Origin of the sequence: Haloferula sargassicola (assembly GCF_040362925.1) — a bacterium.
Lineage (GTDB): Bacteria > Verrucomicrobiota > Verrucomicrobiia > Verrucomicrobiales > Akkermansiaceae > Haloferula > Haloferula sargassicola.
Genome location: NZ_BAABRI010000010.1, coordinates 1 through 56,069 on the forward strand (window position 1 = coordinate 1; position 56,069 = coordinate 56,069).

Sequence of the window (56,069 nt, forward strand, 5' to 3'; positions counted from 1 at the left end):
GCCGCGCCCTCGTCCTCTGCTCCGAGCGACAACGCGGGGCAGAAGCAAGCTTGTCAGAAAGCCACCAACCGATGAATCTCAACCCGACCGGCTCCCACCGATTCTAACGATCTGAGGGACATCCCCGAGGTATTTGGTGACCAGCAGCAGGGCGAGCATGGCCGCGGAGGGCAGCCCGCCGGCCAGCGGAGTGGCGGGTGCGGGGGGCGACCACGGGCGGCAGCGGCCGGGCATCCTTGCGTCGGAAGACCGGGCGTATGGTGCGCGTGATGAAAAACTTCGCCGGCTCCACGTCGAGCTGGTCGGTGATCTTCTCGCCGATGCGCTTGTGGGTCGCAGAGGAGTGGGGTTCGAATCAGGAGCAGTGGGCTTCTAGCTTGGCTCGAAGAGGGCTTGGAAGCGGGCTGGCAGTAAATCGGCCCTGGTCGCGCACGACATGGGCGACCACGATTTTCCCCTCCGCGAGCAAGGTGGATTCGTGGAGAATCTCGAATCGATAGTGGATCGACGAGCGCCGCACTGAGGTTACAAATTGCTGAATGACGAGCTCCTGTCCGAAGCGAGCAGGCTGGCGGAAGTCGCAGCTGGCATGAACGCGTGGCCAAGTGGCCTCGGGCCCGACTTTCAAGTAATCGAGATCCGGGGCCAGGCTGCGAGCGAACGCGTGCTCGCATTTCTCCATGTAACGAAAGAAGTTGGAGAAGTGAACGATCCCCGCCATGTCGGTTTCGTGAAACTCCACAAGATGGCGGATCTGGCAGGCGGGCTCAGGCATGTTTCGACTCCACGAAAGCGCGGATCGGCTGCGTCGGCCAAACAATTCGCGCCGAAGGCGGGTCGCCGATCGGGAGTCCGCTCCCAATGGAGGGAAATCAGAGAATTCCAAGCATCCGCAGGACGTGCGTGGCCGCACCGGCGAAGGCGATGATCAGGAGCACGATGAAGAATTTGATGCTCAGTTCGATCTGGGGGCGGGTCATGGCGGGGCGGTGATAGGATGGGCGGGCAGGGGAGGAAAGCGAAAACGTGCTCAGGTCGAGGTTTGGAACAGACTGGCGGGGTCAAGGCTCGGGTTCACCTCCACCAGCTGCCACTGCCGATCCACATTCAGCCGCACCGAGGCGATGTGGGAGAGGTGCCATTCGTGGGGAGGAATCATGGACAACTGCCGGCGCCCACGAGCTTCGTAGAGGTGGTAGGTGTTCCCGACCACGGGTTCGAATTGGATGTCGGATTCATAGACCAGCTTGTTCCAATTGAAGTGGTCGATGGCGGCCCAATAGGCCTCGCGGAGCTCGACAAGTTTCTGAGCGAGCTCGCTTTCGACCTGGGAAATTCCCCGGCTCTTGAAATTGCTGAGGTCGGTCGGGGTGATCCGGGGACTCAGGGTCGAGACGGGGTAGGGGATGAAGGCGGTGTTTTGAACCGGATCGTCACTCATGACCGAAGTGGAATTTCCGCGGTGCCGGTGCGCAAATGAAAAACCGGAAGGCTTCCGCCTTCCGGTCTGGGAGTTCAAGGAATGTTGAGGGCGATCACTCGAGTTCGAGATCGTCACCGGAGGTGGTGGAGCCGGCTCCGGTGCTGACACTGCCCGAACCCATTCCGGTGTCGGGCGCCTTCATGACCGGGTTGACGTTGCCCCAGACGGAGCCTTGGCCGTTCTTCTGGAGGGTCTTGCCACCACCAATCATGACCATGTTGTTGTCCTCACGAATCGGAGGAGCCTCAACGCTGTTGTCGAGGCGGAGGATGACCGCCTTGCCACCGTACGGACCGGGGTCGAAGGTCCAGTTGGTTTGGGCATCGAGCAGCGGGGTGGCAAGAACCGGGCGGTTCGAGTTACCGGTGCTGTTCTGACCTTTTTCCGCCGAAAGCATGATGTAGCCGAAACCGACCTCACCTTGGGACAGGGCCTTGCCCGGGGAGATGTCCTTGTCGGGCTTCCGGGTGTAGGGAGTCTTGGTGTAGAAGATGTCTTCGTTGTCGGCGCCGTAGGCGATGATCTGGCGGAAGTAGTCGTTCGAGGTGTTGCCCGACAGGTCCAGCTTGGTGCCCATGGCGTCCTTGACGGCTTGGGCGGTGGTGTTGTCCGGGAACGAGCCGAATTCCTGGTCGAACTCGATCAGGTACATGCCGACTTGCTTCGCGTTATTGATGGCTTGCGTCCGGTCGGCCGCCTTGCGTTGGCGGAGGACCATCGGTGCCGAGAGGCCCGCGAGGGCCGCGATGATGACGATGACCACCAGAAGTTCCACGAGAGTGAAACCTCGGCGGCGCGAGTTGTTGTTTTTCATGGCTTTATCTTTTGTTTCTATGGTTTGGGGAACGGGTTCCCCGGTTTTTATGGGCCCGGGAAAGCAAAGCTGCCCGAGTCAGTTCAAGCTATGCCGGGCAAGGGGCCACACAAGGAGAAAGATTGTCGCGACCCGTTCGCTTCTTGCCCGCGCGCCGGGGACAATGAAGATGGCCCGGATGCTTGAAGAGCCAGGGTGGTTGCGGCACGCGGACAAGGAAGCGGGCTATCTGGTCGGTGTCTCCGGCGGGGCGGATTCCATGGCACTGCTGCACTTCCTGATGTCGGCTGGCTTCAAGCGACTGGTAGTCTGTCACTTGAACCACAAGTCGAGGGGCGAAGAATCCGATCGGGACGCGGATTTCGTCCGCGGAGTGGCTGCCGGGATGGGGATGCCGTTTGAGCTGGGAAATTGGAGTCATGCCGGTGGGTCATCGTTTGAAAATGCCGCCCGCGAGGCCCGGCACCGTTTTTTTGCGGAATGCGCGCAGGGCCATGGGGTCCGGAAGGTGCTGCTGGGGCACCATGCCGACGACCAGGCGGAAACCGTGCTCTGGAACCTGATTCGTGGCAGCTATGGCCTTTCGGGGATGACGGAGAGCCAGAGGCTGACGGTTTCGGGGGTGGAAATGGAGCTGATCCGTCCGCTGCTCGGAGCCAGGAAGAGCGAGCTGCGGGCTTGGCTGGAGGCGCGTGGACTGCCGTTCCGGGAGGACCGGACGAATCTGGAACCGGTGACGGTCCGCAACCGGCTGCGCCTCGAGGCATTCCCGCTGCTGGATGAAATCGCGGGGCGGGATGCCGCCGCGGCCATGGCGCGAGCCGCATCGGACGGCCGGGAACTTCAGGAGATCAAGACGTGGGCGGTGGAGCACGCGGCGGCCGTGGACCCGCAAGGCCGCCTGCATGTCCGGCGGCTGATGGAGCTGCCTGAGCCCGTCCGCCGGGCCTGTGTTTTCGACTTCCTCAGGAACGCGGGGATCCCGGATCTCGATCGGGCGGCGGTTGATCGGGTGCTCGCCATGCTGGAGCCCGGCGCGCCGTCGAAAGTGATGCTCGCAGGCGGGCGTGTGGTCCGGCGCAAGGAGGCGCGGCTTCGTCTGGATTGAAAAAGCGGAGCGCGGGCGCTGTATTCAGAGCCATGAGAAGGATGCTGATCGGTCTGGTGTTGGTGGGAATGACCATGGCGGCGGAATGGACTCCGCTCTGGGAAACGGAGGCCCCCGGGGCTCCGAAGCCGGCGGAGGGCACGGAGAAGGTGGGAGATCGCGCGGCCTATACGGACATCGGGCAGCCCCAATATTTTCTGCATTCTGCCGAGGGGAAAGCCACAGGCCAGGGCGTCGTGATTTTCCCCGGCGGGGGCTATACGGTGGCGATGATGGATCACGAAGGCCACGAGTTCGGCCAGTGGCTGGCCGGGCGGGGCATCACGGCGATGGTGGTGAAATACCGGGTGAGCGGCCGGGACGAGCTGGGCTATCATTTCCCCGTGCCCTATCTCGACGCCCGACGCGCCATCCGCACGATGCGGGCGCATGCGGAGGAGTGGGGCATCGACCCGGGAAAAATCGGCGTCATGGGTTTTTCCGCCGGCGGCCACCTGGCAAGCCTGTGCGCGACAAAATTCGATGAAGCCTTCGATCAGGAAACGAAGGACAAGATCGACCAGCTGAGCTGTCGGCCGGATTTCGCGGTGCTGGTCTATCCCGTGATATCGATGGGCGACATCACTCACCAGGGATCCCGGCGCCGGCTGGCCGGACCGGATCCATCGAAGGAACTTTTGGAGGCTCTTTCGACCGAAAGACAGGTGTCGGAGAAAGCCCCGCCCTGCTTCCTGCTGACCACCTCGGACGACATGGTCGATTGCCGCAACAGCCTCCGTTTCGCCGAAGCGTGCAAGGCTCACGGTGTGCCGGTCGCCCTCCACATGTTTGAGCAGGGCGGCCACGGCTACGGGCTCCACGGAAACGGAAACCTCGCCGTGTGGCCGGAACTCTTGGAGGCTTGGCTGAAGGCCCGGCGCTGACTCAACCCCGCGCCACGGAGGCGAGTGCGGCGAGGACGGCCTTCTGGGCGTGGAGGCGGTTCTCGGCTTGCTGGAAGATATTGCCGGCGTGGGCTTCGAGGACTTCCTCGGTGATCTCCTTGCCGCGGTAGGCGGGGAGGCAGTGGAGGACGATGTGGCCGGGCGCGGCGACCTCGAGCAGCTCGGCATTCACCTGATAGGGGCCGAAGGCGGCCTCCTTTTCCGGGTGGTCCTCCTGGCCCATGGAAAGCCAGACATCGGTGTTGATGACGTGGGCGCCCTCGACGGCTTCGGCAGCGTCGGGGGTGACGCTGATGTTCGGGGCGTTGAGCTTCTGCAGGAACCCGGCGGTGGGCGCGTAGTCGGGCGGGCAGGCGACGGCGAAGTCGAAGCCGAGCTTCTTGGCGGCCCACATCCAGGAGATGGTCATGTTGGAAAAGCCATCGCCGACCCAGGCGATCTTCTTGCCTTCCCATCTGCCGAGTTTTTCCCGGATGGTCAGCAGGTCGGCGAGGATCTGGCAGGGGTGTTCGTCGTCGGTCAGCGCGTTGATGGTCGGGATGCCGGAGTATTCGGCGAAGTCGACGATGTCCTGCTGCGCGTAGGTCCGGATGACGGCGCCGTGGACCATGCGACCGAGCACGCGGGCGGTGTCGATGATCGGCTCGCCGCGGCCGAGCTGGATGTCGTTCTTGGAAAGGAACATGGGCGAGCCGCCGAGTTCGCGGATGCCGACCTCGAAGGAGACGCGAGTGCGGGTGGACGACTTGGTGAAGATCATCGCCCAGGTCTGGCCTTCGAGCGGCTTGCCATCGCGGCCGCGCTGGCGCTTGAGCAGCTCGGCGCTGTCGAGCAGGCGGAGGATTTCCTTGTCGGTGAGTTCTTCGATGGTGAGGAGGTTTTTCATGGCTGGGAAATGAGGGTGTCGAGGGTGGTGCGGACGATTTCGAGGGCTTCGGAGACTTCCGATTCGGAGACGTTCAAAGGGGGCAGCAGGCGCAGGGTGGCGGGGCCGGCGGGCGGGGCGAGCAGGCCGTTTTCCAGCAGCTTCGCGGAGAGGTGGATGGCGGGGAGCTTGCCTTCGGGCACGGTCATCTTTTCGACATCGAGGCCGATGCCGATGAGCAGGCCGAGGCCGCGGACCTCGGTGACGAGCGGGTGCTGCCACGAGACGACGACCTCGGAAATCTGCGCGGCGCGGGCGCGGACGTTGTCGATGAGTTTCCGGTCGGCGATTTCCCGCAGCACGGCGAGCGAGGCGGCGCAGGCCAGCGGACTGCCGCCGTAGGTGGTGCCGTGCGAGCCGGGGCCCATGAGGGAGGAAAGCGGTTTTTCGCCATCGATGAGCCGGTCGGAGAGCCAGAAGGCACCGATGGGGAAACCGCCGCCCATGCCCTTGGCCCAGCTGATGCCGTCGGGTTCGAGGCCGGGGACGATCTCGCGCCAGGCCATCGGGTCACCGCAGCGGCCGAACCCGGCCTGCACCTCGTCGAGGAGCAGGAGGAGGTCGTGTTTTTCGCACAGCGCCTGCACGCCGAGCAGGAACTCGGGGGTGGCGACGTTGACGCCGCCCTCGCCTTGGACGGGCTCGAGCAGAATGGCGACCGTCTCGGGCCGGATGGCGGCGGTGAGCGCGTTGAGGTCGTTGAAGGGCAAGTGCCGGAAGCCGGGGAGCAGCGGGTCGAAGCCTTCCTTCACCTTCTGTTGGCCGGTGGCGTTGATGCCGCCGAGGGTCCGGCCGTGGAAGGATTGGTTGAAACTAAGAACCTCGTACTTCGGCGAGCCGTCGGGCTGCGGCCGGGCGTGGCCGAACTTGCGCGCCGACTTGATGAGGCCGTCGTTCGATTCGGCACCGGAGTTTGAAAAGAAGACTTTTCCCGGAATCCGGACGTGGTCTTCGACGATCGTGCGCGCGAGTTCTTCCTGCTGCGGGATGTGGTAGAGGTTGCAGCAGTGGATCAGCGTGGCGGCCTGCTTGCGGATGGCATCGACCAGCGGCTGCGGCGAATGGCCGAGCGCGCAGACGGCGATGCCCGAGCAGAAGTCGAGGTAGGCCTTGCCTTGGTCGTCCCACACGCGGGTGCCCTCGCCGTGGACGAGGGTAACGGGGAAACGGCCGTAGGTCGGAAGGATGTAGGACATGGGGAAGGGCGCGGTTTAGGCGGGTTGGCGGTGGATTTCAAGTCGCGGCCTTGGTTTTGGGCGCGGCGATGACCCGCCAGGTGGCGAGCAGCGTCAGGCCCGCGCCGGCGGCTTCGAGCAAAGTGAAGGTTTCGTGGAAAATGGCCCAACCACCGATGGCGGTGACGAGCGGCAGCAGCATCTGGATCGAGGATCCGCGAGCGACCGAGAGCGTGCGGTAGGCGTGGGTCATGGCGAGCTGGGCGATGGCGACGAGTGCCGCGGCGAGGGTCATCAGCAGGAAAGGACCCGCCGGCAGCGAGATCGACGGCCCGGCGGCGGGCCCGACGGTGAAGAGCACGCTGGCGAGGCACTGCGAGGCGTAGATGGTGGCGGTGTTCTCGGTGTGGCGGAGCTGGCGGATCAGGGTGATGACGCCGCCCGCCGCGATGGCTCCGGCGAGGGCGAGAAGATCGTATTTTCCGATGGCCATCTCGATCCCGCCGCCGAGGAAAACGAGCAGGCCCGCGAAGCCGGCGATCATCCACGCCCAGGATCGCGCGGGCAGGGTTTCGCCGAGCCAGATGGAGGCGAACAGGCAGCCGAAGATCGGGTAGCTGAGGTTGATGATGACCGCCCGCCCGGCGCCGAGTTTCACGACGGTGATGTAGAGCGCGAGGATGCCGAAACCGCCGAGCAGGCCGCGGACGATGAGCAGCGGGTGGGTGAACAGGTGGCGCGGCTGGAAGCCCTTGCGCCAGAAAAACAGGGCGACCACGAGCAGCCCGACGACGCCGCGGAAGAGTGAAGCCACCCAGCCATCGGCCGCGGGTACGGCGAGGGAGAGCCCGCGGATCAACAGGGCATTGGCGGCGAAGGCGACGACGGAGCCGAGCATCAGAGTGATGCCGGTCTTTTCGGACGGGGTGGTGGTCATGCGGTTCGGGTGCTGCCGCGAGGTCCCGGGAAATGAAAAACCCGGCGAGCCTGGAGGCAGCCGGGTGGGTGGTGGAGTGGTCGTTTTCCTGATCCCATCACACGCCGGCGGGCCCGAGCCAAAGGGCAAGGGCGACGAGACGGCGGAGGTGACGCTTGGTGATCAAGGCGCGGGAGGGATAATGGGGGGAAGACGGCATGGCAAGGGTGGAGTGGGCAAGAGGCTGCACGTCGTTCCCCCTTCAGGGGGTTGCGGAGAGCGGGGGTGTGATGGGGCGCTCTGGCAGTGCGGCCCCCTGAAGGGGGAACAACGTGCGGATGCTGGCGGAGTTCTCTGAGCGGGCAGAGGGCTGCACGTCGTTCCCCCTTCAGGGGGTTGCGGAGAGCGGGTTTGAGATGGTGCGCTCTGGCTGTGCGGCCCCCTGAAGGGGGAACAACATGCGGATGCTGGCGGAGTTCTCTGAGTGGGCGGAGGGCTGCACGTGGTTCCCCCTTCAGGGGGTTGCGGAGAGCGGGTTTGAGATGGTGCGCTCTGGCAGTGCGGCCCCCTGAAGGGGGAACAACATGCGGATGCTGGCGGAGTTCTCTGAGTGGGCGGAGGGCTGCACGTCGTTCCCCCTTCAGGGGGTTGCGGAGAGCGGGTTTGAGATGGGGCGCTCTGGCAGTGCGGCCCCCTGAAGGGGGAACAACATGCGGATGGTGGCGGATCTCAGAGCTTGGGGTCGTCCCATTTTTGGCCGTAGTGGCCGAGGGGGTGGGTTCGCCAGATTTGCTCGGCGTTTTCGCGACCCAACTCGGTTAGATATGAGGCGGCGCTGGACCACGGCCAGTCGGTCCATTTCTCGACGTAGCCGTGATGGACCGGATTGTGGTGGATGTAGTTGAGCGTCGCCCAGAAGTGGCCGGAGCTGCGAAGGCGCCGGTCGGAAATGCCGTGCCAGACTTTCCGACCGCGGGTTTGGTCGTCGGCGTTCCAGCGGAATGAGGTGCGGCCGTGGTGACGAGAAAGCTCTTTCAGCAGGAACTTGAGGTCGTCGGTGCGGATGAGGAGGTGGTAGTGATTCGGGAGAATGCACCAGGCGGCGGGCTCTTCGGGGAGAAGGGTGAGGAGCGAGTCGGTGAAGTCGTCCAGGCGTTGAGGATCGCGACCGATGTGGGGCTGGTGGTTGTAGCAAGCGGCGGCGATGTGGTAGTGGCGGATTTCCTCGCTTCTAAAATGGGGAGGGCGGTGCCAGGGGCGTTGCTGTTTCTGTCGGAAATGGAGAAGCTCGGCGCGCTGGGAGGGGGTGAGACGGCGCCAGAGGTACATGGGTTTGGGAGGCTGGGTGAATGGGGGGTGTGTGGAATGCCCTGGCTGTGCAGCCCCCTGAAGGGGGAACAACGTGCGGATGGGGGCGGAGTTCTTTGAGCGGGTCGGGGGCTGTAGGTAGTTCCCCCTTCAGGGGGTTGCGGAGAGCGGGTCGGCGATGGGGCGCGCTGGCAGTGCGACCCCCTGAAGGGGGAACTACGTGCGGATGCTGGCGGAGGTCACGGGACCGGAGTGTTTTCCAGGGCGGAGCGGATGAGCGGGAGGGGGTCGGAGGCGTCGGCGGGGATGAGGCGGTGCCGCAGGACGGCGGGGAAAACGCGCTGGATGTGATCGGGATGGACGGCGGCGGCTTCGTCGAGGAAAGCCGCGGCGCGGGCGGCTTGCAGGACGGCGAGCGAGGCGCGGACGGAAACGGCGGCGTCGCTGCCGGCGAGGCGGCGGAGCGATTCGCAGAGCTCGACGATGTAGGCGGCGAGGCTGTCGGAAATCGCCAGGGCGCGGACCTGCTGCTGGAGGTCGAGGATTTCCGCGGGCTGCAGAAGGGCATCGGGCTCGGTCCCGATGCGGCCGGCGGCGTGGTCGACCAGGATGCGGCTCTGCGTTTCCGCGGGCGGCAGGCCCATGCGGATGGAGAGCAGGAAACGATCGAGCTGCGGTTCGGGGAGCGGGAAGGTGCCGTGCGGGTCGGTGTCGTTCTGGGTGGCGATGACGAGAAAGGGCTCGGGCAGGGCGCGGGTGGTGCCGTCGAGCGTGACCTGGTGCTCGTTCATGCACTCGAGCAGCGCGCTCTGGACGCGCGGCGAGGTGCGGTTGATTTCATCGGCCAGCAGGCAGTGGGCGAAGACGGGTCCGGGGATGAACTCGAAATCCCCCCGGTCCATGCGGTAGAGCGAGTAGCCGAGCAGGTCGGCGGGAAGCAGGTCGGGCGTGAACTGGACGCGCTTGAAGCGGCCGCCGATCGAGCTGGCGAGCGTGTGGGCGAGCGAGGTTTTTCCGATGCCGGGCGGGCCTTCGATCAGGGCGTGGCCGCGGGCGAGCAGGGCGATGAGCAGGAGCTGCGCGGCGTCTTCGGAGCCGAGGACGGTGGCGGTGAGGCGCGCTTTGAGGTGGAGGAGCGACTGCATGGGCGGGCGGGCCGGTTAGAGCCGGCGTTCCGATTGGAGAAGGCGGATGGCCTCGGGGTAGAGGCGGTGTTCCTCGACCTGGATGCGGGCGTGGAGGGACTCGGGGGTGTCGTCAGGAAGAACAGGAACCTTGGCCTGGAGGATCACCGGGCCGGTGTCCATGCCGGCATCGACGTAGTGGACGGTGCAGCCGCTTTCGGTGGCGCCGGCCTCGACGGCCTGCTTCCAGGCGGCGACGCCGGGGAAGGCGGGAAGCAGGGCGGGGTGGATGTTGAGAATGCGATCGGGAAAGGCGTCGAGCAGCGGTTGTTTCACCAGGCGCATGAAACCGGCGAGGCAGACGAGGTCGCAGCCGGCCGCCTTGAGGGCGTCGGCGGTTTCCTGCTGAGCCTCCTCGGGGAACCGGGTCTTGAAACCGCGGCAGTCGATGAGACGGGCGGGGATGCCGTGGTTTTCCGCGCGCTGGAGGATGTAGGCACCGGGGACGTCGGAGAGGACGAGGGCGATTTCCGCGTCGAGCGTGCCGGCCCCGATGGCATCGAGGATGGCCTGCATGTTGGAGCCGGAACCGGAGCCGAGGATGCCGATGCGCATGGCCGGACGCTAAGGGGCGCCCGCGGCCGACCGAAGTGCAAAGTTTTCGCCCGCTCAGGGCTTGAGGTTGGCCTCGAGGAAAGCCCACTGGTCGGCGGAGACCTGGATCACCTTGTCGAGTGCGGTGCCCGCCCCGTGGCCGGCGCTGGTCTCGATGCGGATCAGCACCGGCGGGCCGTCCTCCGCTTGGCAGGCCTGGAGCCGGGCGGCGAACTTGAAGCTGTGGGCGGGCACCACGCGGTCGTCGTGATCAGCCGTGGTGACGAGCGTGGCCGGGTAGCGGGTGCCGGGCTTGAGGTTGTGATAGGGGGAAATCTTGAACAGGCTGGCGAACTCTTCCGGATCTTCTGGATCGCCATAGTCGCTCTTCCACGCCCAGCCGATGGTGAACTTGTGGAAACGCAGCAGGTCCATCACGCCGACGGCGGGCAGGCAGGCGCCGAAAAGATCAGGCCGCTGGGTCATGCAGGCACCGACCAGCAAGCCGCCATTGCTGCCGCCCTGGATGGCGAGGCTACTAGGCGTGCAGTAGCTTTTCTCCTGCAGCCATTCGGCCACGGAAATGAAGTCATCGTAGCTGGTCTGCTTCTTCAGCCGGATGGCGGACTCGTGCCATTCCTTGCCAAACTCGCCGCCGCCGCGGATGCAGGCCATGGCGAAAACCCCGCCGCGTTCCAGCCAGACGGCGCGGGAAACGGAAAAGCCGGGCGACATGCTGATGTTGAAGCCGCCGTAGCCGTAGAGCAGCGTGCGGTGGCTGCCGTCGAGCTTGAGGCCCTTCTTGTGAACGAGGAACACGGGGATCTTCGTGCCGTCCTTGCTGGAAACGAACACCTCCTTGGTCTCGAAAGCGGAGCCGTCGAAATCGATCTCGGGCGTTTTCCACAGCGTGCTCGTCCCGCTTTCCAGGTCGTATCGGAACACCGCGCCGGGGTCGGTGAAGCTACTGAATCCGTAGTAGGTGAACTTGTCGCCGATCCGGCCGTGGAAGCCGCCGGCGGAGCCGATGCCGGGAAGATCGACCTGGCGTAGGAATTCCCCGTGCAGGTCGTGGACGGCGATCTCCGTGTGAGCGTCGTGAAGATAAGTGCACACCAGCTTTCCACCGACCAGCGAGAGGTTGTCGAGCAGGTCGTCGGTCTGCGGGATGACTTCCTCCCAGTTCTTACGGTCGGGCTTTTCCACATCGATCGCGATGACCCGGTAGCGGGCGGCGTCGAGATTGGTCAGGAAGTAGAACTTGCTGCCGATGTTTCCGGCGAAGCCGTAGCTGGCATCCGCCTGGTCGAGGAGTTCCACGGTCTCGCCGTCCGAGATCTTTTGGTAGAACACGCGGTTGTCGGTGGAGGTGCCGTCGCTGACCTGGATGATCAGGTAATCGCCGTCGTCGGTGACGGAACCGGAGAGGTTCCAGTCCGGCTGATCGGGCCGTTCATAAACCATCCGGTCATCTTGTTGAGGCGTTCCGATCTTGTGGAAATAGATCCGGTGGTTGCGGTTGCGCTCGGTGAGGGCGGCGCCGTCCCCGGGTGCGGGGTAGCGGCTGTAGAAGAACCCGCTGCCGTCCTCGAGCCACGACATGCCGCTGAACTTGACCCACTTCAGCTCATCTTCGAGGTCCTTGCCGGTCGAGACATCGCGGATGCGGATTTCATTCCAGTCGCTGCCGCCGCGGGAAAGCGACCACGCGAGCAGCTTGCCGTCGCGGCTCGGTTGGTAGTCGGCGAGCGATACCGTGCCGTCGTCGGAGAGCGTGTTGGGATCGAGCAGGACCCGCGGCTCGGCGTCGGGCGCGGCGGCGGTCATCAGCACGCTCTGGTTCTGCAGGCCGGAGTTGTGGGTGAAAAACCATTGTCCGCCCTGTTCTTCGGGCAGGCCGAAACGCTCGAAGTTCCAGAGTTTTGCCAGGCGTTGCTTGATTTCATCGCGCTCCGGCAGGCCGTCGAGGTAGGAAAAGGTGACCTTGTTCTCCGCCTCGACCCAGGCCTTGGTTTCCTGGGAGTTGTCATCTTCGAGCCAGCGATAGGGGTCGGCCACCTGGACGCCGTGGAGGGTTTCGACAAGGTCGCTGGTCTTGGTTTTCGGGTAGTCGATGGCGGAGGCGAGGGCGATCAAGGGTGCGAGCATGGGTCGTGGCGGAGCGTAGCATGGAAACGGCCAATCGCTCTGGAACTTGTCGGAAAAGTCCCGCCGCTAGCAGCGATCAAGCCCGCCGGCGTAGAGGTTGAAGCGGGGCGGGCGCAGGAAGCCGACGAGGGTCTGGCCGGAGCGGACGGCGAACTCGACCGCCAGCGACGAGGGCGCGGAGATGGCGGCGACCAGCGGGATGCGGGCACCGAGCGCCTTCTGCATGATCTCGAAGGAAACGCGGCCGGAGACCAGGAGGAAGGTGTCTTCTACGGCGAATCCAGTAGCAAGCGCGTGACCGACGAGCTTGTCGACGGCGTTGTGGCGGCCGACGTCCTCGCGCAGGGCGAGCATTTCGCCATCGGCATCGAAGAGTGCGGCGGCGTGGAGGCCGCCGGTGGTGTCGAAGGTTTCCTGGGCGGCCCGGAGGCGTTCCGGGGCGCCGAGCAGGGCGGCCGCGGGGAAACGGCGGGCGTTTTCCAGCGGGGCGAAGCCGGCCAGGATGGCGTCGATGCTGGCCTTGCCGCAGATGCCGCAGGAGGAGGCGCTGTAGAGATTGCGCTGGAGGCGGGCGGGGTCGAACTCAGCGTCGTCGGCGAGGAAAACGAGGGCGTGGTTGTCCTTCGAATCGAGGTCGATGCGGCGGATGGCGGCCGTGGATTTCAGGATGCCCTCGGTGACCAGGAAGCCGCGGACGAGGTCGTCGTCGTGCCCCGGCGTGCGCATCACGACGGCGACCGGACAGCCATCGAGCGTGATCTGGAGCGGCTCCTCGACCGCGACCCGCTCGTCTTTCAGTGAGCCATCGGCAGCGCGGGCGGGAACGAGGCGGTCCATGGGTATCAGAGATGAATCCGCGTGACGCGCGGGGTGATGCCGGTGAGGATTTCCCAGGCGATGGTGCCGGCCTTTTGCGCGATCTCATCGACGCGGATGTTCGGGCCGAAAAGCTCGACTTCGTCGCCAGGTGCGACGTCGGAGCCGGTGACGTCGACCATGATCTGGTCCATGGTCACGCGGCCGAGCAGCGGGAAACGCCGGCTGCGGATGACGACCTCCGCGCCTTGGCCGGAGAGGTGGCGCGGGTAGCCATCGCCGTAGCCGATGCCGACGGTGGCGACGGCGGTCGGGCGGGTGGTGACGAAGGCACGGCCATAGGAAACGCCGTGGCCGGCGGGGAGCTGGCGGACGACGGACACGCGCGACTTGAGCGTCATGACGTTGCGCAGCGCGTCGCCGTGGCCGGGTAGCGGGGAAATGCCGTAGAGCATGAGGCCGGGGCGCGCGAGGTTGCAGGGGCCGCGGTCGTAGCCGAGCAGGCCGGCGCTGTTGCCGAGGTGGATCCAGCGGAAACGTTCGGCGCCACCGAGCAGGCCGACGATTTCCGCGAAGCGGGCGGCCTGGCCGCGGGTGAACGCCTCGTCCTCATCGGCGCTGGGCAGGTGGGAGCCGATGCCGTCGATCACGAGGCCGGGCATCGCGTCGAGGTGCGGCATGGCGGCGGGCAGGTCGGCGGGGAGGAAGCCGCCGCGGCCCATGCCGGTATCGACCGAGATGTGGCAGGTCAGCTTTTTCCCGGCCGCGGTGGCGAGGTCGGAGAAATGGCGGGCCTCATCGAGCGTGGAAAGGCAGGGCACCCAGCCGCGGTCGACGATCTCCTCGCGCTCGCCGGCCCAGGTCGCGCCGAGCAGGTAGATGGGCGTGGAAACGCCGGCATCCGCGATACGGCGGGCCTCGCCGACGTTGGCGACGCCGAAGAAGGCGACCTCCTCGGTGGCGAGGAAGCGGGCGATTTCCTCAAGGCCATGGCCGTAAGCGCCGGCCTTGAGGACCGCCATGACGCGGCAACCGGAACGTTCGCGGGCGACTTCGAGATTGTGTTTCAGGGCGGAAAGCTCGATTTCCGCCCACGCGCGGGGTGGGGAAACGGGGTGCATGGGTGCGGGAGGAGGGGAACCGCAAAGACGCCAAGGCGCAAAGGAGAATTGAGACTTCGCGAGATTGCAGTTCGGGTGCTTGCGGAAGCCGGGAGGCATGGGTAGGCTGTGAGCGTGCCACGAAAGATCCGGGAGCTCGTCGAAGACCTTCATGCTGCCGGGTTCGAATTGGTGTCGGGGGCTGGAAAAGGCTCACATCGGAAGTTCATTCATCCCGATTTTGCCGGGGCCGTGACCCTGAGCGGCAAGTCCGGCGACGACGTGAAACACTATCAGGAAAAACATGTCAGGAAGGCCATCGAAGCTGTGCAAGCATGAAGACGATCGACCGGTATCACAAGTGGGTGGAGTGGAGCGAGGAGGATCAGGTCTACATCGGGAAATGCCCGGATTTGATCACCGGGATCCACGGGGATGATCCGGTTCAGGTTTATCGGGAGTTGTGCGAGGTGATTGAGGACCTCATCCAGCACTTCGATCAAACCGGGAAGCCTCTGCCGGCCAGCCGAACCCGGCCGATGATGGAAGTCGCCTGATCAAGGCAGGCGCGTGACCTGGTAGTAGAGCGAGCCGGCGTCCAGCAGGGTGCCGTCCTCGGCGACGAGCTTGCCGAGCTTCAGGTGATGGATGCTTCCCGGGCGGGCCTTGGTTTCGATCACCAGCTCGCGGCCGCTGCGGTCGAGTTCCACCTTGTCGAGCTTGAGCTTGGCTTCGTCGATCTTCGGCGAGCCGTAGTCCTCGTGATACTTGTAGTCGAAGCTCTCGATCTCAGGCTTGCCGGCATCCTTGAGCGGGCGGTTGAAGGAGATGCGGAACCGCTGCCGCGCGCCGGCTTTTTCCAGATGGACGCCGGTGACGGTGAGGACCTGGGAGGGGGCCGCTGGCTTGATTTTGAAGAGCCCCTCGTCGCCGGCCCATGACAAGTGGGTTTTGCCGATCCACAACGTGCCGTCCTTGGAAAAGGCGAGCCGGTGGTTGCCGGCGCCGAGCGGGGTGCCGTCGAACATTGGGATCAGCGTGCCCTGGGTGAAGCCATCGACCTCGTCGGCCAGAAAACGGACCAGCCGGGGTTGGTTCATTTCCCCGATCAGGGTCTGGCCGGCATAGGGGCCCCAGTTTTCCGGGATGACCACGGGTTGGGTGGGCGAGTTCGCGAGATCGCCTTGCGGAAACCGGGCCGTCTCCTTGGTGCGCATGTCGTCGAGCTTGGAAACGGACATTTTCCGTGGGTCGCCGCCCTTCCAGTCCTCACGCCACACGAGCGACGCGGGATGGCCGTAGAAGCCGCCCTTTTCCACGACATAGAGCGGCGAGGTCCCGCGCCAGTCGCCCTGATTGTCATCGACGAGCAGCCGGCCTTCGGCGTCGAAACCGATCCCATCCGGCGAGCGGAACCCGCAGGCCCAGGGCTCGGCTTTCTTGCCATCGGGCGAGAGCCGGATGACCCAGCCACGGTAGGGGACGCGCGAATACATCCGGCCGGCCTTGCCGGAGCGGTCGCGCCATTTGCCGTCGTCGACCATCTGCTTGAAATCCAAGTCGCCGGGCTCCGACCACTCGCCGCGGATTTCCGGGCGGACGCCGGCACCGTTCGAGGCGACGTTCAGGGCGATGAAAAGCGAGCCATCGGGTGCCCTGGCGGGGCCGAAGGCGAATTCGTGATAGTTGCCCGACATGCCGAAGCCATCGAAGACGGTCTGGTAGATGTCGGCCTTGCCGTCGTGATCCACGTCGTTCAGGCGGGTCAGCTCGGCGCGCTGCATGACCAGCAGGCTGGAATCGCTTTCCGCCAGCAGCCCGAGCGGCTCCTGAAGACCTCCGGCGAACGGGCTCCAGCTCTCCGTTTCCGGATCGAAAATCATGACCTCGCCGCGGTGGAAGGCCACGGCGACCTTGCCGTCCGGGAGCACGTCCAGGCCACCGACCTGGGGATCGACCCCGGACGGATTCGGCATCGCGTCGAAGGTGAAGGGCTCCGCGGCCGCCGCGGCGGAAACGAGAAGGGCGAGGGAAAACAGGCGCGTCATTTCCAGCGGTAGGTGAGGGTGAAGGACTTGGCGGCGGAGGCATCGAGGCGCAGGCTGCCGGTGGAGGAGCTGACCGTGATCTTGTCGGGCGCGGTGACCTTGAGCGCCTTGGCGGGCGAGGTCTCGAAGTGGCGCTCGATGCCGGTGCCATCGGCCAGGGGCGTGATTTTTTCGGCGACCTTGGTCTTCCCGCGGAGGAAATGGAAGGTCGGCAGGCCATCGTCGCCGATCTCGTAGCCCATGAACTTCGGCGGCGGCTCGCTGCCGATGACCGCCCACTGGAGAGGGAAATCGTCCTCGCGATAGACCACGTTTCCGCCGAGGCGCGCGATCGAGCTGCCATTGCCCTTCCAGTACGGCCAGCCGTCGATGAAGCCGCCCTGCCAGACGTAGCGCAGGCGGCACTCCGCCGCATCGAAGCAATAGGAAAGGTCGCCAGGCAGGGCCACGGCGATCGCGGCCGGCGAGGCATCGGGCAGGAAAATCCGCTGCACCTGAGGCCGACGCACCATCGCGGCGGGCATGGCGAAGGGGTCGGCGTCGGACTTCTTGATCTCCGACTTTCCCTCGGCGGTTTCCAGGATGTAGGGCAGCAGGCTGCGTAGCGTTTCCTCGCCGAGGTGGGCCATGGAGGGCATCTCGATCGCCCCGGGGCGCTTGGGCTCGGGCTGCAGGCACCATTTCACGAACTCGTCCGGTCGCCCACGGTAGATGCCCGAGATTTCCACCAGCGAGGGCCCGACCACCATCCGGTCGACCGCGTGGCAGGCGGAGCAGTTCATTTGGAAAACCTGGGCCGGTTCCTGGGCCAGGGCGGCCGCAGGCAGGAGGGTGATCGGAAGCAAAAAACGTCTCATGAATCAGCAGTGCGCCGGAGCCCGGTGCGAACGGTGGTCGTCCGGGATTCCTTTCACCCACCCTGGCGAGATCGGTGTCCGATACCCGACAGCGGCCCTGTCCGGCCCCTTCAGATCTTGGATTTTACGAGCACTCCCCCGCAGTTGACCCGGCCGGATGGCGTTGCTAGTGTCCGCGCCCTTTTCCTCATGAGCGCCGATTACAAAGACACGGTCCTGCTGCCGCAGACGGATTTCCCCATGCGGGGCGATCTCGTCGCGCGCGAGCCGGAGCGACTCGCCCGCTGGGAGTCCGATGGTCTCTACGAGCGCATCATTTCGCGCCGCAAGGCGCAGGGCGCGCCGAAGTTCGTGCTGCATGACGGCCCGCCTTTCGCCAACGGCGATGTGCACATGGGCACCGCACTCAACAAGGTGCTCAAGGACCTGGTCGTGAAATCGAAGACCATGGCCGGCTTCGAGGCACCTTTCGTGCCCGGCTGGGACTGCCACGGCCTGCCGATCGAGTTCAAGGTGGTCAAGCAGGCGCAGGGCCTCGAGCCCGCCGAGATCCGCCGCCGCTGCACCGAGTTCGCGGAAAAGTTCATCGACATCCAGCGCGGCTCCTTCAAGCGCCTCGGCGTTTTCGGCGACTGGGAAAACCCCTACCTCACCATGAATCCGGGCTACGAGGCCGGGATCGTGCGCGTGTTCGCGAAGCTGGTGGAGGACGGCGTGGTTTACCAATCGAAGAAGCCGGTCCAGTGGAGCTACGGCGCCCACACCGCCCTGGCCGAGGCCGAGGTGGAGTATCAGGACAAGGTCTCGCCCTCGATCTACGTGAAATTCGCGCTCACCCCGAGCGCCGCCGCGAAGCTCGGCATCGGCAACGCCTCGATCGCGATCTGGACGACCACCCCGTGGACCCTGCCGGCCAACCTCGGCGTGGCGGTGCACCCGGACTTCGACTACATCGTCGGCCAGTTCGACGGCGGCGGCCGCAAGGAGATCCTGATCGTGGTCAAGGAGCTGGTGGAGGCCCTGACGGAAAAAACCGGCATGCGGCTGGTCACGACCCTCAAGGAATTGAAGGGCCGCGAGCTGGAGAACCTTTCTGCCAAGCACCCCTTCCTCGACCGCGAGTCGAAGATCATCCTCGGCCAGTTCGTCACCACCGAGACCGGCACCGGCGCGGTCCACATCGCCCCCGGCCACGGCGCGGACGACTACTCGGTCGGCCAGCAGTACGGGCTCGGCGTGCTGTCGCCGGTCGATGACGACGGCCTTTTCACCGACGAGTGCGGCCTGCCCGGTCTGGTCGGAAAGCACGTGTTCCAGAGCAACGAAACCATCATCGAGCTGCTCGAAGGCAAGGGCGTGCTGCTGGCCCGCGAGGACTACCAGCACAGCTACCCGCACTGCTGGCGCTCGAAGACACCGATCATCTTCCGCGCGGTCGAGCAGTTCTTCATTTCCCTCGATACCCTGCGCCAGACGGCGCTCGACGAGATCGACAAGACCGAGTGGCTGCCCGCGTGGGGTCGCAACCGGATCTACGGCACCGTCGAGGCGCGGCCGGACTGGTGCATCAGCCGCCAGCGCACCTGGGGCGTGCCGCTGCCCGTGTTCTTCGAGGACGGGAAAGCCGTGCTCTGCGCCGAGACCGCGCGCAAGGTCGCCGACCTGGTCGAGAAGGAAGGCACCAATGTCTGGTTCGAGCTCTCCGACGAGGAACTCTGCGAGCGCCTCGGCCTGAAAGCCGGCCTGAAGAAGTGTCGCGACACGCTCGACGTGTGGATCGACTCCGGCTGCTCGCATGTCTCGGTTTTGGAAAAACACGACGAGCTGCACGTGCCGGCCGACCTCTATCTCGAGGCGACCGACCAGCACCGCGGCTGGTTCCAGAGCTCGCTGATGATGTCCGTCGCGTATCGCGGCACGGCGCCCTACAAGTCGGTGCTCACGCACGGCTTCGTGGTCGACAAGGACAAGAAGAAGCTCTCGAAGTCCGAGGCGGAAAAGGCCGGCAAGCCGATCGACGCCGCGCACTTCTACAACAAGTACGGCGCCGACATCGTGCGGCTCTGGGTTTCCTCCGTGGACTGGCAGAACGAGGTCCCGTTCGGCGAGGACCTGTTCAAGCAGGTCGCCGAGCCCTACCGCCGGCTGCGCAACACGCTGCGGATCCTGCTGGGCAACCTCGACGGCTTCGATCCGTCCAGCGACCGCGTCGCGGCGAGCCACATGCCGGTGCTCGACCAGTGGATCCTGGAAAGGCTGCACGCCGTGGTGGGCGAGTGCCGCAAGGCCTACGAGCGCTACGAGTTCCGCAAGGTCTTCAACGAGCTCAACCAGTTCTGCGCCGCCGAGCTGTCGGCGGTCTACATCGATGCGACCAAGGACCGGATGTACTGCGACCTGCCGAAGTCGGTCCGCCGCCGCGCGAGCCAGACGGCGATGTACGATGTCTTCAGTAGCCTGACCCGGCTGCTGGCGCCGATCCTCGCCTACACCGCGGACGAGGCCTGGGAGTTCGCTCCTTTCACCGAAGGCAGCGTGCACGAGCAGGATTTCCCCGAGCCCGACCCGACCTTTGCCGGCGACGAGGCGACGAAGAAGGTCAGCCGTCTGCTGGAGATCCGCCACGACGTGCAGCAGGCGATCGAGGAGCAGGTGAAGGCCAAGGCGTTCAAGAAGAACAACGAGGCCGCCGTCACGCTGGTCGTGAAGGAGGGCGAGGCGGTCTATCCGCTGCTCAGCGACGAGGATTTCGCGAAGGAGTTCTTCATCGTGGCCGAGTTCGACGTGTCCGCCGGCGCGGAGTTTTCCGTGAAGGTGGCGAAGTCGGAGAACCCGATGTGCCCGCGCTGCCGGCGTTACGAAGAGCTGGTCGGCGAAGTCTGCGAGCGCTGCGACGGGGTCGTAGCCCAAGCCTGAAGCCATGAGCACCGACAAGGCCGCTGGTCCGGAAACCGGCAATCGGAAGCTGTGGCCGTGGCTGCTCGGCGTGACCTTGCCGCTCTACGTGCTCGACCAGGTCACGAAGTTCTGGGTGGTGGGGCGTTTCCTGCCGCCGTGGCGGGAGGGCGCCAAGGAGGAGCACATGATCGAGGTGATCCCGGGCTATTTCAACCTCGTCCGCGTCCACAACCAGGGTGTGGCCTGGGGCATGGGCAACGGCTCGAACTGGGCGCCACTGGTGTTTCCCTTCGTGTCACTGACGGCCTTCGTGCTGATCGCGGTGGGCCTGAAAAAGAAGTTCTTCGTCGGCAAGACCGGCTTCCTCGCGGTGGCGCTACTGCTCACCGGGATCGTCGGCAACCTGACCGACCGGCTGGTGCAGGGATCGCTGCTCGAGGAAATGCATGGCGCCCCGCTGTGGGAGCGGCTGAAGGCGGGTTATGTGGTCGATTTCCTCGACTTTACCCTGCCGGTCATCGATTACCGCTGGCCGTCCTTCAACGTCGCCGACTCCTGCATCTGCGTGGCGGCGGTGTTGCTCTTCGTTTCCGGAATGATCGCGGAAAAACGGGCCAAGCAGCTGGCGGCGAAGCCGTGAGCGGCGGCTTGCGGCAGCGGTTGGGCTGGGGCAGCATGACGGCGATGAAGCGGTGGTGGTTTTACCTCGGGCTGATCGCAGCCTGGATGCCGGTGATGGCTCAGGGCCCGGCCGCGTTGCCGGTGCCCCCGCGTCCGCCGGGCGGGATTCTTGATGACGCGCGTTTGTTTTCGACCGAGCCGTCGCGGCTCGAGGCGCTCGAGCAGCGGGTCGGCAAGGTCTCGGCCGAGTCCGGCCTGCCGATTTACGTGGTGTTTTACGGCAGTCTGATCGGGCGCACGATGGGCGAGGAGGTGGTGCGCCTGCAGGAGGCCTGGTTGGGCAGCCAGCCCGGTGTGCTGCTGGTGGTGGAGACGGGCAACGGCCAGTTCTGGCTGAATTGGGCGGAGGGGGATTCGATCGAGTCCGACGGCCAGCACCCCATTCCGGTGCTGCGGGGCGGGATGGTTCCGCCGCAGGACCAGTTGATGATCGACCAGCAAATCCAGGATCTCGGCCGGATGCCGACGGGATCGATGGACCACGCGGAAAAGATGATCGGCGTGCTGCTCGACGGGATCGAGGGCTCGGTCCTGCACGACGCCGAGGGCCCCACGGGCCGCTGGAAGGTGGTGGTGCTGGGGTTGGCGATTGCCGGCTTGGCCCTGGGCGGCGGGCTGCTCCTCCTCCGGTGGATGAAGGGGGCGGATGCGCGGGCGGCCGAGCGTTTCGTTTTTCCCGAGCTGAGGATCGAGAAGCGGCTTGGGGCGCCCTTCTGCGGCGGGCGGATCAGGGAGAAGAGTTTTCGCTCTTCCGCTTCCGGATGACCACCGGCCGGATCGGCAGGTGGTGGGGCAGGAGTGCGGAAAACAGGTGCACCACCGGGAAGGCCAGCAGCGCCATCACGATGCCGGTCACCAGGAAGCCGAGGATGAAATCCGAGACATTCAGCTCGACTAACCGGCTCCGGAACTGGAGGTCCACCTCGCCGAGATGGGGCATCGGGATGTGCAGGTTTTCCCGCAACCATCCGCCCACCTTGTACTGCAGCGGGCGGATCAGGGGGGAGGTGAAGGGGTTGGTGAAGAGGGTGGAGCCGACGGCGAACGGAATGTTCGCGCGGTAGCGGGCGGCGATGGTGGCGGCCGCGATCGACTGGCCCGGCATCGGCATCATGGCGAAGAACAGGCCGATGGAGACGCCGTTGGCCACGGTGTCGCGACACGGGTGCCACAAGCGGCGGTCGGTCAGCGAGGCGCGCACCGGTTTCCACCACTCGCGGTGGCGCAGTCGGGGATGGGAAACCAGCCGGTGGACCCGCCGCACGAGGCGTAGATAGCGGATCTTCCACTTGCGGGTTCCCATGGGCCGACCATGGCGCGGCACGGGGCCGAATCAATCGCAAATCCCTTGCCGGATGCGGCGCTTTCTCCATGCTCCGCCGGCGTCATGAACTGGATCCAAGCGCTCATCCTGGGCATCATCGAAGGGCTGACCGAGTATCTGCCGGTCAGCTCCACCGGGCACCTCATCGTGGCCCAGCGGTTCATGTCGATCGGTCTCGAGGGCCGCGACAAGGCGGCGGCCGATTGTTTCGCGATCTGCATCCAGGCCGGGGCGATCCTGGCCGTGCTCGGGCTCTACTGGCCGCGGGTGAGACAGATGATCTTTGGACTTTTCGGAAAAGATCGGGAGGGCCTCAAGCTGCTGATCGCGATCATCGCGGGCTTCATGCCGGCGGCGGTCATCGGGGTGCTGGCCAATGACTGGATCGAGGAGCGGCTTTTCGGCCTCAAGCCGGTCATCGCGGCCTTGTTTGTCGGCGGGGTGGCGATCCTGTTCGTCGATCGCTGGATGAAAAAGGGCGGCGGCACCCGCGGGGTCGAGCTTTCCGAGATCACGATCAAGATGGCCCTCATCATCGGCTTCGCCCAATGCGTGGCCATGTGGCCGGGCACCAGCCGCAGCCTCATGACCATTCTCGGCGGGGTGCTGGTCGGCCTGAGGCTCAGCGCCGCGGTCGAGTTCTCCTTCCTGCTCGGCGTGGTCACGCTCACCGCCGCCACGGCGAAGAAGGCCGTGTGGCCGATCGAGGGCTTCGGCGACCGCTATGACTCGATGGCCGGCGGCGCACTCCTGATGTGGGACGAATACGGGCTCGTCCCGCTGGTCGTCGGCGTGATCGCCGCCACCGTGGCCGCCGCGTTGGCCGTGAAATGGATGGTCGGCTACCTGAACCGGCGTGGCCTCGGCGTCTTCGGCTACTATCGGGTCGCGCTGGCGCTGGTGATGGCGGCGATGGTGGCTGTTGACTTCCACGGCTTTGGCGCGGCTTGATTTCACTTGCTCCGGGCCGGGCCGGGCCCTGAACATCGGCCCCATGTCGAGAGCGACGCCGATGATTTCCAAGCTCCTGACCGTGCTGGTGATGGCCGCGGCCATGATGGGCATGGCTTTCGGTCAGAGGACCGTCCGCGTGCCGATCGCCGACGGCTTCGATTTTCCGGTGGGGAAACCCAACGCCGATGGCTACTACAAGGCCCGCGGCATGCGCCTGAGGCCGCCGGTGCACTTTGGCGAGGACTGGAACGGCCGCGGTGGGGGCGATACCGACCTTGGCGATCCGATCTACGCCACGGCCAACGGCGTGGTGGTCTTCGCCTACGACGTGCACGTCGGCTGGGGCAATGTGGTGATCATCCGCCACGCTTATCGCGACCCTTCCACCGGGCAGGTGAAATACTGCGACTCGCTCTACGGTCACCTGCTCAAGTTCACGGTAAAGGTCGGCGACCAGGTGAAGCGCGGCCAGCAGATCGGTCAGATGGGCTCGAACCGCGGCATGTATCCTGCCCACCTTCACTTCGAGATCCGCCACAATCTGAGTATCGGCATGCAGCGCGAAAGCGTGGGCCGCAACCTCGAAAACTGGGCCGATCCCACCCAGTTCATCAACCGCTACCGCCGGCTCAACAAGGAGTGGGGCAAGCAGGCGGTGCCGATCGGCACCTTCCAGGAATACCGCGGCTTCAAGGGGCTCTGAAGCATGGCCATCCGGGCGAAGACCAACAGCTGGCAGGTCATCCTGCTGCTCGTCCTGGCCGTGGGGCTGTGGGGCGTGGAGAAATGGAGGCCCGGCCTGCTGCGCGGCTGGCGCGACCATCCCGCGGTCCCTCCGGTGGCCGCGGACGGGAAAACCCAGGCGTCCGCCGGCAAACCCGCGGTGGTCAATGGCTATGAGCGCTTCGATGGCTGCCAGTGGGTCGATCACCGCCAGAATGATGGCGACAGCTTCCGGCTCCGGCTCCCCGACGGCCGCGTCGAGCAGTTCCGGCTGTATTTCGTCGATACCCCGGAAAGCGCCTTCCGCCAGTACGGCGGCGGCCGCAACAACCACCAGCGGATCCACGAGCAAGCCCTCGAGATGCGCGTTTCCGACAAGGAGGTGGTGGAGATCGGCCAGGACGCGAAGCACCGCGTCGAGGCCATGCTGAAGGGCAAGCCGCTCACGATTTATACCGAGTGGGACGATCCCTTCGGCGACCGTCGTTTCCACGCCTTCGTCGAAATGCCGGGCGGCGGCTGGCTGCATGAATGGCTGGCCCGCGAAGGGCTGGTCCGGGTCCACACCAAGGGCGCGCCGCTACCCGACGGCACTCCGGAGTCCGCGCATCGCCGCGAGCTGCAACGCCTCGCCCGCAAGGCACTGGAATCGAAATGAGCAAGGCCCTGATCGAAGCTTCCCGGCCGCTGACCGCCGCGCTGAAGCCGCTGGCGTTTTCCAAAGCGTCCCACGTTTATCTGCCCACCGACTACGCCCGCAAGCCGCACGAGATCTACCTGCAGCGCTTCGGCGGGGGAAAGAAGCGGGTGCTGTTTCTCGGCATGAATCCCGGCCCGTGGGGCATGGCCCAGACCGGCGTGCCCTTCGGGGAAATCCCGGCGGTGCGCGATTGGATGGGCATCGAGGAAAAGGTCGGCAAGCCCGAGCCGGAGCATCCGAAGCGGCCGATCGAGGGCTTCGCCTGCGCGCGATCGGAGGTGAGCGGGCGTCGGCTGTGGGGTTATTTCGCGGAGCGCTTTCCCCGGGCCGAGGACTTCTTCGCCGACCACTTCGTGGCCAACTACTGCCCGCTGGTCTGGATGAGCGAAACGGGGGCGAACCTCACGCCCGACAAGCTGCCCGCCGCGGAGATGGAGCCGGTCGAGGAGGCGTGCATGGAGCACCTCGCGAAGGTGGTCGAATTACTGGAACCGCAGTATTTGATCGGAGTCGGGGCCTATGCGGAAACCAAGCTTCGGAGCGCCGCGGAGCGGATCGGCTGGCAGGGCGTGGTGGGCAAGGTGCTGCACCCCTCGCCGGCATCCCCCGCCGCCAACCGCGGCTGGGCCGAGGCGGCGGAAAAGCAGCTCTTGGCGATGGGGGTCATGTGAGGCGGCATCCAGCAAGTGAAGGCAGGTTTTTCGAGGGATGCGCGGAGACGGCTGTCGGCGTTTCGGTCCACCGTGAGCGGGTCATGGCAGGAGTAGCGACGCGCCGTCCGTCGGCCCGAACGCTGGTTCCCCGGATCTGCAACGGGCTGATCTGGCTGGTGTTTTGTGCGCTGGCGGGGACCGGATTGTTGATTTCCTTCCGGCTTCCTCCCGGTTCGCGCGGCGGACGCGGACTCTCGGCCCTCGGCTGGGGAAGGCACGATTGGGGCGACCTCCATGCGTGGCTTTCCTACGGCTTCCTGGTGCTGGTGGTGGCCCACCTGGCGCTCCACTGGCGATGGTTTTGGCAGATCGCCGCCCGCAAGCGCCTGTGGCCGATCCTTCTGGGGATCGGAGCAGGCATCGCGCTGATCCTCGCCACCGTGATGCTGCCGGTGGAAAAGGACGGGCGGGGGGAAGGCCCCGGGCGGCCGGGAAACCACCAGCGGGGCCGTTGAGGAGACACGCCGACGGGCGCTAGCGGAGCAGGTTCCACGCGGTGACCAGCGCCTTGAGGCCGGCCATTTCGATGCTGGGGTCGATGCCGCAGCCCCACAGGATGCGGCCGTCGTCGTGTTGGACCTGAACGTACGCCGCCGCGTCGGAGCCGGAGCCGCCGCGCAGCGCGTGGGAACGGTAGTCGGTGACCTTCACATCCTTCAGGCCGGCGTTTTCCAAGGCGTGGACGAAGGCATTGATCGGGCCGTTGCCTTGACCGGAGACCTGCTTTTCCTCGCCGGCCATCAGGATGGTGGCGTGGCAATCGACACGCCCTTTCTGGGTGGTCGAGTGGACCAGCTCGTAATCCTGCACGGCGAGCGGTTCCTCGACGTTGGCGAACAGCTCGAAGAACGCGTCGCGGATCTCGTCCGGCGTCAGCTCGCGGCCGCGCTGGTCGGCGAGGTCATAGATCGTCTTGCCGACCTGCGGGTGCATGGTTTTCGGCAGATCGAGGCCGTGTTCGCGGTCCAGAACATAGGCGACGCCGCCCTTTCCGGACTGCGAGTTGATGCGGATGATCGCCTCGTAGGAGCGACCGATGTCCTGCGGGTCGATGGTCAGGTAGGGCACGCCCCACGGGACCGACGGATCCTCCTTCGTCTCGCGCTCGCGGCGGTCGAGGCCCTTTTTAATGGCATCCTGGTGGGATCCGGAGAAGGCGGTGAAGACCAGCTCGCCGGCATAGGGCTGGCGATCCTGGACCGACATGCGGGTCACCCGCTCGTACACGGCACGGATCGACGGCAGGTCGGAGAAATCCAGGCCCGTTTCAATGCCGTGGCTGTTCATGTTCAGCGCGATGTTGACAATGTCCAGGTTGCCGGTGCGCTCGCCGTTGCCGAAGAGCGTGCCCTCGACGCGTTCGGCACCGGCCATGAGGCCCAGCTCGGTGGCGGCGGTGCCGGTGCCACGGTCGTTGTGGGTGTGCAGCGAGATCCACAACGAGTCGCGGTGGTTCAAATGACGGCCCATCCATTCGATCATGTCGGCGTGGATGTTCGGCGTGGCCCACTGGACGGTGTCCGGCAGGTTGATGATCATCTTTTTGTCCGGAGTCGGCTGCCAGACGTCGATGACCGCATTGCAGCACTCCGCGGAGAAATCGAGCTCGGTGTCGGAGAACGATTCCGGCGAATACTGCAGCACCACCTCGGTCTGCGGAATGGTCGGCACCAGTTCTTTGACCAGCTTGGCACCGGCCACGGCGATGTCGCGGATCTGCTCGCGGGAGGCATTGCCGAAAGTGACGCGGCGCTGCAGCGGCGAGGTGGAGTTGTAGATGTGAACGATCGCCCGTTTCGCCCCGGCGATGGCCTCGAAGGACCGGCGGATCAGGTGCTCGCGGGTCTGGACGAGGATCTGGATGGTGACGTCCTCGGGGATCCGGCCCTCCTCGATCAGGCGACGGCAGAAGTTGAACTCGGTATCCGCGGCGGAGGGGAAACCGATCTCGATCTGCTTGAAGCCGACCCGGCACAACAGGTCGAAGAACTCGAGTTTTTCCTCGATCGACATCGGCTGGGGGAGCGCCTGGTTGCCGTCGCGGAGGTCGACGGAGCACCAGATCGGGGCGTGGTCGATGACCTGGTCGGGCCAGGTTCGGTCGGGCAATTGGACCGGCGGAAACGGCCGGTATTTGGCGATGGCGGATGGGTTCATCTTGAAAAAAGCAGAATGGAAAAAATGAAAAAAGACGGAGGTGCCGCGGGTGATGCGGCGGCCGGGAAGACGGCGGGTAGGAAAAAGGAATACTCAGCGGGTGGCCAGCCCTAGCAGGAGGGCGGTCAGTTCAAGTCGTCCGCGGAGGAGGAAAGTCATCTCGACGGAGGAATGGACGGGGAATCGGACTTTGTCGAGGGGGAAAGTCGGCCGCGGCTGGAGCCACGCAGTCCGGTCGTGGTAGGAACCTGCCGTGCGCGAGCTGCTGCTGAACGAGGAGATCTACAGGCGGGTGATCGAGGGGATGATCCCGGAGGCGCGCAAGTTCGTGTGGATCATCACGGCGGACGTGAAGGACCTGCATGTGGTGCGCGGGAAGCGCTCGCTGCCGTTGCTTTCCGTGCTGGCCGACCTGGTGGAAAACGGGGTGGCAGTGCGCTTGATCCACGCCAAGGAACCGGGCCCGCGCTTCCGGGAAGACTTCGATCGCCATCCGGTGCTGGTCGAGAGCGACCTGTTCGAACGGGCCCTGTGCCCGCGGGTGCACACCAAGGCCGTGGTGGTGGATGGCAAGCAGGTCTTCATCGGCTCGCCGAACCTGACCGGGGCCGGGATGGGCGCGAAACACCCGGATCGCCGGAATTTCGAGGCCGGCTTTCTCAGCGACGAGCGCGAGGATCTCGTCCGCATCATGAACTGGGCCGATGAGCTGTTCCTCGGCGAGTTCTGCGGCCGGTGCCGGCTGCGCGACCGCTGCCCGGATCCTCTGGATGGCTGAAGCGGCAACCGGTCCGGCGAAGGCAGACCTTGGAGCTGCCGATCGGGAACTTGGAACTTGGAACTTGGAACTTGGAACTTAGCTTCCACAGCGTGTTCCAGATCGTCTTCAACGAAATCAGCGCGGCGGAAATCTCGCAGCTCGACACGCTCGAGCAGCTGGAGTTGCTCGATGAGTTCAAGGTTTCCGAGGACGATCTCGAGAACATGGACGGCGAGCGGTTCGGCAAGATCGAGCGCGATGGCAAGGTGCTCTACCGCTTCCGGACCAAGGACTGGCGGCTTTATTTCGAGGTGAAGGACGGGTCGGTCGTGGTCCACCGGGTGCTGCATCGCGGGACCTTTTCGGACTTTGTTTTCCGCTCGAAAATCCCGCTGGCCGAGGACGAGGAGCTGGCGAAATCCAAGCACTTCTGGAAGCTCATCGATGAGGGCCGGGCGGCACGCCGGGTGGGATGAGTCATGATTTTCCTTTCCGGGGGGTCAGGAGAGCTTGCTAGAGTGACCGCGCAATGAAGCTCGGTATCTATATTGTTCTCGGACTGGCGATCATCTTCGGATGGATCCGCTTCATGACCAGCGGCAACGACGAGATCAAGGAGATCGAGGCGACCATCCAGCGTTACTACGATGGCTCGCAGGAGGAGCTGGAAGAAATCCCGACGCTCAAGGACAAGATCGAGAACATCAAGGGCAGCAAGACGCTGACCGGCATCATGCTGGCCTTTCTGACCGCCGGTCTGGTCGGCGTGGTGGCGGTGATCGACGTGCTGCCGATGGTGGCCCACAAGTTCACCCATGCCGTCTATGACAGCGGTGAGGAGGTCGAGGCGGATCCGATGCACGACGCCCATGCGAAGCTGGCCCAAGGCGACTTCGACGGTGCCATCGCTGCCTTCCGCGACGCGGCGGCGGGCGACCCGATGAACCGGCTGCCGTATGTTGAAATCGCCAAGCTGCAGCGGGAGCAGCTGAACAATCCGCAGGCCGCCGTGACGACACTCCGTGAGGCGATCGAGGGGCAGGAATGGCAGGAGAACGACGCCGCCTTCCTGATGTTCCGGCTGGCGGAAATCTACGACGAGGACCTGGCCGATCGCCCTTCGGCGGTGACCATCATGCAGCAGGTGATGGAGCAGTTCCCGGAAACCCGCCATTCGGCCAACGCCCGCCACAAGCTTCACGAGTGGGGCGTGGCTTGATCCCCAGGTCTCATGAAACGCCGGCTCCGCCAACAGGTGGAGCGCCGCCCGCTCCTCTGGCTTGCCGGCATCGCGCTCGCCGCGGTGCTGGGGGTGGATGGCAAGGTCTGGACCGGCTTGCTGGTGGGCTTGCCCCTCGTAGCGGCGGCGGTGGCCTCCGGGATCCGGCGCGTGTGGGTGGCCGGTCTGCTGTTGGCAACGGTGGCCGGGTGGTTGCACGCGCAATCACTTGCCGCCCGCGGCGAGGCGGAGACTTGGGCCGGATGGACGGGCGTGGGGCGGTTCGAGGTGCTGGAATCGCCGCGGCGGCGGGGGGCGGAGGGCTGGTCGGCGCTGGGCCGCTTCGCGGAAACAGGGTGGAGGGTGTGGCTGGAGGGTTCGGGGCCGGTGCCGGGCAAGCGGGCCGTGGTGGAAGGTGCGGGAAGGTTCGAGCGGCCGGAGGGGCCGCGGAATCCGGGCGGATTCGACCGCCGACCGTGGCTGGCCCGGCAGGACGTCGCGGTGGTGTTCCGCTTTTCGGGGCCGCCGTCGCGGCTGCGGCCGCCCCCGGCGTGGTCGGGCTGGGGGATCCGGGTGAAAAAGGGTTTCCGCGAAGCGGTGACGCGGGGCCTGGCGCCGGACTCGGAGGAGGCGATGGTGATCCGGGCGGTGGTGCTGGGCGAGCACCCGGAAAACGACCTCTTGATCCAGCCGTTCCGCAACACGGGCACGCTCCATGTTTTCGCGGTCAGCGGCCTGCATGTCGGGATGGTGGGATTGATCGGCTGGGCGGTGCTGAGGCTGCTGGGGGTGCCGCACCGGAAGGCGCTGGTGCCGCTGCTGGTGCTGATCTTCGGGTATGCGTGGCTGACCGGGCTGAAGCCGCCGGCGGTGCGGGCGGCATGGATGGCGGCGCTGGTGCTGGGGGCCTTCGCGCTGAGGCGGCGGCCGGATGCGGGCAATGCGCTGGGGTTCGCGGCCGTGCTGGTGCTGGTGGTGAATGCCGATCTGGTGTTCACGGCGGGGGTGCAGCTGTCGTTCGGCGTGGTGCTGGCGATCCTCCTCCTGCATCAGCGCGTGGCGGAGCGGCTGGCCTGGATGACCCGCGAGGAGCCGTATCTTCCACGGGTCCTGTACGGGCCGCTGCGTGAGAGCTGGCTGCGGACGCGCCGCGTTCTGGCGGACGGGCTCGGGGTTTCGAGCGCCGCGTGGTTGGGCTCGGCGCCGCTGACCGCGGTGCATTTCGGGATCCTCACGCCGATTTCGGTGGTGGCGAGCTTGTGGCTGACGGGGGTGGTTTTCCCCCTGCTCGGGCTGGCCCTTTTTTCCGCGGCAGGGTGGTGGATTCCGGGCTGGAGCGCGACGATCAATCACCTCAACGGCCGGCTGGCGGACGTGGCCTTGGGCTCGGCGCGGGCCGGGGCGCGGGTGCCGGGCGGGCATTTCCCCGTGGCACGCGGCCGGCCGGCACCGGAGTTTTTGTGGGTGTTCGATGTGGGCGGCGACGGCGCTGCCTGCTGGTCGGGAAAAGACGGTGCGGTGCTGATCGACGGAGCGTCCCGCTACCGCTTCGAGGATCAGGTGCTGCCGGCGCTGCGGCAGATGGCGGTGCGGCCGGAGTCGATCGTGGCCACCCATCCGGACGGGCGGCACATCGGCGGTCTGATCGATGCCGTCGATGCCTTCGAGGTGCGGCAGGCGATGGTGCCGGTGGAGCGGGCGCTGGGCTCGACCTATCGCGACTGGCTGGCGGTCTGTGCGGACCGTGGGGTGCGAATGGTGGCGGGCCGGACCGGGGAGCGGTATCCGCTGGGCGACGAAACCTGGCTGGAGGTGGTGGGTGAGCCGGATTGGCGCGACTGGCACCGGGTGGCGGACGATCGCGTGATGCCGGTGAAGCTCCACTGGCGGGGCTGGCGGATCTTGTTCGTGGCCGACCAGGGCTGGGGCGGCGAGCACGCGCTGATGGCGGGCGGAAGCGACCTGTCGGCGGACCTGATCGTGGCCGGCCGTCACAGCTACGACAACTCGCTGGGCGATGATTTCCTGAATGCCACCGGGGCGAGGGTCGTGATCGCGAGTCACGAGGGATTCCCGGCGAGCGAACGCATTCCGGAAGGCTGGCGGAAGGCCTGCGAGGCGCGGGGCATCGCGGTCTTCCACCAGGGGGAAACGGGGGCCGTGTCGGTGGTGGCGGACGATCACCGCCTGGTGGTGCGGGCCTTTCTCGGAGGCCGCGAGATCAGTCTGCAGCGCTGATCAGCCGGGCCGCCGCAGGCGCAGGCGGTGCATCGACTTGCCCTCGGCCTCCCACTGCCGCTGGAAGTCGGTCTTGGGGTAGAAAAATGCGCCCTCCTGCCACGGCAGCCGCTCGAGGCCCGGGTAGCTGCCGGCGATTTCATCCGACCACTCGAAATACTCCGGATGGTCGGTCATGAAGAGGAACTCACCACCGGGCTCGAGGACCTGGACGACGGCATCGAGAAACTCCGGCTGGAACAAGCGCCGGCGGTGATGCCGGGCCTTGGGCCACGGATCGGGGCAGAGCAGGTGAAGCCGCGATACCGAGGCTTCCGGCAGCAGCCACTCGACGGTGTAGCGGCTTTCGAGGCGCAGCAGGCGGACGTTTTCCAGCCCCAGACGGGTGGCGCGCTTGCAGACCTTGCGAACCCGGCCGAGCAGCCGCTCGACGCCGAGGAAGTTCCGCTCCGGGAAATGCTCCGCCATCGCCAGCAGGAAGGACCCGTCGCCGCAGCCGAGATCGACCTCAAGGGGGGCACCGCGGTCGAAGATTTCGCCGCGCCCGGCGCGGCGGAAATAGTCTGCCGGCATGAATTCGGCCGGCTCGGGCGATCGCATCTCGCTATCCATGAGGCGCCTAGCCAGCGTGGAAACGAGGGGGTGACAAGCCCAAAACCCGTGGTATCGGTAACCGTCGAACCTACGCCATCGCGTAGGGGACGCGATCACGTAAGGCCGCTACTCTTCCCATGGATTCCCGATCCACTCCCCCCACCCCCCGTCCCCCCATGAATTCCTGCTTTTCGGCCACGGATTCGCCGTGGTGCCGGCTCAGCCGGTCGGTCCCCGGTGCCCTGGCGCTGGCGACGGTAGCCGCATTTTCAAGCTCTTGTGCCACCGCTCCTCCGGCGGGAGGCATCACGGTTAGCTCCACCCGCAGCATCCGGTCTGCGGATGGAGTCCCTGAAACGAGCGACTCGATGCCCTTCATCGGAACCCACGCCGATCCATTTCGCCATCAGGGACCGAACGACTTCGTCAGGCTCCTGCGAAGCGTGCCGACGGCAGGGGAGATGCTCGTCATCGAGTCGCGGACAACCGCCAAAACAGGGTGGAAGCGTCCTCAAGGGCGGGAGTGAGATAATAGCGCCGGGTCTCGGAATGGCCGTGATCCGTGCGGGGCAGGATTTCGGTGGCCGTAGCGTCATCACTGAAGCTGAGATCTCGCGACGCTTCGAATTCCAGATGGGTTCCATGCAGATCTTTCGGGGTTTCGATTTCCAAAACCATGTAGGTCTTGAGGTCATAGAGTCCGCCAAAGATCTCCGGGCCCGTCCGGAATGCACTGGTCAGTAAAGGGGATGAGGGCACGGCGGGATCAAGATCCAGCGCGAACTCGACGAGGTTCGGGAAGCCGTCGCCGTCCGGGTCGGCGTTTTCTCCCTGCTCGCTGGCCGGTAGGGCGGAGACGAAGTCCTCGAAGGGGGTTCCGCTGCCGGCGTTTCCGAAGCCGTTGAGCACGACCAGCCGCGGGACGGCCTCGCCTTGGTAGCTGGTGAAATTTCCGACGACCCACAGGCGGCCGGCCGCGTCGGTGCGGATCGCTTCCGCGCCCGAAGGGAGGCCGCTTCTGGAATCGAAGCCGGACACCAGCGAACCGTCGTCTTCCAGCGCGGCGAGGCCGGAGGCCGTGGCCCCGCCAAAGCTGCTGAAGTTGCCGCTGATGATGAGCCGCCCGCCAGCGGTGCGGATGCCGGCGGTCACGGCCCCCGCGGGGCCGCTTGGAGCATTCGGCCAGCCGGCGGCGAGGCTGCCATCCGCCTCCAGCCGCTGAAGGTACGGATAGCTGGTGCTCAGCGAACAGGCGGAGCCGTCCGGGTTGGCGATCAGGCCATAGGAGGTCATGGAGCCGGAGTAGCTGAAGCCCGCGGCCTTGGCACCGGTGGCGGTGACGCGGACGAGGCGCGATTGCCCGTCGTAGCTGTTCGGGTGGCTCAGCCAGTAACCGCCGCCGCCGTCCTCCGCGACGTCCTTGATGGTGAAGACCGCTTGCGAGACGAAGGTTTCGTCGACCGAGCCATCGCCATTCAGGCGGGCCACGTAGGCGGTATTGGCCCGGCCGTCGATCGAGGTGAACGCACCGGCGACGAGCACTTTCCCTCCGGCCAGCGGCAGGATCGCCTCCACCGTGCCGTTCGGGCCGCTGCCAGGATCGAAATCGCCATCGATCGAGCCGTCCGCATGCAGCCGCACCAGACGCGAGGCCGGCACGGTGCCACCGGCAGTGCTCAGCGAGGTGAAGGCACCGCCCACGTAAATCCTTCCGCCGGCATCGGCCGCCAGCACGTTGACCTGACCGCTGCCGTCGACCTGCGGGAAGCTCAGGTCGGGCGATCCATCGGCGTGGAACCTGGCGAGGTAGCGACGTGAGGCACTGCCACCAGGGTAGCTGATGGTGCCGAAAAATCCGCCGATCACGTAGCCGCCGTCATCGAGCGGCAACACGTCGTAAATGGTGCTGTTGACCGACAGCGGGAGATGGATCGAGCGGTCGATCGAGGCCGGAAGCTTCTCGACCAGCAGGGCGACCGGATCGGAATCGATCGTTCCCAGCGGGTTGGTCAGGCGCACAAAGACCGGGCCGGAGTCGGCGATCTCCAGGTCGGAAAGCTCCAGCGTGTCGGTCGTCGCTCCGGAGACCCCGGGTCCGTCGGAAAGAGGCGCGCCGCCGAGAAACCACTGATAGCCCAGCGGAGACACGCCGCGTCCGTGCACGCGGAAGGTTGCTCCGAGGCCGACCTCGGTGGCGGCCTCCACGGGCGGGTCGAGGATTTCCGGGGCGGCCAGCAGGTAGAGTTCGGCCGCGGCCGAAACACGGACGCCGGCCTCATTTCGGACTTCCACCGAGTAGAAGCCGCCATCGTTCGGGGCGGTGAATGCGAAGTCGAGCGTGGCCGTGCTCGACCCGCTGATGCGGCCGCTGTCCGCCAGCGGCGTTCCATTTTTCAACCACTGGTAATGGAGCTGGCTGGTGCCGGTGGCGGAAACCGTGAAGCGGGCGGGTTGGCCCGGCTCCACCGCCAGGTCGGAGGGGTCGGCCAAGATGTCGAGCGGCACCTCGTCGCCATTCAGCACGACGAGGCGGCCGGGGAGCGTCGCGCCGTCCAGCGCGGTGGCGGCCGTGCTGAGCCAGATCCGGCCCTGGCCATCGAGGGCGGCGGTGGAAACGGAGTTGTTGAGCCCGCTGCCGAGATCGAAGGTCGGGTCGAGCAGGCCGTTCGGCAGGTAGCGCAGCAGGTAGGGCTTCACCGCGCCGTTCGAAGCGCTGAAGGAGCCGGCGGCCAACAGCTTGCCATTGGTTTGCAGGAGGAGGTCGGTGAAGCTGCCGGAGGTCGGCGACTGCAGCGGCGAAAAGCTTTGATCCCATGAGCCATCCGTCAGCGAAAAGCGGCGGATGCCGGTTTGATAGCCGACATAGACGTGGTCCTCGTCCACCGCGAAAGCCCCGAAGTTGCCGGGCAGATTGATCGATACCGCGATGTCCTTGCTGCCGTCGGGAAACAGCGCGCCGATGCGATAGATCGGGCTGGTCATGGTCCCGCCGACCAGCAGCCGGCCATCGGCCAGCAGTTCGATCTGCCGCGGGTAGTAGCCCATGCCGGGTTGATAGCCGCGGTCCAGCGAACCATCCTCCAGCAGGCGCACCAGGTAGGAATACTGCGTTTCACCGCCCCATGCGGAAAAGCTGCCCGCGGCGTAGATTCGGCCCCCGCCATCGACGGCGAAGCTCTGCACGGACTGGCCGGAGCCCGGTCCGCCGGCTTGGAATCCCGGGTCGAGCGTAAGGTCGGCGTTGAGCCGGGCGATCCGGTTGTAGGGCTGGCCGTTGATGGTGGCGAACGAGCCGGCGATCAGGATCTTGCCGTCCGGCTGGCGGTGGAGGAGATCGATGTTGCCGCCGATGAAGGAAAAGTTGAAGGCGTCATCGACGTGGCCGTCGGGCTTGATGACGAACAGCCGGAGGCCGGTGTTCGAGCCCGCGGCATCGTTGGGCGCGTTCTGGACGGCGATCAGGGTGCGACCGTCGGGCAGCGGCAGGATATCGCTTGGCGCCGAGGCGGAAACGAGGCTGGCGTACGGCGGCGCGAGACCGCCGGGGGCGGGGATCACCTCGATGAACACCGGCGTGGTGTGGGCGCTGCCGAGGTCGTTGGTGACGGTGAGTTGATAGGTGCCCTCGTCGGCAAGCTGGACGGGATCGAGCACCAACGAAGGTCCGGTGCCGACTTCGGTGCCGTCTTTCGTCCACACGTAGGTCGCGGGTTCCAAGGCGATCACCTCGGCCTCGAGCGTGAGCGAGTTTCCCGCGCTGACGGTGCTGGCCCCGGGCTCGGCGAGGATTCGCGGGGCGTCGTTGACGAGCAGGGCGGCGGGCTCGCTTTCCACGGAAAAGAAGGCCGTGGAGACCACCACCGAGTAGTCGCCCTCTTCGGCCAGCGCGGCGGGGTGGAGGGTCAGGTGGGCGGTCGTGACGCCCGAAAAGCCGCTGCCGTTCGAGAGCGGCAAGCCGTCCTTGAGCCACTGGTAGGTCACCGGGCGGGCGCTGAAAACGCCGACCTGGAAGTCCACGGTGCTGCCCGGATCGACGATCTGCGCTTGAGGCTGGGCGGAAATCGCGGGCTCGATCAGGTCGCCGTTCAGAACCACCAGCCGGCTGCGGGCCGAGCCGTTGAAATCACTGAAATTGCCGCCGATCCACAGCCGGCCGGCGGGATCGATGGCGATCGCATAGGCAGGGCCGTTCAAGCGGCTGCCCGCCGCGCTGCGGAAGCTGTTGTCGAGGTCTCCGGAACCGGTCCAGCGATCGATGCCGCCGGTGAAGTCGCCGACCGAGATCAGCTTGCCATCCGCCGCTTCGGCGATGGCGAGCGTGTTCGCCGCCGAGGTCACGTTGCGGAGGGTCGTGCCGTCCTCGGCGAGGAGGTAGAAGCCGCCGCTGCTTGGCGTTCGCAAGGCCAGGGCGACGCGGCCGTCCGCCAGCGCGGTGGCATCGTAGCCATAGCCATTGAAGGGAACGACGGCGGAGGAAAAGCCAGCGTCGCGGCTTCCGTCGGCATTCAGCCTCACGATGCTGGTCGCACCCTGCGTGGCGAAGGCACCGGTCGCGAGGATCTTGCCGTCCGCGGTCACATCGACGCCGTTGACGTAGGGGTTGCCGAGCCAGGCGGTGGTGAGCGTCGGGCTGAACGAGGTATCGAGGGAACCATCGGGATTCAGCACCACGAGGTAGCCGGAGCCGGGTGAGCTGAAGGTGCCGCCGACCACGATGCGGTCATCCGGCAGCACGGCGATGTCATTGGCGGTGTTGTTGAAGGTGGCTCCGACGTTGGCGGCGAAAGTGGCGTCCAGCTCGCCGGTGGCACCATCGAGCAAGGCCACCGAGCGGCACGAGGTTCCACCGACGGTGGTGAAGCTGCCGGCGATGACGATCGAGCCGTCTGACAGGTGGTCGATGGCTTTCACGGGCCCGTCCGGATCGGCGTAAAGGATCGATGTGGCCGCGCCGCTGGCGTCGAAACCCTGGAGATACTGGCCGGGGATGACAAAATCGCCGGCCACGACGGCCGAGCCGTCGGGCAGCACGTCGATATCGCGGACCGTGTCGGAGAAGGAGGCCGTGGAAGAGAATCCCGGCGCGACCAGCGCAGCCCCCGGTGCCACGTAGAGGATGGCGGTGGTGGAGGTGACGGTGCCGGCGGAGTTGGTGATTTCCACCGTGTAACTGCCCGAGTGGGACGGCGCGGCCGCGGCGATTGAATAGGTGGATCCGGTGGCACCGAGCGGGCCGCCATTGAAGAACCAGGCGTAGCTCAGCGGCGATTGGGATTCGGCCACCACCGTGAAAGCCACGGCCGCTCCCTCGGTGGCGGTGACGGATTGCGGCTGCTGGGTGATGACGAGCGGAGCGTCGTCATCGAGGATGGTTGCCGTGGCGGAGACGATTGCGCCGGGGGTGGCATCCGCGGAAAAGTTCGCCAGCGTGGCGGTGAAGGTTTCCGGCGCCTCGACGAGCACGTCGTTGGCCAGCGGGACCACCACCGTCTTGTTCGAGCTGTCGCCATTTCCCCAGGAAACGGTGGTGGTGGCCGGGGTGAAGTCCGCCCCGCCGGCGCTGCCGGAGGTCGTGATCACATCGACGGAAACCGCACCGACCGTCGATCCCGTGCGGGTGAGCGTGAGGCTGAGCGAGCCGGCGTCCTCCAAGGCCGAATAGGTGGCCGAGCCGAAGCTGAGGATGGCGGGGTCCTTCACCGTCACCATGGCCGCGGCGGAGTTCGTGGTGCCCCTGGGATTGGTCACCGCGACCGTGTAGCTGCCGTCGTGCAAGCCGGCCTCGGCATGGGCCACGAAGTAGAGCGGCGAGGTCGCGCCGGGGATCAGCGCACCGTTTTTGAACCACTGGTAGGTGGTGGGCTCGGCACCGGAAAGGACGCCGACGGTGAGCATGAAGCCACCGGAGGGCGGGACGTAGAGCGTCTGCGGCTGGAGGATGATCTGCGGCGCCGAGTTGGAGTCGAGGATCGACAGCTCGGCCGCGGTGATCGCACCGGCGGCGGCTCCGGAGAAACCGGACAAGGTGAGGTGGGCGATCTCCGTCGGTTCCACCAGCGCGTCCGCGGCGATCGCGATCTCGACGTATTGGGTGCCGCCGACGCCGTCGGGAAAGGTGACCGTCACTGGGGTGGACGTGAAGTCGGCGGCGGAAGCCGTGAAAGGGTTGGCGGAAAAGGTGGCGGAAGCGACGCCGGCAGTGCCGCCGGAGCGGGCGATCGCGATGCGGACGGTGCCGGCCTCCTCGGTGGCCGAAAAGGCGTGCCCGGCGAACTGGATGGTGCCCGGCGAGCCAGTCACGGCATCCCCTTCGAAGGCCGCCACCTTGTGCGTGTTGACGCCGTTGACGGTGTCGAAGAACGAGCCCGTGTAGATTTTCCCCGAGGGCGCGGTGGTGAACGTGCCGATGTAGCCGGTGCCCGCGAAGCCGCCGGTGAAGGTGGCTTCGGCGCTGAAGCTGAGATCGAGCGAGCCGTCGCCGTGAATGCGGATCAGGCGGTTCTGGGCGGCGCTGCCGGCGGTGGCGAGGAGGTAATTGCCATTCGGATCCACCTGCAGCGGCCGGGCGGTCACGCGGCCGAGGGAAGCATCGAGCACGAACGAGGGGTCGGGCGTGCCGTCCGCCTCGAATCGGGCCATCCAGCTGCCTCCGGAATCGGTATCACCGAGCAGGACGACTTTTCCGGAGGGCTCGACGACGCAGCCCACCAGCTGGGTCACGCCGGGCGGGACGACCGGCGAGAACGAAAAATCGCGTCTGCCGTTCGGATAGAGCCGCGCGAGCACCGGCAGCGTTTCGCGGGGGTAGCTGTTGCCCCACGAGAACTCGCCGATCACGTAGATCTTGCCGGTGGCGCCGAGAGCCGCCTGGCGGAAAAAACCCGCCAGCTTGGGGACACCGCCGGGGATGGGGAACTGCGCGGGGTCGATGGTGAAGCCCGTATCGACCGACCCGTCCGTATTGAAGCGGGCGATGCCGTAGCGCGGGGCGATGACCGAGGTCGGGCTGTCCTTGATGCCGCCGAAGCCGCCGACAGCGATCACCTTGTCGTCGGGCTGCACGGTGACATCCTCGATGAAATTGTAGCTGCCGGTCGGCCACGGCGTGGTGCCGGCGGTCTGGAAGCTGGCGTCGAGCGTGCCGTCCGGATGGATGCGGACGATCGAGTTCGAGGCGAGCGAGTGGGTCCCGTCCCGCATCCCCTGCATCGCCCCCGCGGCAATGATTTTCCCGGCCGAATCGAGGCCCAGCGCGTGGACCTCCGGCCAGCCGGCGAGGTCATAGTAAATGCCGGCGCCGGAACCGTTCGGGTCATTGTCGGCGAAAAAAGTGTTGTCGACCGTGCCGTCGGGATTGAAGCGGATGAGCGGCAGCTGGAGCGGTGAACCGCCGACGGTGCCGGGCATCTCGTTCGAGCCGAAGAGGATCTTGCCATCGGGCTGGACGAGAACGGAGGCGACGCCGCCATAGGAGCCCGCGTCGAATACCTGGCCAGCGGAGGCGGCGAAGGTGGGATCGACGGTGTCCGGCGCGGCGGACAGGGGGAGGGCGGCGAGGACAAAGGCGGAGAGGAGGGGGCGCATGAGGGTTCGGGGTTTGAGGGAAGGGGATTTTGGGGCGCCGGGGGGGAAAGGCGCGCCACACCATATCGACTCTGCAATTGGCGGGATTCCGTCGTCAATCTCCCGGCGTACGACGGGGCGGATCAGGCTCTGCTCCGGCGGCGAAGCAAGGCGAGTGTGCCGGCGAGGCCGAAGAAGACGGTGGTGGACGGTTCGGGGACGGGGGCGTAGGTGACGCCGTCCGACGGTCCCGAGCCGGTCTCGCGGGTGCCTTGGACGCCGGCCGAATTCCGGCTGTTGCGGACCGAAGCGTTGATTTGGTCGATGTTCGCGATCAGCGAGGCTTGGTCCGGAAGCGTGGTCGCGGACATGGTCTTGTCGATGTCGGTGAGGGAAAACAGTGCCTCGTTCCAGATGTAGCCGAGGGAGAGTTCGCCATAGGGAAGTTCCCGCGCACTCACCAGCAGGCTGGTGCTGCCGGCTTGATCGATGAGCGAAAGGATGACGGACAGGTTGTCGATCGTGGAAATGTCGCGCGAGCCGATCGTGCCCGAGACCATGGTGCCGTTGAACTGCCGGCCGAGGGCGCCTGATATGTTGAAGGGAGTGCTGGCGGTGTCGTAGCGGATCACGATGTCGAAGCCGTTGGACCCGACGTCACCATAGAAGGACTGGTTTTCAGGGAACCATGCCTGGGTCCCGGAAAAAGTGGAACCGCCGCTGATGGAATCGGCGGTGAGCCGCAGATCGACCACGGCGGCGTGGAGATTCGTGGCGATCGCGGCTGCGGTGAGCAGGGAAAAAACAAGGGCCTTCATGTTTCGTTTGTCTTGGGTGAGGGTCGGCTTTTTCAGCCGATCTCGTGGCTGAATCAGCGGCGGCGGAGCAGGGCCAGCGTGCCGGCGAGGCCGAAAAAGACGGCGCTGGACAGTTCGGGGACGGGGGTGAACACCCCGTCCTCCACGTTTCCGATGCTGGGATAGGCGGTGTCTTGATCGACGGTTGAGGGGCGCGAGGTGCTGGTGTCGTCGAAGATGATCCGGTTGATCTGGATGTAATGTCTGCCGGTGGATTCGTTGCGGGCGGTGAGGTCCAGCCACACGTCGGTGGGCGCGTTGCCGTTGATCTTCGGATCGGTCACCGTGAACGGCGAGAGCCCGGAGAATTCGCCGGGGCTGTTGCCTCTTCCTCCCCAGTTGGCCGGTGTGACTCCTCCTTGACGAACATAGGCGAAGGGGCTGAGCGCGGAGTTATATCCCGCGGTCGCCAGCGTGATGGTCGGGCTGGAAAGCGTCGCCGAAGTGCTGAATGCCGCCGTCAGGTCTTCATCAACACCATCGCCGGTGATGTCCGGGTTGAAGCTGCTGATGCCTCCCGCGCCACCGGCGGAGCCGAGGACATTTCTCGTGAGGTCGATCTGGACGATGGCTCCGTGGACGATGCCTGAGGAGAATGCGCCGAGTATTATGGGGAGCCTGATGTGCTTCATTTTGAATTCGTTTGCGTTTGTTCGCGCCGATCCGGCGATGATACACATCGGCCTCCGCCGCGGAATCCTCTGAACAGGGGATATTCTCATCCCCCGAGAGGCCCGGGTGGCTTCGCCCCCCACGCGAGAACCCCTTTTCATGAGTCCCTCCCCGATCCCATCCCGAGGTCCCGGTGGTCTGCCGCCGGTGGCGGTGATGGGCGCGGCGGTGGCGATCGGTCTGGCGGTGGTGGGGATGGTGACGATGATCGCGCACCGGCAGCCGTGGCTCGGGCTGAGCTTGAAACCGTCGGCGGATGGCGCGCTTGTGGCCGCGAGCGCCGGGCCGGCTGCGGGGATCGGGCGGGGGGCGGAGATCGAGGCGGTTTCGGGAAAAGGCGGCACGGTCCGGCTGCGCGCGCTGGACCTGGTGGCGGAGCCGGACGGGGCGATGGGCGACTACGGCACCTACCGGGAGTTCATCGAGCGACAGGACCGGCTGGCGGCGATGCTGGCAGCCGGAGAAGTCCGTCTCGCGATGGCCGATGGTGGCACGGAAACGCTGGTGCCGGATCCGCGGGGACGACCGTTTTCGTCGTTTCCGCCGGACTTCTGGGTGCAGCTGGCGGTGGGCCTCGCCGCGTGGTTGGTATCGGCCACCGTGTTCGCTTTCCGCCCGCGGGATGCCGGCGCCCGCTATCTGTTGCTGAGCGGGGCGGCGACGCTGTTGTTTTCGCCTGCGGCGGCGATCTACAGCACCCGGGAGCTGGCTCTGGACGGAAGCTTGTTCCGCTGGGCGAACGATCTGAATTTCCTCGGCGGGAGCTTGTTTGCGGCGAGCTTCGTGGCGCTGCTGCTGCACTACCCGCGACGGCTCGGCCCTGCCTGGGTGGGGATCGCGGTGGTGGCGCTTTTCGTCGGCTGGTTCGCGGCGCAGCAGGTGGGGCTGTTCGATTCGATGACCTTCGCTCGTCGTTTCCTGGTGATGATCGGCCTCGGGGCGACCTTCGCGCTGGCGGGCGTGCACTGGTTCCGGACCCGCCGCAAGCCGGTGGAACGGGCGGCGCTGCAATGGTTCCTGCTGTCGTGGATGCTGGGGACGAGCCTGTTCGGCCTGTTCATCCTGCTGCCGCAGTTGTTCGGGATCGATACCTCGCCGCTGCAGGGATATGCGTTTCTGCTTTTCCTGCTGGTCTACGGCGGGCTCGCCTTCGGGATCCTGCGCTATCGTCTGTTCGAGCTGGGCGTGTGGTGGCGGCGGGTCGCGCTGTGGACGCTCTCGGTGCTCTTGCTGGTGTTGCTCGACGTGATGTTCCTGCTCGGCCTGGAGATGTCGCCCGGCATTTCCCTGAGTCTCACGCTGGTGATCTGCGGGGTGGTCTGGCTGCCGCTGCGGACCTGGGCATGGAACCGTTTCCGCGGTACGCGGGACGCTCACCCGGCGGAGTGGTTCGGCCGCGTGATGGACGTGGCCCTCACGCCTTCGGCGGAACCGCGGAGCGAGCGGTGGCGGGATCTGCTGGGCGCGGTTTTTTCGCCGCTGGGTGTGGAGGCGGAAACGACCGAATGCCGCGAGGTGGCGATCGGGGATGACGGGCTTTTCATGACGGTCCCGGGAGTTGCCGGGCTGCCGGCGCGGCGGCTCGAATACGCGGCGGGCGGCCGACGCTTGTTCTCGCCGAAGGACGCCGCTCTCGCCGGTGAACTGGTGAAGGCGCTCGACCACGCTTTCGAGAGCCGCTCGGCGTACGAGGCCGGCGTGACCGAGGAGAGGAGCCGGATCGCCCGCGATATCCATGACAACATCGGCGCCCAGCTGCTCGCCGCGCTGCACAGTGCGGACGCGGACCGCAAGGATGCCAAGATCCGCGAATCACTGGAAGATCTTCGCTCGGTGATCAACGACTCGCCCGCGGAGGCATTGACGCTGGACGAGGTCTTCGCCGAGCTGCGGGTGGAGTCCGCCGAGCGGCTCGCCGCAGCGGGAATCGACCTGGACTGGGAAAGCGAAGGCTGCGACCGCACGGTGCTCGATGCGTCGATCGTCCACGCGCTGCGCTCGATCCTCCGGGAAGCGGTGAGCAACGTGATCCGGCATTCGAGGGCGCGGCGGGCCTCGGTGGAGGTCTTATGCGGCGACGGTTCGCTGCAGGTCCGGATTGAGGACGATGGAGACGGCTGCCGGGATTTCGTCGGAGCTCAGGGCAATGGTTTGGCCAACATGCGGGCGAGGCTGGTCCGTCTTGGTGGCTCGATGGAAATCTCCCGCCCGGACCGCGGAACCTGTCTTTCCATCCAGGTCCCCATTTCCCATGATGGAGCGCGGAAACCATGAAGCAGGTCCTCATCGTCGAAGACGTCGCGGAAACACGGGCCTGGCTCGGTGAACTCGTGCGGTCGGCTTTCGAGGATTGCATCATCCACGAGGCGGCGACGGTGGCCGCGGCCCGTGAGCTTTGGGAGCGGCACTCCTTCGAGCTCGCGCTCATCGACCTCGGGCTGCCCGACGGTTCCGGCCTCGATGTGTTGCGGACCCTCCGCAAGGCGAATCCATCGACGCTCTGCGTGATCACCACCGTGGTCGGGGATGATGCCCACATCGTCGCCGCGCTCTCGGCGGGTGCGCAGGGTTACCTTCTCAAGCAGCAGCCCGCCGAGCAGCTGAGCCGCCAGCTCGTCCAGCTCCACGAGGGCATCCCGGCGCTTTCGCCATCGATCGCCCGCCGGATCATGGAGCATTTCCGCATGACCGGGCCGGTGGCGGGGGATGATGCCGGGCTGAGCGAGCGGGAAAAGCAGACCCTCTCCCTGATCGCGCGCGGATGCCGCAATGCGGATGTGGCGGGAAATCTCGGCATCGCCGAATCGACGGTGGCGAGCCACATCAAGTCGATCTACCGAAAGCTCGGCATCTCCACCCGCGCCGAGGCGAGCTGGCATGCCACCCGGCTCGGTCTTTGATCGGGGCCCGTCATTGATCGACGACCTTCAGCACCGTGCCCTCAAGGCAGGTCAGGTAGAGTTCGCCGTCCGGATCCTCGCCGAAGGAGGAGACGAGGCCGATCTGGCCGCCCTCCGGCTTCCACGAATCGGTGTGATCCTGGAAATCCGTCACTTTGCCACCTTTCAGCACGAACGACCACAGCCGGCGGTTCTGGTAGTCGGCGAAAATGTAGCGGCCCTGGATGCCCTTGATTTTCCCGCGGTAAACGTAGCCTCCCGTGACGGAAAGGCCGTCCTTCGGGCCGGAGCCGTGGTCGTAGTCGTAGACCGGCTCGATGTAGTGCTCCTTCGGCTTGTTGCCGCCGACATCGGGCGTGCGGTGGGTGCCCTCGCGCAGCCGCCAGCCGAAGTTCGCACCGGCCCCTTCGCCCTTGGGGACGAAGTCGATTTCCTCCCACTTGTTCTGGCCCACGTCGCCGATCCACAGGTCGCCGGTCTTGCGGTCGAACGAGCAGCGCCAGGGATTGCGCAGGCCGTAGGCCCAGATCAGCTCCTGCGCGCCCTCCTGGCCGACGAAGGGGTTGTCGTCCGGGATCTCGATGCCGTGGTCCGGGGAAACATCGGCCCGCAGCAGCTTGCCGAGCAGGGTGTCGAGCTTCTGGCCGTTGCCGTGGGGATCGTTGCCCGCGCCCCCATCGCCGGTGCCGACGTAGAGGTAGCCGTCGGGCCCGAAGGCCAGCCAGCCGCCATTGTGGTTCTGCCACGGTTGCTTGTATTCGAAGAGCTTCTCGGCCTTCGAGTCGTCGGCCTTCTCGAAGTCCGGACCGACCGCGAAGCCGCGCTCGATGTGGCTGACGTGGTCCTTGTTGGTGTAGTTGATGTAGAACCGCCCCGACTCGGCGAAGTCGGGCGGGAAGGCGAGGCCCAGCAGTCCTTCTTCATTTCCGGCCCGGCTGACGCGGGAAACGATGTCAAGAAAGGGCTCGTCGGCGCGCTTGCCGGTCTTCGCATCGAGCTTCCAGATCTTTCCCGCCTGCTCGACCACCCAGAGGTGCTCCCGGTCCTGGGGCGGGGCGCCGACCCAGACCGGCCGGTCGAAGCCCGAGGCGAAGGTGACCGTGGTGGGCTCGGCGAAAAGCGGAGCGGCGAGGAGGAGGGCGGGAACAAGACAGCGCATTTCCGCCGAACGTGGGGTCGGCCCCGTTTTTGTCAAACCATGGAGCCAATCGCCCCGGAAGTGCAGCCAAACACTCCCGGGGCGAAGTTTACACCCTCACACAAAACCGTGCGTCCCAGGCAGGGAGCCATCCGGATCTGCGTGCCGAATCTGGGCGGATCCCGGCCGGCGGGAAACGCGATCCTCGGTCAGATCGGTGCAAGTGTTGCACAGGGACGCGATCGCGGAGGTGCCCGCGGGAGGAAAAGGAGGTGGTCTGGCGGCCGGGCAGCATCCCCATTTTTTGGCAGCGTCAAAGTGCTGCGCTCCTGTGGCTGCCCGGCCACGCGTGTTAGACCAGGGACCGATCGATCCCCTTTGGCTGCTTTTGGCAGCCGGCCGCCCCCCCGAGCGGCAGCTCTTGAATAGCTCCCCACGCGGACAAGAATCGATGAAATGGCGCTCGAAAGCGTGCATCATTTGCACGCCTACGAGATTACCCGACCTACGCGTTCTGTGTGACAAATTTCTTGGTCTGAGAATCGCCTCTTATTTAGGGTTCCGGACGGCCTTTGTGGCGGTGCCGGATGCATTTTTCCGGACCAGGAAAATGATCATGACCCCCTCTTCCGACCCGCCGAACCTGCTTCGGCGCATTGCGATCGTCGAAGACGATCCGGTATCATCCTCGCTTCTTGTGCAGCTCGTCCGCAAGTCGGGCTTCACGGGCATCCCCTTCGCCAGCTGCCGCGAGGTGGAGGTCGCCATCGCCGAGCCCGACCAGGCCTGCCCGTGGGACATGATGGTGGTGGATCTGGGCCTGCCCGACGGCGATGGCCAAGGGCTGCTCGAGCAGGTGAAGCGGCGTTTTCCGCAGCTCCCCTGCATCGTGCTCACCGCCCGCGATCGTGCCGAGGATGCCGTGAGGGCGCTGAAAAACGGAGCGGTCGATTACGTGGTGAAGCCCTATGATCCGGAGCGCTTCTTCGCGCTGGTCCGCAAGGTGGCGGAGAGCCACGAGCCGGATGTCGAGGAATTGCTCGACGAGGGCTATGCCTGGCGCTCGCCCGCCATGCTGCGGGTCCGCGAGCTGTTCCGGCAGGCGGCAGGGAGCCATCGGCCGGTCCTGATCGAGGGCGAGCCGGGGGTCGGCAAACGCCGCTTGGCCGCCCGCCTGCACGAGCTTTCCGGGAGCACCGTGGCCGGCTGGCTGGATGTCGATTGCGCCGTCATGCCGCCGCAGGAGTTCATGGCGCGGGTCTTCGGCGGCGAATACGTGAACCGGGCCGGCGCCGCCCTCAGCGCCAAGGGGCTGCTGAATGCGCGTCAGCCATCGACCCTGGTCCTGCGCCATGTGGAAGCCCTTCCCGCCGACTGCCAGCGGCACCTCACCGAGGCTCTGGGCAATGGCTACGCGACCGGTCCCTGCCGGGTGGTCACCATTTCCAGCCGGCCCGTGCAGGAGCTGCTGGGGGTGGCGGAGCTGGACCCCGACCTGGTCTACCGCCTTTCCGTCCTCCACCTGCCCGTGCCGGCCCTGCGCGAGCGACGGGTGGATCTGGTGAAGTACTGGGAGTTCGTTCTTTCCGGGCACAGCGTGAAGCACCGGCTGCGATGCCCGCGGCTCGACCGCTCGGCGCGGGAGTGGATCGCCGACCACCCGTGGCCGGGCAATCTCCACGAAGTGCGGGCTTCGGTGGAGGAGGTGATGGCCGATTCCCAAGGCGGTGAGATCTCCGCCCGTCAGCTGACGGCGAAACAGAGGACCTGGAGCCGCCAACTCGGCGATGCGAGCACCGAGCGGGACCGCAACCGCATGCACGAGCTGGAACGCGAGGCCCTGATCCAGGCGCTGCGGGCGGTGGGCGGAAATCGCCGCCGTGCCGCCAAGGCGCTGGGCGTGAGCCTGCGGACGATCTACAACATGCTCGACCGCCACGAGCTGCGGGAGCTGAAGTTTTGAACACGGAGATGACGTCCATCGACCAGCCGCTGATCGACCGCATGGAGGAGATGATCGGCGACGAGTTGCCGCCCATTTGCTTCCGCGGCATCGGGCAAATGCGGGACGGTTTGCGCGAGCTGCGGGAGGCGGAGGGAAACGTGGTCCGGGAGATCGCGCACCGCCTCAAGGGCGCCTCGTCGTCACTCGGCCTGGTGGCCCTCGCGCAGGAGTTTGCCGCGATCGAGGCGGAAAAGGACGGGCGCCGGCCGGCCGGAGAGTGGCTGGCCCGGGCGAAAGCGTTGGTGGCGGAGGCCGAAGCCTGGTTTTCCAAACGCTGGCCCGCCCGATGAAGGCCGCGACGTCACTCCCGTGCGGGCGCCGGACGATGGTCCGGCTGGCGGCGATTTCCCTGCTGGCGGCCGGTTGCCATCGCCAGTCCCCGTCTCCTCCGCCGCAGCTCGAGGTGCTGGGCCGGCGGCTGGAATCCGCGGTGGGCGCGGTCGAGGAACACTGCCGTTCGCTTTCCGCTCGGATCCGCGGGGTTTATGGCGATCTCGACCGTCTGGCTGAAGCCGCCGACGCGGACGCCTACGTGCTCGCGGAAAACGGCACGCTGTTCCGTCCCGACGCGATCGCCAGCGGCCGCCCGGCGGTGTTCGTTTCCGGCGTGGTGCCGGTGACGCCGGACATCCTGCGGGTGGTCAGGGCGACCGAGGCCATCGATCCCGATCTGGAACGGCTGGTCACGGACAACGAGCAGGTCGTGCAGGCCTACTACAACGACCATCACAGCTTCAACCGCATCTATCCGCCCTTCGACGTGGTGGTGCAGTATCCGCCGGGCATGAACATCCCGGAATACAACTTCTACTATCTGGCGGACGATGCCCACAACCCCGGCCGCGAGCCGGTGTGGGTGAAGGAACCCTACGTGGACCCGGCGGGGCGGGGGTGGATGATTTCCTGCGTGGCCCCGGTGCATGCCGGCGGGCGGCTGGAAGGGGTGTGCGGGCTGGATATCACGATCGACCGCCTGGTGCGCGATCTGGACTTCGATGGGAGAAATCCGTTTTACCTGCTGCTGGCCGAGGATGGCACGGTGGTGGCGACCGGGGAGGCGATGATCCAGGTGCTGAGGCTGCCGCCGCTGAAAAACCACCGCTACGTGGATACGGTGCGCTCGGACACCTTCCGCTCGGCGCAGTACAACCTTCACAAGAGCAGCTCGCTGGCGATCCGCGAGATGGCGGCGGAGGTGCTTGCGCCGGATGCCTCGTCGGCCCTGCTGGATCTCGACAACCGCCGCTGGGCCATCCACGTGCGGCGGATCCGGCACCTCGACTGGCGGTTGCTCGCCTTCATGCCACGCCGATGAGAGGCCGGAAATCCAGCACCCCCTGGACTGGGTGGATCTTGTGCGGGATCGGCCCGCTGAGCCTGTGGCACGTGCTCGCCATCTCGCTGGTGTTCATTTCCGTGGCCATCCTCTACTCGCGCAAGATCATGCGCGCGGAAACCCAGGCGGCCACCCTGCGCCTGCAGAGCTTCACCGCCGGGGCGGCGCGGCACTTGGAAAGCCAGTTCGACGGTTTGCGGGACGACTTCCGCCTGTTGGCCTCGCTCGATGCCTTTCACAGCTATCTTGATGCCGGTCCGTTGACGGAGCAGGACCGGCGGAACCAGGCGATGGTGCGGCGTTTCTTCGCCCGCCATCAGGAGTCGATCGAGGGCGTGCGCGTCGATCTGCGCACGGGCCGGACCTTCGAGATCCGGATCCTGCCGGGCAACTACCTCGATGTTTCCGCCCAGCGGCCGACGGCGGGAGGAGCGGAGGGGCCGACCTCATCGGTGACCCACGAGGGCGAGCGGCTGGTGGTGTCCGAGCGCCTGCCGGCCGGGCTGCACTCGGCGGTGGTGGCGGTGCATCTCGTGGTTCCGCACGCCGATTTCCTGAGGGCGGGGCTGGAGAGCTACATGATGGGGCAGTCGGAGCTGTGGATCTGGTCGGTGGAGGACGATGCCCGGCCGAGCCTGATCCGCCATCCGCTGTCGCCGGGCGGGACCCACTTCGAGGTGCCGCCCGAGGTGCTGGAGTTTTGCCGCCAGCTCCTCGCCGAGGGGCTGGAGGGGATTCGCGAGCACGAGGTGGCGTTCCCTGACAAAAGGCCGGTCGTTTCCGTGTTCAACCCGCTGCGTCTGGCGGGCGAGCCGCTGGGGCTGGTGTTTTCCTCCGAAAAGGACCGGCACCTGGCCAGCCTGCACCGTTTGTCGGGCTTCCTGCTGATCGTGTTCTCGGGCGGGCTGGTGCTGATGGGGGCCTGGTTCGGTTTTTCCTACCTCCAGATCCGGCGCTCGGAGGCTGCGGCGGTGGCCGCCCGCAAGGACGCCGAGACCGCCGCGCGGGCGAAGAGCGACTTCGTGGCGGCGATGAGCCACGAGGTGCGCACGCCGCTGCACGGGATCCTCGGCTATGCGGAGCTGCTGCGGCAGAGCGGCCTGACCGGGGAGCAGCAGCGGCACATCGGGATCGTGCGGAAATGCGGCGACCACTTGCTGACGCTGCTCAACGACATCCTCGATTTCTCCCGGCTGGAGGCCGGCGCGCTGGTGCTGCGGGACGATGAGTTTTCGGCGGCGGACCTGGTGCGGGAGGTGGTGGAGCTGCTTTCCACCGCCGCCCAGGCCAAGGGATTGACGCTGGACGGCCACGTGGGCTCCGGCCTGCCGCTGCGGGTCCGCGGCGATGCCGGCCGGGTGCGGCAGGTGCTCTTCAATCTGGTCGGCAACGCGATCAAGTTCACCCCCTCCGGCGGGGTGGCGGTGCGGGTCTCGCCGGCGGCGGGCGGGCGGGTGCGCTTCGAGGTGGCGGATACCGGCATCGGCATCGCGGCGGGGCAGGACGAGCTGCTGTTCCAGCCCTTCAGCCAGATCGATCGCTCGAGCTCGCGTTCCTTCGAAGGCACCGGCCTGGGGCTGGCGATCTGCCGGCGGCTGATCCGCCAGATGGGCGGCGAGATCGGCTTTGAAAGCGCGCCGGACCTGGGCAGCACCTTCTTTTTCGAAATCCGGCTGCCGGAAGTGGCGACCTCGCTCGATCGGGTGCTCGACGGCCGGCGCCTGCTGTGGGTGGGAACGCCGCCCGCGGAGGGCTTCGCCGGCCAGGTGGCGATGCTCGGGGCCTCGCTGGAGTGCCTGGCCGAGCCCCTGGCGGCGCTGCATCGGATGCGCACCCAGCCGCCGGACCTGTTGCTGATCCATGGCACCGAGCCCGGCGGCGACTGCGCGCGTCTGGCCTCGGCGCAGGCGGGAACGGTCGGGATTCCCTGCGCGCGGGTGATGGACGGGGCGGACGATGTCTGCCGGGCCGGAAGCGCCTGTTGCGTGGGGATCGTGCTGCCGACGGAGCTGCGGCCGCTCGGGGAAAAGCTGGTTTCGCTGATGAAACCTCCGCCGCCCCCGCCGCCGCGAGCCCGGCCGGAGGGGGCGGTGTTGATCGTGGATGACAGCGAGGTGAACCGCAGCCTGCTGGCCGCGCTGCTGCGGCGGCACGGGCTTGCGGTGACGGAGGCCGGCGGCGGTCGGGACGCCCTCGAGGTCCTCACCCGGCGGGCTTTTCAGCTGATCTTCATGGATGTGGAAATGCCCGGCATGGACGGGCTGGAAACGACCCGCCGCGTCCGCGAAATGGAGGCGTCGGCGGGGATGGCGCCCATGGCCATCGTGGGATTGTCGGCGCACGCCTTCCATGAGGACCGCGAGCTGGCGCTGGCGGCGGGCATGAACGACTACCTGACCAAGCCCCTCACGCTGGAGGCGCTCGATCGGGTGCTCGTCCACTACGCCGGGCCCACGGCGGCTTGATGGCGGCCGGTCTTGCCACCGGCGGGGGAGCGGGGGATGGTCGGCCGATGCTGGGGACGATCTGGTGCCTGCACGGCGCGGTGGGAATGGCCGAGGACTGGCGCGGGTTCGCCGTGCCGGGCTGGGCGGTGAAACGGGTGGACCTGTGGCGTTTTCTGGACTGCTGCCCGATGCCGCTGGAGGCCTTCGGCAAGGCACTCAACGAGGAGGCGGCCGCCGTTTCCGGAAGGAAAGTGCTGCTCGGGTACTCGATGGGCGGGCGGCTGGCCCTGCACGCACTGCTGGCCGGTGGACCGTGGCAGGCGGCGGTGATCGTGTCGGCGCACCCGGGGCTCGAGGATGCGGGGGAAAGATCGGCCCGCCTCGCGCGCGATGCCGAATGGGCGGCCGCGGCCCTGAAGGGGGAGTGGCGCGATTTCCTGAGCCGATGGAACGCCCAGCCGGTGCTGGGGGGCGATGCCGCCCTGCCCGACCGCATGAAGCTGGAGCCGCGGCGGAACCCGGTGGCGCGGAGCTTCATGGACTGGTCGCTCGGCGCGCAGGAGCCGCTGGGGGAAAGGCTCGGGGAAATCCGGTGTCCGGTGCTGTGGGTGGCGGGGGAGCGGGACGGGAAATTCCGCGCCCTCGCGGAGCGGGCGGCTGGTCCGGAGAAATGGATCGCGCCGGGGGCCGGGCATCGCGTGCCATGGGAGAGCCCGGAGTTTCCGGGCATCGTCGGGGAATTCCTTGAGCGCTCCGTTTCCTAGGCCACACTCGCCGCACCATGTGGACCGCAGTGCGTGAATTCGAGGACATCCGCTATGAGACGACGGATGAGGGCCAGATCGCCAAGATCACCATCAACCGCCCGGAGGTGCGCAACGCCTTCCGGCCGCAAACGGTGAAAGAAATGCTCGTCGCGCTGGAGCTGGCCCACGAGGACCCGGAGGTCGGCGTGATCATCCTGACCGGCGAAGGGGAAAAGGCGTTCTGCTCCGGCGGCGACCAGAAGGTGCGCGGCCACGCGGGCTATGTGGGCGATGACGGCGTGCCGCGGCTCAACATCCTGGACGTCCAAAAGAAGATCCGCCAGATGCCGAAGCCGGTGGTGGCGATGGTGGCGGGCTACGCCATCGGCGGCGGCCACGTGCTGCACGTGGTGTGCGACCTGACGATCGCCGCCGACAACGCCCGCTTCGGCCAGACCGGACCCAAGGTGGGTTCGTTCGATGGCGGCTTGGGATCGAGCTACCTGGCCCGCATCGTCGGCCAGAAGAAGGCGCGCGAAATCTGGTACCTATGCCGTCAGTACGACGCCCGGCAGGCGCTCGAGATGGGCCTGGTGAACACGGTGGTGCCGCTGGCCGATCTGGAAACGGAAACCCTCCAGTGGTGCCGGGAAATGCTGGCTCACTCGCCGCTCGCGCTGCGCTGCCTGAAGGCCTGCCTCAATGCCGACTGCGACGGCCAGATGGGGCTCCTCGACCTCGCCGGCAATGCCACCCTGCTCTACTACATGAGCGAGGAAGCCAAGGAGGGGAAAAACGCCTTCGTCGAGAAGCGGAAGCCGGACTTTTCGAAGTTCCCGCGGGTGCCTTGAGGAGGCTGGGATCGGATGGGGCGGGGACGGAGTTTGTCCGCATTTCTTGCTTGAGTGCGGGACGAGCGGGTTTCAATCTGATAGCCCTGAAAAAGGGAGAAGCCCCTTTTTCCGAACAACCAACCCCCGTGAGGAATGAAAACTCGTTGCTCTCCGCTCCACCGCTATGCCGCCATTTTTGGCACCGCGTCCGCGCTTTGCATGCCGGCCGCGCTTCAGGCGCAAACGTCGCCCATCATGGTTGATCTCGAGCTCGCGCTCGTGACCGACACTTCCGGTAGCATCGACACCACGGAGTTTGATCTCCAGCTGGATGGCTATGCCCAGGCCTTCCGGAATTCCCAACTCCACTCGGCGATTTCCGGTGGCCTGGCGGTGTCGCTGATTTATTTCGACTCCTCGGCGGGAGTCGGCATCCCGTGGACGGTCCTGACCGGCGCCGCGGATGCCCTCGCCTTTGCCGACTTGCTCGACAACTTCATCCGCCCCAGTTCCGGCGGCACCAACCCCGCGGCCGGCATCAACCTCGCCACCAGCGAGATTTTCGGAAACAACATCGAGAGTTCCCGACAGGTGATCGATGTGTCCGGCGATGGCGACGGCGATCCCACGGCGGACGCCGCCGCCCGGGATGCCGCGCTGGCCGCCGGCGTCGATGTCATCAACGGGCTGCCGATCCTCGATGGGAGCACGACGCTGGAGCAGTATTACATCGACAACATCCAGGGAGGCAGCGGTGCGTTCACGATTCCGGCTGACTCGTTCGCCGACTTCGATGCCGCGATCCTGAGCAAGCTCGGGCGCGAGATCGGCTTCGAGGTCACCGATGCCGGAAGGCTCGTCACTTCGACCTTGCGGACGGCGTCGGTCGCGGTGGCCCGGACGGTCACGCGGGACGTGGGTGGCCGGCTTTTCCGGCTGCGTACCGGAGTGATGACGGAGCCGGAAACCTACTCCGAGCCCGCTCCGCCCTACAGCTCGAAGGGCGGAATGGCCAAGGGGGGCATGGCGAAGGAGCCCATCGTCATGACCCGGACCTGCCCGTGGGAGGTCTACGGCCAGGTCTACTACTCGTCCGAGGATGACGACGCCCAATACCGGACGATCCGCGGTACGGCGGCGGCGATCCGCCAGCTGCTGCAGGATGAGGTTTCCACCGATACCTTTGGAGGGATGGTGGGCGTCGAGTATGACTTCAATACGAACTGGTCCGCGGGATTCGCGGTCAGCGGGGCCAATTCCGACATCAAGATGAGGAATCTCGGCAGCGCCGACGTGGATACCGTGGCCTTGATTCCCTACGTGTCATACCGCCGGCCGATCGGGGCGAGCATGGGCTTCTATGCCGACGCCCTCTACGCGTACGGCATGACGAGCTACGACACGATCCGCTTCCCCGGCGGGGCGCGCGGCGACACCGACGGGGACTTCCATAACCTCGAGTTCAACACCGGACTCAACATGATCCACGGGTCGTTTGTCCATGGGCCCTACGGGCAGCTGCGGTGGCTCGATGGGGACATCGACGGTTACAGCGAGGTCGGAGCCGGGGCGCTGACTTTCCAGGATGCGTCCTACAAGTCCTTGGCCAGCCAGCTCGGCTACCAGGTTTCCTACCCGGTCAAATTGAGCGCTGGAACCCTGGCACCGCAGGTGCGCGTGGCTTGGGAGCACGAGTTCGAGGACGATCAGGGATCCGTCGGCGGCATCCCGCTGGCCGGGACCGATGAGGATCTCCTCGTGGCCGGGGTGGGCGTGGGCTGGTATCAAAGCTGCGGCCTGAACGTGGGCCTCGACTACGAGGCCCGCATCGGAGGAGACAGCGAGTCCCACTACGTCGGCGCCAAGATCGGCTACGAATTCTGACGGGGTGTTGCCATCCGTCGCCGAAACGGCCGTCCCGCCTGCCGGGCCGGCCGTTTTTTTGATGGCGGCGGGGCGGGCGGGAGACTTTTTTCGGCGGCGTGATCCGCGCGTTGCTGCTCGCCACCCGTCCGAAAACGCTGCCTGCGGCGGTGGTCCCGGTGTGGGCCGGCTGCGTCCTGGCTTGGAAGCTTTCCGGATCCTGGAACCCGGTGCTCGGCGTTTGTACCCTGCTGGGGGCGCTCGGGATCCAGATTGCGACCAATTTTTTCAACGACGCCATCGATTCCGCAAAGGGTGCCGATACCGCGCGGCGGACCGGTCCGAGGCGGGTGACTGCCAGCGGCCTCATGAGCCCCCGGGCGGTGTTCATCTCGGGCGGGGCGTTCCTGTTGCTGACCGTGGCCTGCGGGGTGCCGCTCTATCAGGCGGCCGGCTGGCCGATCCTGTTGATCGGCGTGGTCTCGATGTATCTCTCCTATGGCTACACCGGCGGACCCTTTCCACTGGCCTACCGCGGGATGGGCGAGCTGTTCGTGATCCTGTTCTTCGGCCTCGTCGCGGTGACCGGCACGGTTTTCATCCAGCTGCAGGAGTGGCGCTGGGAGGCCCTGCTGCTCGGCGGACAGGTCGGCCTGCTCTCGGCGGTGCTTATTTCCATCAACAACCTGCGCGACCGGGTGGAAGACGCCGGCACCGGCAAGCACACGCTGGCGGTGCGCTGCGGTCCGAAGGTGGCCCGGCTGATGATCTGGGCGGAGGTGAAAACGCCGGCGCTGCTCGGGCTCGTGTGGATCTTCATCGGCCTGCCGTGGCTCTTTCTGGCCACGCTGCCGGTGTGGACCCTCGGTCTGCGGATCAGCTGGGGGGCGATGTCGATGGACGAGGGTCCCGGCATGAACCGCCTGCTCGCCCTGGCCGCCCTGCAACTCGTGGCCTTTGCCGCGTTGTTTAACGTGTTCGCCGTGATGCTGTAGCTTCGCCCGGGAGGGGTGCCCCGGGCGGGGCCGGGAAAAGCCCCGGCAATATCCGTTTGGAAATCCCCCCCGGCCGGTCAAGGGTCGCGCGTGGCCGACGACCTTTGGTTTTGGAAATACAAGCTGACCGCCCGCCAGCCGCTCAATGCGAAGAGCCCGCGACGCGAATTCAGCGGAGCGCTGGTGCGGATCGGCGAAGGCTTCGCCTGCCTGCATCCATGGCCCGAATTCGGCGATCCGGACCTCGCCAAGTGTCTGTCGGATCTTCAAGGGCCGCGGCGTTGGCCGATCGTCCGGCGCGCCGTGCGCTGCGCCGCCGAGGATGCCGATGCCCGTTTCATCGGAGATGCCCTGCTGGAGGAAATCGACGTCCCGCAGAGCCACGCCACGCTG

49 protein-coding genes (1 of these 49 running past the window's edge) are annotated in these 56,069 nt (G+C 66.3%); 27 read left to right on the top strand and 22 right to left on the bottom strand.

The window, feature by feature from the left end; translation table 11 throughout:
• Window positions 1-78: 78 nt before the first annotated feature.
• The 4 genes from ABXH26_RS09895 to ABXH26_RS09910 all read right to left on the bottom strand — a co-directional run bounded on the left by ABXH26_RS09895 (window position 79) and on the right by ABXH26_RS09910 (window position 2,297).
• Window positions 79-234, bottom strand: coding sequence for a hypothetical protein (locus tag ABXH26_RS09895; protein ID WP_353566900.1), 156 nt, complete (start codon window positions 232-234; stop codon window positions 79-81).
• Between the two features lie 121 nt (window positions 235-355).
• Window positions 356-775: an acyl-CoA thioesterase gene (locus ABXH26_RS09900; protein ID WP_353566901.1), complete on the bottom strand. Its 420-nt coding sequence runs from the start codon at window positions 773-775 to the stop codon at window positions 356-358.
• A gap of 255 nt (window positions 776-1,030) precedes the next feature.
• Entirely contained in the window at window positions 1,031-1,441 is a 411-nt protein-coding gene (locus tag ABXH26_RS09905) for a DUF2452 domain-containing protein (protein WP_353566902.1), read from the bottom strand.
• A gap of 94 nt (window positions 1,442-1,535) precedes the next feature.
• Window positions 1,536-2,297, bottom strand: a complete 762-nt coding sequence (locus ABXH26_RS09910) for a type II secretion system protein (RefSeq protein ID WP_353566903.1) — start codon at window positions 2,295-2,297, stop codon at window positions 1,536-1,538.
• Here ABXH26_RS09910 and tilS point away from each other — a divergent pair.
• Both tilS and ABXH26_RS09920 read left to right on the top strand, forming a co-directional pair.
• Window positions 2,296-3,405, top strand: a complete 1,110-nt coding sequence (gene tilS, locus ABXH26_RS09915) for a tRNA lysidine(34) synthetase TilS (RefSeq protein WP_353566904.1) — start codon at window positions 2,296-2,298, stop codon at window positions 3,403-3,405. The genes ABXH26_RS09910 and tilS overlap by 2 nt on opposite strands.
• Window positions 3,406-3,437: 32 nt before the next feature.
• Complete coding sequence (locus ABXH26_RS09920; protein WP_353566905.1) at window positions 3,438-4,328, top strand: alpha/beta hydrolase; 891 nt, start codon at window positions 3,438-3,440, stop codon at window positions 4,326-4,328.
• 1 nt (window position 4,329) lies between these two features.
• On the opposite strand, the gene argF is transcribed toward ABXH26_RS09920, so the two are convergent.
• The 9 genes from argF to alr form a co-directional block, all read right to left on the bottom strand.
• Window positions 4,330-5,235: an ornithine carbamoyltransferase gene (gene argF, locus ABXH26_RS09925; RefSeq protein WP_353566906.1), complete on the bottom strand. Its 906-nt coding sequence runs from the start codon at window positions 5,233-5,235 to the stop codon at window positions 4,330-4,332.
• Complete coding sequence (locus tag ABXH26_RS09930; RefSeq protein WP_353566907.1) at window positions 5,232-6,470, bottom strand: aspartate aminotransferase family protein; 1,239 nt, start codon at window positions 6,468-6,470, stop codon at window positions 5,232-5,234. The genes argF and ABXH26_RS09930 overlap by 4 nt, the downstream gene beginning before the upstream one ends.
• Before the next feature lie 37 nt (window positions 6,471-6,507).
• A complete protein-coding gene (locus tag ABXH26_RS09935; RefSeq protein ID WP_353566908.1) occupies window positions 6,508-7,386 on the bottom strand; it encodes a DMT family transporter in 879 nt (292 codons plus the stop codon).
• Window positions 7,387-8,094: 708 nt separating this feature from the next.
• Window positions 8,095-8,694 (bottom strand): hypothetical protein, encoded by a 600-nt coding sequence (locus ABXH26_RS09940; protein ID WP_353566909.1) that lies wholly within the window; start codon window positions 8,692-8,694, stop codon window positions 8,095-8,097.
• A 218-nt stretch (window positions 8,695-8,912) separates the two neighbouring features.
• Window positions 8,913-9,818, bottom strand: coding sequence for an AAA family ATPase (locus tag ABXH26_RS09945; RefSeq protein ID WP_353566910.1), 906 nt, complete (start codon window positions 9,816-9,818; stop codon window positions 8,913-8,915).
• A 15-nt stretch (window positions 9,819-9,833) separates the two neighbouring features.
• Window positions 9,834-10,412: a phosphoribosylglycinamide formyltransferase gene (purN, locus tag ABXH26_RS09950; RefSeq protein ID WP_353566911.1), complete on the bottom strand. Its 579-nt coding sequence runs from the start codon at window positions 10,410-10,412 to the stop codon at window positions 9,834-9,836.
• A 54-nt stretch (window positions 10,413-10,466) separates the two neighbouring features.
• Entirely contained in the window at window positions 10,467-12,539 is a 2,073-nt protein-coding gene (locus ABXH26_RS09955; RefSeq protein WP_353566912.1) for a prolyl oligopeptidase family serine peptidase, read from the bottom strand.
• Between the two features lie 66 nt (window positions 12,540-12,605).
• A complete protein-coding gene (gene fdhD / locus ABXH26_RS09960; RefSeq protein WP_353566913.1) occupies window positions 12,606-13,376 on the bottom strand; it encodes a formate dehydrogenase accessory sulfurtransferase FdhD in 771 nt (256 codons plus the stop codon).
• Window positions 13,377-13,381: 5 nt separating this feature from the next.
• On the bottom strand, window positions 13,382-14,476 hold the full coding sequence (gene alr, locus ABXH26_RS09965; protein ID WP_353566914.1) for an alanine racemase: 1,095 nt from the start codon (window positions 14,474-14,476) through the stop codon (window positions 13,382-13,384).
• 114 nt (window positions 14,477-14,590) lie between these two features.
• Here alr and ABXH26_RS09970 point away from each other — a divergent pair, with 114 nt between their 5' ends.
• Both ABXH26_RS09970 and ABXH26_RS09975 read left to right on the top strand, forming a co-directional pair.
• Window positions 14,591-14,794: a type II toxin-antitoxin system HicA family toxin gene (locus tag ABXH26_RS09970; protein WP_353566915.1), complete on the top strand. Its 204-nt coding sequence runs from the start codon at window positions 14,591-14,593 to the stop codon at window positions 14,792-14,794.
• Entirely contained in the window at window positions 14,791-15,012 is a 222-nt protein-coding gene (locus ABXH26_RS09975) for a pilus assembly protein HicB (protein ID WP_353566916.1), read from the top strand. Before ABXH26_RS09970 ends, ABXH26_RS09975 begins: the two co-directional genes overlap by 4 nt.
• On the opposite strand, the gene ABXH26_RS09980 is transcribed toward ABXH26_RS09975, so the two are convergent.
• Together ABXH26_RS09980 and ABXH26_RS09985 are read right to left on the bottom strand one after the other, a co-directional pair.
• On the bottom strand, window positions 15,013-16,503 hold the full coding sequence (locus tag ABXH26_RS09980) for a DUF7133 domain-containing protein (protein ID WP_353566917.1): 1,491 nt from the start codon (window positions 16,501-16,503) through the stop codon (window positions 15,013-15,015).
• Window positions 16,500-17,360, bottom strand: coding sequence for a hypothetical protein (locus tag ABXH26_RS09985; protein ID WP_353566918.1), 861 nt, complete (start codon window positions 17,358-17,360; stop codon window positions 16,500-16,502). The genes ABXH26_RS09980 and ABXH26_RS09985 overlap by 4 nt, the downstream gene beginning before the upstream one ends.
• Window positions 17,361-17,549: 189 nt before the next feature.
• Here ABXH26_RS09985 and ileS point away from each other — a divergent pair, with 189 nt between their 5' ends.
• The 3 genes from ileS to ABXH26_RS10000 are packed head-to-tail and all read left to right on the top strand — an operon-like array spanning window position 17,550 to window position 21,704.
• On the top strand, window positions 17,550-20,276 hold the full coding sequence (ileS, locus tag ABXH26_RS09990; protein WP_353566919.1) for an isoleucine--tRNA ligase: 2,727 nt from the start codon (window positions 17,550-17,552) through the stop codon (window positions 20,274-20,276).
• Window positions 20,277-20,280: 4 nt separating this feature from the next.
• On the top strand, window positions 20,281-20,898 hold the full coding sequence (locus ABXH26_RS09995) for a signal peptidase II (protein WP_353566920.1): 618 nt from the start codon (window positions 20,281-20,283) through the stop codon (window positions 20,896-20,898).
• Between the two features lie 44 nt (window positions 20,899-20,942).
• On the top strand, window positions 20,943-21,704 hold the full coding sequence (locus ABXH26_RS10000) for a hypothetical protein (RefSeq protein WP_353566921.1): 762 nt from the start codon (window positions 20,943-20,945) through the stop codon (window positions 21,702-21,704).
• Here the strand turns inward: ABXH26_RS10000 and ABXH26_RS10005 are convergent.
• The gene (locus ABXH26_RS10005; RefSeq protein ID WP_353566922.1) at window positions 21,667-22,242 is read right to left on the bottom strand and encodes a DUF2062 domain-containing protein; all 576 of its coding nucleotides are present in this window, start codon (window positions 22,240-22,242) and stop codon (window positions 21,667-21,669) included. The two genes, ABXH26_RS10000 and ABXH26_RS10005, sit on opposite strands and share 38 nt — an antisense overlap.
• An 84-nt stretch (window positions 22,243-22,326) precedes the next feature.
• Between ABXH26_RS10005 and ABXH26_RS10010 the strand changes: the two genes are divergently transcribed.
• From ABXH26_RS10010 to ABXH26_RS10030, 5 genes are all read left to right on the top strand, one after another.
• Window positions 22,327-23,214, top strand: coding sequence for an undecaprenyl-diphosphate phosphatase (locus ABXH26_RS10010; protein ID WP_353566923.1), 888 nt, complete (start codon window positions 22,327-22,329; stop codon window positions 23,212-23,214).
• Between the two features lie 43 nt (window positions 23,215-23,257).
• A complete protein-coding gene (locus tag ABXH26_RS10015; protein ID WP_353566924.1) occupies window positions 23,258-23,920 on the top strand; it encodes a murein hydrolase activator EnvC family protein in 663 nt (220 codons plus the stop codon).
• A gap of 3 nt (window positions 23,921-23,923) precedes the next feature.
• Window positions 23,924-24,598 carry a hypothetical protein gene (locus tag ABXH26_RS10020; RefSeq protein WP_353566925.1) on the top strand — a complete coding sequence of 225 codons (675 nt, stop codon included), beginning with the start codon at window positions 23,924-23,926 and terminating at the stop codon, window positions 24,596-24,598.
• The gene (locus tag ABXH26_RS10025) at window positions 24,595-25,311 is read left to right on the top strand and encodes a uracil-DNA glycosylase family protein (protein ID WP_353566926.1); all 717 of its coding nucleotides are present in this window, start codon (window positions 24,595-24,597) and stop codon (window positions 25,309-25,311) included. Before ABXH26_RS10020 ends, ABXH26_RS10025 begins: the two co-directional genes overlap by 4 nt.
• 83 nt (window positions 25,312-25,394) lie before the next feature.
• Window positions 25,395-25,808 (top strand): DUF4405 domain-containing protein, encoded by a 414-nt coding sequence (locus tag ABXH26_RS10030; RefSeq protein ID WP_353566927.1) that lies wholly within the window; start codon window positions 25,395-25,397, stop codon window positions 25,806-25,808.
• A 19-nt stretch (window positions 25,809-25,827) separates the two neighbouring features.
• Here ABXH26_RS10030 and leuA read toward each other — a convergent pair whose 3' ends face one another.
• A complete protein-coding gene (gene leuA, locus ABXH26_RS10035; RefSeq protein ID WP_353566928.1) occupies window positions 25,828-27,510 on the bottom strand; it encodes a 2-isopropylmalate synthase in 1,683 nt (560 codons plus the stop codon).
• Between the two features lie 253 nt (window positions 27,511-27,763).
• On the opposite strand from leuA, the gene ABXH26_RS10040 reads away from it, so the two are divergent.
• The 4 genes from ABXH26_RS10040 to ABXH26_RS10055 all read left to right on the top strand — a co-directional run bounded on the left by ABXH26_RS10040 (window position 27,764) and on the right by ABXH26_RS10055 (window position 31,727).
• Window positions 27,764-28,288 carry a phospholipase D-like domain-containing protein gene (locus ABXH26_RS10040; protein ID WP_353566929.1) on the top strand — a complete coding sequence of 175 codons (525 nt, stop codon included), beginning with the start codon at window positions 27,764-27,766 and terminating at the stop codon, window positions 28,286-28,288.
• Between the two features lie 71 nt (window positions 28,289-28,359).
• Window positions 28,360-28,746 carry a hypothetical protein gene (locus tag ABXH26_RS10045; RefSeq protein WP_353566930.1) on the top strand — a complete coding sequence of 129 codons (387 nt, stop codon included), beginning with the start codon at window positions 28,360-28,362 and terminating at the stop codon, window positions 28,744-28,746.
• Window positions 28,747-28,799: 53 nt separating this feature from the next.
• Window positions 28,800-29,489, top strand: a complete 690-nt coding sequence (locus ABXH26_RS10050) for a tetratricopeptide repeat protein (RefSeq protein WP_353566931.1) — start codon at window positions 28,800-28,802, stop codon at window positions 29,487-29,489.
• 12 nt (window positions 29,490-29,501) lie between these two features.
• Window positions 29,502-31,727, top strand: coding sequence for a ComEC/Rec2 family competence protein (locus ABXH26_RS10055; protein ID WP_353566932.1), 2,226 nt, complete (start codon window positions 29,502-29,504; stop codon window positions 31,725-31,727).
• Here the strand turns inward: ABXH26_RS10055 and trmB are convergent, their stop codons facing one another.
• The 4 genes from trmB to ABXH26_RS10075 all read right to left on the bottom strand — a co-directional run bounded on the left by trmB (window position 31,728) and on the right by ABXH26_RS10075 (window position 41,373).
• Window positions 31,728-32,300, bottom strand: coding sequence for a tRNA (guanosine(46)-N7)-methyltransferase TrmB (trmB, locus tag ABXH26_RS10060; protein ID WP_353566933.1), 573 nt, complete (start codon window positions 32,298-32,300; stop codon window positions 31,728-31,730). It abuts the gene before it with no gap.
• 489 nt (window positions 32,301-32,789) lie between these two features.
• Window positions 32,790-39,905 carry an immunoglobulin domain-containing protein gene (locus tag ABXH26_RS10065; protein ID WP_353566934.1) on the bottom strand — a complete coding sequence of 2,372 codons (7,116 nt, stop codon included), beginning with the start codon at window positions 39,903-39,905 and terminating at the stop codon, window positions 32,790-32,792.
• A 122-nt stretch (window positions 39,906-40,027) separates the two neighbouring features.
• Window positions 40,028-40,702 (bottom strand): PEP-CTERM sorting domain-containing protein, encoded by a 675-nt coding sequence (locus ABXH26_RS10070; RefSeq protein WP_353566935.1) that lies wholly within the window; start codon window positions 40,700-40,702, stop codon window positions 40,028-40,030.
• Window positions 40,703-40,755: 53 nt separating this feature from the next.
• Window positions 40,756-41,373, bottom strand: a complete 618-nt coding sequence (locus ABXH26_RS10075) for a hypothetical protein (RefSeq protein ID WP_353566936.1) — start codon at window positions 41,371-41,373, stop codon at window positions 40,756-40,758.
• A 139-nt stretch (window positions 41,374-41,512) separates the two neighbouring features.
• Here ABXH26_RS10075 and ABXH26_RS10080 point away from each other — a divergent pair, with 139 nt between their 5' ends.
• Window positions 41,513-43,687 (top strand): sensor histidine kinase, encoded by a 2,175-nt coding sequence (locus ABXH26_RS10080; RefSeq protein ID WP_353566937.1) that lies wholly within the window; start codon window positions 41,513-41,515, stop codon window positions 43,685-43,687.
• Window positions 43,684-44,313: a response regulator gene (locus ABXH26_RS10085; RefSeq protein ID WP_353566938.1), complete on the top strand. Its 630-nt coding sequence runs from the start codon at window positions 43,684-43,686 to the stop codon at window positions 44,311-44,313. The genes ABXH26_RS10080 and ABXH26_RS10085 overlap by 4 nt, the downstream gene beginning before the upstream one ends.
• Window positions 44,314-44,323: 10 nt before the next feature.
• On the opposite strand, the gene ABXH26_RS10090 is transcribed toward ABXH26_RS10085, so the two are convergent.
• The gene (locus tag ABXH26_RS10090; RefSeq protein ID WP_353566939.1) at window positions 44,324-45,472 is read right to left on the bottom strand and encodes a PQQ-dependent sugar dehydrogenase; all 1,149 of its coding nucleotides are present in this window, start codon (window positions 45,470-45,472) and stop codon (window positions 44,324-44,326) included.
• A 595-nt stretch (window positions 45,473-46,067) separates the two neighbouring features.
• Between ABXH26_RS10090 and ABXH26_RS10095 the strand changes: the two genes are divergently transcribed.
• The 9 genes from ABXH26_RS10095 to ABXH26_RS10135 all read left to right on the top strand — a co-directional run.
• Window positions 46,068-47,414 carry a sigma-54-dependent transcriptional regulator gene (locus ABXH26_RS10095; RefSeq protein ID WP_353566940.1) on the top strand — a complete coding sequence of 449 codons (1,347 nt, stop codon included), beginning with the start codon at window positions 46,068-46,070 and terminating at the stop codon, window positions 47,412-47,414.
• An 8-nt stretch (window positions 47,415-47,422) separates the two neighbouring features.
• A complete protein-coding gene (locus ABXH26_RS10100) occupies window positions 47,423-47,746 on the top strand; it encodes an Hpt domain-containing protein (RefSeq protein WP_353566941.1) in 324 nt (107 codons plus the stop codon).
• Window positions 47,743-48,771, top strand: coding sequence for a PDC sensor domain-containing protein (locus ABXH26_RS10105; RefSeq protein WP_353566942.1), 1,029 nt, complete (start codon window positions 47,743-47,745; stop codon window positions 48,769-48,771). Before ABXH26_RS10100 ends, ABXH26_RS10105 begins: the two co-directional genes overlap by 4 nt.
• Window positions 48,772-48,809: 38 nt before the next feature.
• A complete protein-coding gene (locus ABXH26_RS10110; protein WP_353566943.1) occupies window positions 48,810-51,257 on the top strand; it encodes a hybrid sensor histidine kinase/response regulator in 2,448 nt (815 codons plus the stop codon).
• Between the two features lie 47 nt (window positions 51,258-51,304).
• Entirely contained in the window at window positions 51,305-52,003 is a 699-nt protein-coding gene (locus ABXH26_RS10115) for an alpha/beta fold hydrolase (RefSeq protein ID WP_353566944.1), read from the top strand.
• Window positions 52,004-52,020: 17 nt separating this feature from the next.
• A complete protein-coding gene (gene menB / locus ABXH26_RS10120) occupies window positions 52,021-52,836 on the top strand; it encodes a 1,4-dihydroxy-2-naphthoyl-CoA synthase (protein ID WP_353566945.1) in 816 nt (271 codons plus the stop codon).
• A gap of 237 nt (window positions 52,837-53,073) precedes the next feature.
• Window positions 53,074-54,702 carry a DUF1194 domain-containing protein gene (locus ABXH26_RS10125; protein WP_353566946.1) on the top strand — a complete coding sequence of 543 codons (1,629 nt, stop codon included), beginning with the start codon at window positions 53,074-53,076 and terminating at the stop codon, window positions 54,700-54,702.
• A 98-nt stretch (window positions 54,703-54,800) separates the two neighbouring features.
• A complete protein-coding gene (gene menA, locus ABXH26_RS10130; RefSeq protein WP_353566947.1) occupies window positions 54,801-55,676 on the top strand; it encodes a 1,4-dihydroxy-2-naphthoate octaprenyltransferase in 876 nt (291 codons plus the stop codon).
• A 90-nt stretch (window positions 55,677-55,766) separates the two neighbouring features.
• Window positions 55,767-56,069: the start of an enolase C-terminal domain-like protein gene (locus ABXH26_RS10135; protein ID WP_353566948.1), read on the top strand. It continues 657 nt past the right edge of the window; 303 of the gene's 960 nt are visible here — the first part of the coding sequence; its start codon is at window positions 55,767-55,769; the stop codon falls past the right edge of the window.

What these genes read in the sequence shown, in the direction of transcription:
- ABXH26_RS10090 (WP_353566939.1), bottom strand. Translation starts at nt 45,472, where the DNA reads ATGCGCTGTCTTGTTCCCGCCCTCCTCCTCGCCGCTCCGCTTTTCGCC.
- ABXH26_RS09980 (WP_353566917.1), bottom strand. Translation starts at nt 16,503, where the DNA reads ATGACGCGCCTGTTTTCCCTCGCCCTTCTCGTTTCCGCCGCGGCGGCC.
- argF (WP_353566906.1), bottom strand. Translation starts at nt 5,235, where the DNA reads ATGAAAAACCTCCTCACCATCGAAGAACTCACCGACAAGGAAATCCTC.
- ABXH26_RS09940 (WP_353566909.1), bottom strand. Translation starts at nt 8,694, where the DNA reads ATGTACCTCTGGCGCCGTCTCACCCCCTCCCAGCGCGCCGAGCTTCTC.
- ABXH26_RS10010 (WP_353566923.1), top strand. Translation starts at nt 22,327, where the DNA reads ATGAACTGGATCCAAGCGCTCATCCTGGGCATCATCGAAGGGCTGACC.
- ABXH26_RS09905 (WP_353566902.1), bottom strand. Translation starts at nt 1,441, where the DNA reads ATGAGTGACGATCCGGTTCAAAACACCGCCTTCATCCCCTACCCCGTC.
- ABXH26_RS10005 (WP_353566922.1), bottom strand. Translation starts at nt 22,242, where the DNA reads ATGGGAACCCGCAAGTGGAAGATCCGCTATCTACGCCTCGTGCGGCGG.
- ABXH26_RS10050 (WP_353566931.1), top strand. Translation starts at nt 28,800, where the DNA reads ATGAAGCTCGGTATCTATATTGTTCTCGGACTGGCGATCATCTTCGGA.
- leuA (WP_353566928.1), bottom strand. Translation starts at nt 27,510, where the DNA reads ATGAACCCATCCGCCATCGCCAAATACCGGCCGTTTCCGCCGGTCCAA.
- purN (WP_353566911.1), bottom strand. Translation starts at nt 10,412, where the DNA reads ATGCGCATCGGCATCCTCGGCTCCGGTTCCGGCTCCAACATGCAGGCC.
- ABXH26_RS10070 (WP_353566935.1), bottom strand. Translation starts at nt 40,702, where the DNA reads ATGAAGGCCCTTGTTTTTTCCCTGCTCACCGCAGCCGCGATCGCCACG.
- ABXH26_RS10085 (WP_353566938.1), top strand. Translation starts at nt 43,684, where the DNA reads ATGAAGCAGGTCCTCATCGTCGAAGACGTCGCGGAAACACGGGCCTGG.
- menB (WP_353566945.1), top strand. Translation starts at nt 52,021, where the DNA reads ATGTGGACCGCAGTGCGTGAATTCGAGGACATCCGCTATGAGACGACG.
- ABXH26_RS10080 (WP_353566937.1), top strand. Translation starts at nt 41,513, where the DNA reads ATGAGTCCCTCCCCGATCCCATCCCGAGGTCCCGGTGGTCTGCCGCCG.
- ABXH26_RS09985 (WP_353566918.1), bottom strand. Translation starts at nt 17,360, where the DNA reads ATGAGACGTTTTTTGCTTCCGATCACCCTCCTGCCTGCGGCCGCCCTG.
- ABXH26_RS10015 (WP_353566924.1), top strand. Translation starts at nt 23,258, where the DNA reads ATGTCGAGAGCGACGCCGATGATTTCCAAGCTCCTGACCGTGCTGGTG.
- ABXH26_RS10065 (WP_353566934.1), bottom strand. Translation starts at nt 39,905, where the DNA reads ATGCGCCCCCTCCTCTCCGCCTTTGTCCTCGCCGCCCTCCCCCTGTCC.
- ABXH26_RS10075 (WP_353566936.1), bottom strand. Translation starts at nt 41,373, where the DNA reads ATGAAGCACATCAGGCTCCCCATAATACTCGGCGCATTCTCCTCAGGC.
- ABXH26_RS09975 (WP_353566916.1), top strand. Translation starts at nt 14,791, where the DNA reads ATGAAGACGATCGACCGGTATCACAAGTGGGTGGAGTGGAGCGAGGAG.
- ABXH26_RS09900 (WP_353566901.1), bottom strand. Translation starts at nt 775, where the DNA reads ATGCCTGAGCCCGCCTGCCAGATCCGCCATCTTGTGGAGTTTCACGAA.
- tilS (WP_353566904.1), top strand. Translation starts at nt 2,296, where the DNA reads ATGGCTTTATCTTTTGTTTCTATGGTTTGGGGAACGGGTTCCCCGGTT.
- trmB (WP_353566933.1), bottom strand. Translation starts at nt 32,300, where the DNA reads ATGCCGGCAGACTATTTCCGCCGCGCCGGGCGCGGCGAAATCTTCGAC.
- ABXH26_RS09930 (WP_353566907.1), bottom strand. Translation starts at nt 6,470, where the DNA reads ATGTCCTACATCCTTCCGACCTACGGCCGTTTCCCCGTTACCCTCGTC.
- ABXH26_RS09895 (WP_353566900.1), bottom strand. Translation starts at nt 234, where the DNA reads ATGCCCGGCCGCTGCCGCCCGTGGTCGCCCCCCGCACCCGCCACTCCG.
- alr (WP_353566914.1), bottom strand. Translation starts at nt 14,476, where the DNA reads ATGCACCCCGTTTCCCCACCCCGCGCGTGGGCGGAAATCGAGCTTTCC.
- ABXH26_RS09995 (WP_353566920.1), top strand. Translation starts at nt 20,281, where the DNA reads ATGAGCACCGACAAGGCCGCTGGTCCGGAAACCGGCAATCGGAAGCTG.
- ABXH26_RS09910 (WP_353566903.1), bottom strand. Translation starts at nt 2,297, where the DNA reads ATGAAAAACAACAACTCGCGCCGCCGAGGTTTCACTCTCGTGGAACTT.
- ABXH26_RS09945 (WP_353566910.1), bottom strand. Translation starts at nt 9,818, where the DNA reads ATGCAGTCGCTCCTCCACCTCAAAGCGCGCCTCACCGCCACCGTCCTC.
- ABXH26_RS10000 (WP_353566921.1), top strand. Translation starts at nt 20,943, where the DNA reads ATGAAGCGGTGGTGGTTTTACCTCGGGCTGATCGCAGCCTGGATGCCG.
- ABXH26_RS10020 (WP_353566925.1), top strand. Translation starts at nt 23,924, where the DNA reads ATGGCCATCCGGGCGAAGACCAACAGCTGGCAGGTCATCCTGCTGCTC.
- ABXH26_RS10030 (WP_353566927.1), top strand. Translation starts at nt 25,395, where the DNA reads ATGGCAGGAGTAGCGACGCGCCGTCCGTCGGCCCGAACGCTGGTTCCC.
- ABXH26_RS09955 (WP_353566912.1), bottom strand. Translation starts at nt 12,539, where the DNA reads ATGCTCGCACCCTTGATCGCCCTCGCCTCCGCCATCGACTACCCGAAA.
- fdhD (WP_353566913.1), bottom strand. Translation starts at nt 13,376, where the DNA reads ATGGACCGCCTCGTTCCCGCCCGCGCTGCCGATGGCTCACTGAAAGAC.
- ABXH26_RS10105 (WP_353566942.1), top strand. Translation starts at nt 47,743, where the DNA reads ATGAAGGCCGCGACGTCACTCCCGTGCGGGCGCCGGACGATGGTCCGG.
- ABXH26_RS10055 (WP_353566932.1), top strand. Translation starts at nt 29,502, where the DNA reads ATGAAACGCCGGCTCCGCCAACAGGTGGAGCGCCGCCCGCTCCTCTGG.
- ABXH26_RS10125 (WP_353566946.1), top strand. Translation starts at nt 53,074, where the DNA reads ATGGTTGATCTCGAGCTCGCGCTCGTGACCGACACTTCCGGTAGCATC.
- ABXH26_RS10025 (WP_353566926.1), top strand. Translation starts at nt 24,595, where the DNA reads ATGAGCAAGGCCCTGATCGAAGCTTCCCGGCCGCTGACCGCCGCGCTG.
- ABXH26_RS10115 (WP_353566944.1), top strand. Translation starts at nt 51,305, where the DNA reads ATGCTGGGGACGATCTGGTGCCTGCACGGCGCGGTGGGAATGGCCGAG.
- ABXH26_RS09920 (WP_353566905.1), top strand. Translation starts at nt 3,438, where the DNA reads ATGAGAAGGATGCTGATCGGTCTGGTGTTGGTGGGAATGACCATGGCG.
- ABXH26_RS10100 (WP_353566941.1), top strand. Translation starts at nt 47,423, where the DNA reads ATGACGTCCATCGACCAGCCGCTGATCGACCGCATGGAGGAGATGATC.
- ABXH26_RS10095 (WP_353566940.1), top strand. Translation starts at nt 46,068, where the DNA reads ATGACCCCCTCTTCCGACCCGCCGAACCTGCTTCGGCGCATTGCGATC.
- ileS (WP_353566919.1), top strand. Translation starts at nt 17,550, where the DNA reads ATGAGCGCCGATTACAAAGACACGGTCCTGCTGCCGCAGACGGATTTC.
- ABXH26_RS09935 (WP_353566908.1), bottom strand. Translation starts at nt 7,386, where the DNA reads ATGACCACCACCCCGTCCGAAAAGACCGGCATCACTCTGATGCTCGGC.